Source organism: Acinetobacter sp. I-MWF (assembly GCF_025433935.1).
In the GTDB taxonomy this organism is placed as follows: Bacteria; Pseudomonadota; Gammaproteobacteria; order Pseudomonadales; family Moraxellaceae; genus Acinetobacter; species Acinetobacter guillouiae.
Window position 1 is genome coordinate 122,191 of record NZ_JAMBAR010000001.1, and the last position, 57,671, is coordinate 179,861.

The 57,671-nt window shown below is 39.1% G+C and carries 60 protein-coding genes and 1 pseudogene (2 of these 61 only partly in view); 28 read left to right on the plus strand and 33 right to left on the minus strand.

Going from position 1 to position 57,671, the window contains the following annotated elements; all coding sequences use genetic code 11:
* Both M2R48_RS00550 and M2R48_RS00555 read right to left on the minus strand, forming a co-directional pair.
* Positions 1-1,122, minus strand: partial view of a TonB-dependent receptor plug domain-containing protein gene (locus tag M2R48_RS00550; RefSeq protein ID WP_262084781.1) — the 5' portion only. The gene continues 1,281 nt to the left of window position 1, outside the view; 1,122 of the gene's 2,403 nt are visible here — the first part of the coding sequence; it begins with the start codon at positions 1,120-1,122; its stop codon lies beyond the left edge, outside the window.
* Positions 1,123-1,549: 427 nt separating this feature from the next.
* Positions 1,550-1,738 (minus strand): heavy-metal-associated domain-containing protein, encoded by a 189-nt coding sequence (locus M2R48_RS00555; protein WP_004818287.1) that lies wholly within the window; start codon positions 1,736-1,738, stop codon positions 1,550-1,552.
* 237 nt (positions 1,739-1,975) lie between these two features.
* Here M2R48_RS00555 and M2R48_RS00560 point away from each other — a divergent pair, with 237 nt between their 5' ends.
* A complete protein-coding gene (locus M2R48_RS00560; RefSeq protein ID WP_262084782.1) occupies positions 1,976-2,536 on the plus strand; it encodes a DUF4303 domain-containing protein in 561 nt (186 codons plus the stop codon).
* Between the two features lie 51 nt (positions 2,537-2,587).
* Here the strand turns inward: M2R48_RS00560 and purC are convergent, their stop codons facing one another.
* From purC to dapA, 3 genes are read right to left on the minus strand one after another with little or no spacing between them, the layout of a single operon-like run.
* Positions 2,588-3,307 carry a phosphoribosylaminoimidazolesuccinocarboxamide synthase gene (gene purC, locus M2R48_RS00565; RefSeq protein ID WP_004818291.1) on the minus strand — a complete coding sequence of 240 codons (720 nt, stop codon included), beginning with the start codon at positions 3,305-3,307 and terminating at the stop codon, positions 2,588-2,590.
* Between the two features lie 37 nt (positions 3,308-3,344).
* Complete coding sequence (locus M2R48_RS00570; RefSeq protein ID WP_034614727.1) at positions 3,345-3,953, minus strand: lipoprotein-34 precursor (NlpB); 609 nt, start codon at positions 3,951-3,953, stop codon at positions 3,345-3,347.
* A 15-nt stretch (positions 3,954-3,968) separates the two neighbouring features.
* A complete protein-coding gene (dapA, locus tag M2R48_RS00575; RefSeq protein WP_262084783.1) occupies positions 3,969-4,865 on the minus strand; it encodes a 4-hydroxy-tetrahydrodipicolinate synthase in 897 nt (298 codons plus the stop codon).
* Between the two features lie 484 nt (positions 4,866-5,349).
* Here dapA and pncA point away from each other — a divergent pair, with 484 nt between their 5' ends.
* Together pncA and M2R48_RS00585 are read left to right on the plus strand one after the other, a co-directional pair.
* Positions 5,350-5,985, plus strand: coding sequence for a bifunctional nicotinamidase/pyrazinamidase (gene pncA, locus M2R48_RS00580; protein WP_262084784.1), 636 nt, complete (start codon positions 5,350-5,352; stop codon positions 5,983-5,985).
* A gap of 93 nt (positions 5,986-6,078) precedes the next feature.
* Positions 6,079-7,032, plus strand: coding sequence for a bile acid:sodium symporter family protein (locus M2R48_RS00585; RefSeq protein WP_262084785.1), 954 nt, complete (start codon positions 6,079-6,081; stop codon positions 7,030-7,032).
* Between the two features lie 526 nt (positions 7,033-7,558).
* On the opposite strand, the gene M2R48_RS00590 is transcribed toward M2R48_RS00585, so the two are convergent.
* The gene (locus tag M2R48_RS00590) at positions 7,559-8,029 is read right to left on the minus strand and encodes a DUF523 domain-containing protein (protein ID WP_262084786.1); all 471 of its coding nucleotides are present in this window, start codon (positions 8,027-8,029) and stop codon (positions 7,559-7,561) included.
* Positions 8,029-8,547, minus strand: coding sequence for a GNAT family N-acetyltransferase (locus M2R48_RS00595; RefSeq protein ID WP_262084787.1), 519 nt, complete (start codon positions 8,545-8,547; stop codon positions 8,029-8,031). Before M2R48_RS00595 ends, M2R48_RS00590 begins: the two co-directional genes overlap by 1 nt.
* A 105-nt stretch (positions 8,548-8,652) precedes the next feature.
* On the opposite strand from M2R48_RS00595, the gene M2R48_RS00600 reads away from it, so the two are divergent.
* Both M2R48_RS00600 and M2R48_RS00605 read left to right on the plus strand, forming a co-directional pair.
* Entirely contained in the window at positions 8,653-8,922 is a 270-nt protein-coding gene (locus M2R48_RS00600; RefSeq protein ID WP_004718783.1) for a DUF4031 domain-containing protein, read from the plus strand.
* Positions 8,923-9,062: 140 nt separating this feature from the next.
* Positions 9,063-9,383, plus strand: coding sequence for an ArsR/SmtB family transcription factor (locus M2R48_RS00605; RefSeq protein WP_166782917.1), 321 nt, complete (start codon positions 9,063-9,065; stop codon positions 9,381-9,383).
* 110 nt (positions 9,384-9,493) lie between these two features.
* On the opposite strand, the gene M2R48_RS00610 is transcribed toward M2R48_RS00605, so the two are convergent.
* The 9 genes from M2R48_RS00610 to M2R48_RS00650 form a co-directional block, all read right to left on the minus strand.
* Positions 9,494-10,465 carry a cation diffusion facilitator family transporter gene (locus M2R48_RS00610; protein WP_004718779.1) on the minus strand — a complete coding sequence of 324 codons (972 nt, stop codon included), beginning with the start codon at positions 10,463-10,465 and terminating at the stop codon, positions 9,494-9,496.
* A 426-nt stretch (positions 10,466-10,891) separates the two neighbouring features.
* Complete coding sequence (gene glmS, locus M2R48_RS00615) at positions 10,892-12,730, minus strand: glutamine--fructose-6-phosphate transaminase (isomerizing) (protein ID WP_004818310.1); 1,839 nt, start codon at positions 12,728-12,730, stop codon at positions 10,892-10,894.
* Positions 12,731-12,742: 12 nt separating this feature from the next.
* Positions 12,743-14,107 carry a bifunctional UDP-N-acetylglucosamine diphosphorylase/glucosamine-1-phosphate N-acetyltransferase GlmU gene (gene glmU / locus M2R48_RS00620; RefSeq protein WP_262084788.1) on the minus strand — a complete coding sequence of 455 codons (1,365 nt, stop codon included), beginning with the start codon at positions 14,105-14,107 and terminating at the stop codon, positions 12,743-12,745.
* Positions 14,108-14,128: 21 nt separating this feature from the next.
* Entirely contained in the window at positions 14,129-14,605 is a 477-nt protein-coding gene (locus M2R48_RS00625; protein WP_016539097.1) for a phosphatidylglycerophosphatase A, read from the minus strand.
* A gap of 22 nt (positions 14,606-14,627) precedes the next feature.
* Positions 14,628-15,545: a thiamine-phosphate kinase gene (gene thiL, locus M2R48_RS00630; protein WP_262084789.1), complete on the minus strand. Its 918-nt coding sequence runs from the start codon at positions 15,543-15,545 to the stop codon at positions 14,628-14,630.
* 11 nt (positions 15,546-15,556) lie between these two features.
* Positions 15,557-16,006 carry a transcription antitermination factor NusB gene (nusB, locus tag M2R48_RS00635; protein WP_004718751.1) on the minus strand — a complete coding sequence of 150 codons (450 nt, stop codon included), beginning with the start codon at positions 16,004-16,006 and terminating at the stop codon, positions 15,557-15,559.
* Between the two features lie 3 nt (positions 16,007-16,009).
* Positions 16,010-16,480, minus strand: a complete 471-nt coding sequence (ribE, locus tag M2R48_RS00640) for a 6,7-dimethyl-8-ribityllumazine synthase (protein ID WP_004718750.1) — start codon at positions 16,478-16,480, stop codon at positions 16,010-16,012.
* Between the two features lie 97 nt (positions 16,481-16,577).
* Positions 16,578-17,699 (minus strand): bifunctional 3,4-dihydroxy-2-butanone-4-phosphate synthase/GTP cyclohydrolase II, encoded by a 1,122-nt coding sequence (gene ribBA, locus M2R48_RS00645; RefSeq protein WP_004818315.1) that lies wholly within the window; start codon positions 17,697-17,699, stop codon positions 16,578-16,580.
* A 290-nt stretch (positions 17,700-17,989) separates the two neighbouring features.
* Positions 17,990-19,276, minus strand: a complete 1,287-nt coding sequence (locus M2R48_RS00650; protein WP_096732514.1) for a hypothetical protein — start codon at positions 19,274-19,276, stop codon at positions 17,990-17,992.
* Between the two features lie 77 nt (positions 19,277-19,353).
* Here M2R48_RS00650 and serB point away from each other — a divergent pair, with 77 nt between their 5' ends.
* The 3 genes from serB (at position 19,354) to M2R48_RS00665 (ending at position 22,015) form a co-directional block, all read left to right on the plus strand.
* Positions 19,354-20,574 carry a phosphoserine phosphatase SerB gene (gene serB, locus M2R48_RS00655; protein WP_004718743.1) on the plus strand — a complete coding sequence of 407 codons (1,221 nt, stop codon included), beginning with the start codon at positions 19,354-19,356 and terminating at the stop codon, positions 20,572-20,574.
* Positions 20,575-21,004: 430 nt separating this feature from the next.
* Positions 21,005-21,319, plus strand: a complete 315-nt coding sequence (gene aciT / locus M2R48_RS00660; protein WP_004818318.1) for a ciprofloxacin tolerance protein AciT — start codon at positions 21,005-21,007, stop codon at positions 21,317-21,319.
* 216 nt (positions 21,320-21,535) lie between these two features.
* Positions 21,536-22,015 carry an SCP2 sterol-binding domain-containing protein gene (locus tag M2R48_RS00665; RefSeq protein ID WP_004718739.1) on the plus strand — a complete coding sequence of 160 codons (480 nt, stop codon included), beginning with the start codon at positions 21,536-21,538 and terminating at the stop codon, positions 22,013-22,015.
* A gap of 94 nt (positions 22,016-22,109) precedes the next feature.
* Here M2R48_RS00665 and dtd read toward each other — a convergent pair whose 3' ends face one another.
* Complete coding sequence (gene dtd, locus M2R48_RS00670) at positions 22,110-22,550, minus strand: D-aminoacyl-tRNA deacylase (RefSeq protein ID WP_262084790.1); 441 nt, start codon at positions 22,548-22,550, stop codon at positions 22,110-22,112.
* Positions 22,551-22,829: 279 nt separating this feature from the next.
* Between dtd and pncB the strand changes: the two genes are divergently transcribed.
* The 3 genes from pncB (at position 22,830) to asd (ending at position 25,845) form a co-directional block, all read left to right on the plus strand.
* Complete coding sequence (gene pncB, locus M2R48_RS00675; RefSeq protein WP_004718736.1) at positions 22,830-24,056, plus strand: nicotinate phosphoribosyltransferase; 1,227 nt, start codon at positions 22,830-22,832, stop codon at positions 24,054-24,056.
* Between the two features lie 92 nt (positions 24,057-24,148).
* On the plus strand, positions 24,149-24,997 hold the full coding sequence (locus M2R48_RS00680) for a sulfurtransferase (protein ID WP_262084791.1): 849 nt from the start codon (positions 24,149-24,151) through the stop codon (positions 24,995-24,997).
* Positions 24,994-25,845: an archaetidylserine decarboxylase gene (gene asd, locus M2R48_RS00685; RefSeq protein WP_004818322.1), complete on the plus strand. Its 852-nt coding sequence runs from the start codon at positions 24,994-24,996 to the stop codon at positions 25,843-25,845. The genes M2R48_RS00680 and asd overlap by 4 nt, the downstream gene beginning before the upstream one ends.
* Before the next feature lie 112 nt (positions 25,846-25,957).
* On the opposite strand, the gene M2R48_RS00690 is transcribed toward asd, so the two are convergent.
* The 5 genes from M2R48_RS00690 to M2R48_RS00710 all read right to left on the minus strand — a co-directional run bounded on the left by M2R48_RS00690 (position 25,958) and on the right by M2R48_RS00710 (position 30,282).
* Positions 25,958-26,356, minus strand: coding sequence for a hypothetical protein (locus M2R48_RS00690; RefSeq protein ID WP_262084792.1), 399 nt, complete (start codon positions 26,354-26,356; stop codon positions 25,958-25,960).
* Positions 26,357-26,780: 424 nt separating this feature from the next.
* Entirely contained in the window at positions 26,781-27,215 is a 435-nt protein-coding gene (locus tag M2R48_RS00695; RefSeq protein WP_239046680.1) for a hypothetical protein, read from the minus strand.
* A gap of 24 nt (positions 27,216-27,239) precedes the next feature.
* Positions 27,240-28,598 (minus strand): phosphate regulon sensor histidine kinase PhoR, encoded by a 1,359-nt coding sequence (gene phoR, locus M2R48_RS00700; RefSeq protein ID WP_262084793.1) that lies wholly within the window; start codon positions 28,596-28,598, stop codon positions 27,240-27,242.
* 25 nt (positions 28,599-28,623) lie between these two features.
* A complete protein-coding gene (gene phoB / locus M2R48_RS00705; protein WP_004718724.1) occupies positions 28,624-29,334 on the minus strand; it encodes a phosphate regulon transcriptional regulator PhoB in 711 nt (236 codons plus the stop codon).
* 273 nt (positions 29,335-29,607) lie between these two features.
* Entirely contained in the window at positions 29,608-30,282 is a 675-nt protein-coding gene (locus M2R48_RS00710; protein ID WP_004718721.1) for a TetR/AcrR family transcriptional regulator, read from the minus strand.
* A 212-nt stretch (positions 30,283-30,494) separates the two neighbouring features.
* Between M2R48_RS00710 and M2R48_RS00715 the strand changes: the two genes are divergently transcribed.
* Positions 30,495-31,340, plus strand: a complete 846-nt coding sequence (locus M2R48_RS00715; protein WP_004818325.1) for an SDR family NAD(P)-dependent oxidoreductase — start codon at positions 30,495-30,497, stop codon at positions 31,338-31,340.
* A 94-nt stretch (positions 31,341-31,434) separates the two neighbouring features.
* On the opposite strand, the gene M2R48_RS00720 is transcribed toward M2R48_RS00715, so the two are convergent.
* The 4 genes from M2R48_RS00720 to M2R48_RS00735 form a co-directional block, all read right to left on the minus strand.
* Positions 31,435-32,802 (minus strand): MATE family efflux transporter, encoded by a 1,368-nt coding sequence (locus M2R48_RS00720; RefSeq protein ID WP_004718718.1) that lies wholly within the window; start codon positions 32,800-32,802, stop codon positions 31,435-31,437.
* A gap of 127 nt (positions 32,803-32,929) precedes the next feature.
* The gene (locus tag M2R48_RS00725) at positions 32,930-34,084 is read right to left on the minus strand and encodes a methionine aminotransferase (RefSeq protein WP_262084794.1); all 1,155 of its coding nucleotides are present in this window, start codon (positions 34,082-34,084) and stop codon (positions 32,930-32,932) included.
* A gap of 346 nt (positions 34,085-34,430) precedes the next feature.
* Positions 34,431-35,255 carry an ImmA/IrrE family metallo-endopeptidase gene (locus M2R48_RS00730; protein WP_262084795.1) on the minus strand — a complete coding sequence of 275 codons (825 nt, stop codon included), beginning with the start codon at positions 35,253-35,255 and terminating at the stop codon, positions 34,431-34,433.
* Positions 35,256-35,286: 31 nt separating this feature from the next.
* Positions 35,287-35,616 carry a helix-turn-helix domain-containing protein gene (locus M2R48_RS00735; protein ID WP_262084796.1) on the minus strand — a complete coding sequence of 110 codons (330 nt, stop codon included), beginning with the start codon at positions 35,614-35,616 and terminating at the stop codon, positions 35,287-35,289.
* 142 nt (positions 35,617-35,758) lie between these two features.
* On the opposite strand from M2R48_RS00735, the gene M2R48_RS00740 reads away from it, so the two are divergent.
* The 4 genes from M2R48_RS00740 (at position 35,759) to M2R48_RS00755 (ending at position 38,295) form a co-directional block, all read left to right on the plus strand.
* Positions 35,759-35,929: a hypothetical protein gene (locus tag M2R48_RS00740; RefSeq protein WP_262084797.1), complete on the plus strand. Its 171-nt coding sequence runs from the start codon at positions 35,759-35,761 to the stop codon at positions 35,927-35,929.
* A gap of 9 nt (positions 35,930-35,938) precedes the next feature.
* Positions 35,939-36,118, plus strand: a complete 180-nt coding sequence (locus tag M2R48_RS00745; RefSeq protein WP_262084798.1) for a hypothetical protein — start codon at positions 35,939-35,941, stop codon at positions 36,116-36,118.
* A 64-nt stretch (positions 36,119-36,182) separates the two neighbouring features.
* Positions 36,183-36,698 (plus strand): hypothetical protein, encoded by a 516-nt coding sequence (locus tag M2R48_RS00750; protein WP_262084799.1) that lies wholly within the window; start codon positions 36,183-36,185, stop codon positions 36,696-36,698.
* Between the two features lie 365 nt (positions 36,699-37,063).
* A protein-coding gene (locus tag M2R48_RS00755) for an IS3 family transposase (RefSeq protein WP_262084800.1) occupies positions 37,064-38,295 on the plus strand; the annotation gives its coding sequence in 2 pieces (ribosomal slippage) (positions 37,064-37,409 and positions 37,409-38,295; 1,233 coding nt in all).
* Positions 38,296-38,442: 147 nt separating this feature from the next.
* Here the strand turns inward: M2R48_RS00755 and M2R48_RS00760 are convergent.
* The 3 genes from M2R48_RS00760 to M2R48_RS00770 form a co-directional block, all read right to left on the minus strand.
* A complete protein-coding gene (locus M2R48_RS00760) occupies positions 38,443-38,757 on the minus strand; it encodes a BrnA antitoxin family protein (protein WP_151802410.1) in 315 nt (104 codons plus the stop codon).
* A complete protein-coding gene (locus M2R48_RS00765; RefSeq protein WP_239046677.1) occupies positions 38,744-39,031 on the minus strand; it encodes a BrnT family toxin in 288 nt (95 codons plus the stop codon). The genes M2R48_RS00760 and M2R48_RS00765 overlap by 14 nt, the downstream gene beginning before the upstream one ends.
* A 274-nt stretch (positions 39,032-39,305) precedes the next feature.
* On the minus strand, positions 39,306-40,325 hold the full coding sequence (locus M2R48_RS00770; protein WP_262084801.1) for a carbon-nitrogen hydrolase family protein: 1,020 nt from the start codon (positions 40,323-40,325) through the stop codon (positions 39,306-39,308).
* A 248-nt stretch (positions 40,326-40,573) separates the two neighbouring features.
* On the opposite strand from M2R48_RS00770, the gene M2R48_RS00775 reads away from it, so the two are divergent.
* Entirely contained in the window at positions 40,574-41,515 is a 942-nt protein-coding gene (locus tag M2R48_RS00775) for an AraC family transcriptional regulator (RefSeq protein WP_262084802.1), read from the plus strand.
* Between the two features lie 338 nt (positions 41,516-41,853).
* Entirely contained in the window at positions 41,854-42,612 is a 759-nt protein-coding gene (locus tag M2R48_RS00780; protein WP_034611176.1) for an SIMPL domain-containing protein, read from the plus strand.
* A gap of 67 nt (positions 42,613-42,679) precedes the next feature.
* Here the strand turns inward: M2R48_RS00780 and M2R48_RS00785 are convergent, their stop codons facing one another.
* Positions 42,680-43,999 (minus strand): DUF445 domain-containing protein, encoded by a 1,320-nt coding sequence (locus M2R48_RS00785; protein ID WP_004718689.1) that lies wholly within the window; start codon positions 43,997-43,999, stop codon positions 42,680-42,682.
* Positions 44,000-44,027: 28 nt separating this feature from the next.
* Positions 44,028-44,594 (minus strand): CC0125/CC1285 family lipoprotein, encoded by a 567-nt coding sequence (locus M2R48_RS00790; RefSeq protein WP_004718687.1) that lies wholly within the window; start codon positions 44,592-44,594, stop codon positions 44,028-44,030.
* Positions 44,595-44,833: 239 nt separating this feature from the next.
* Here M2R48_RS00790 and M2R48_RS00795 point away from each other — a divergent pair, with 239 nt between their 5' ends.
* Together M2R48_RS00795 and M2R48_RS00800 are read left to right on the plus strand one after the other, a co-directional pair.
* On the plus strand, positions 44,834-45,064 hold the full coding sequence (locus tag M2R48_RS00795; protein ID WP_262084803.1) for a dihydrofolate reductase family protein: 231 nt from the start codon (positions 44,834-44,836) through the stop codon (positions 45,062-45,064).
* Between the two features lie 49 nt (positions 45,065-45,113).
* Positions 45,114-45,362 carry a dihydrofolate reductase family protein gene (locus M2R48_RS00800; protein ID WP_262084804.1) on the plus strand — a complete coding sequence of 83 codons (249 nt, stop codon included), beginning with the start codon at positions 45,114-45,116 and terminating at the stop codon, positions 45,360-45,362.
* A gap of 99 nt (positions 45,363-45,461) precedes the next feature.
* Here M2R48_RS00800 and M2R48_RS00805 read toward each other — a convergent pair whose 3' ends face one another.
* Positions 45,462-46,001, minus strand: a complete 540-nt coding sequence (locus M2R48_RS00805) for a DUF924 family protein (RefSeq protein ID WP_004718682.1) — start codon at positions 45,999-46,001, stop codon at positions 45,462-45,464.
* Between the two features lie 210 nt (positions 46,002-46,211).
* Here M2R48_RS00805 and gshA point away from each other — a divergent pair, with 210 nt between their 5' ends.
* The 3 genes from gshA (at position 46,212) to M2R48_RS00820 (ending at position 48,904) form a co-directional block, all read left to right on the plus strand.
* Positions 46,212-47,789 carry a glutamate--cysteine ligase gene (gene gshA / locus M2R48_RS00810; RefSeq protein ID WP_262084805.1) on the plus strand — a complete coding sequence of 526 codons (1,578 nt, stop codon included), beginning with the start codon at positions 46,212-46,214 and terminating at the stop codon, positions 47,787-47,789.
* A gap of 28 nt (positions 47,790-47,817) precedes the next feature.
* Entirely contained in the window at positions 47,818-48,312 is a 495-nt protein-coding gene (locus M2R48_RS00815) for a disulfide bond formation protein B (RefSeq protein WP_004818338.1), read from the plus strand.
* A gap of 76 nt (positions 48,313-48,388) precedes the next feature.
* On the plus strand, positions 48,389-48,904 hold the full coding sequence (locus tag M2R48_RS00820) for a hypothetical protein (RefSeq protein WP_262084806.1): 516 nt from the start codon (positions 48,389-48,391) through the stop codon (positions 48,902-48,904).
* A gap of 36 nt (positions 48,905-48,940) precedes the next feature.
* Here the strand turns inward: M2R48_RS00820 and M2R48_RS00825 are convergent, their stop codons facing one another.
* On the minus strand, positions 48,941-50,272 hold the full coding sequence (locus M2R48_RS00825; RefSeq protein WP_004818342.1) for an alpha/beta hydrolase: 1,332 nt from the start codon (positions 50,270-50,272) through the stop codon (positions 48,941-48,943).
* Between the two features lie 243 nt (positions 50,273-50,515).
* Between M2R48_RS00825 and M2R48_RS00830 the strand changes: the two genes are divergently transcribed.
* The 5 genes and pseudogenes from M2R48_RS00830 to urtC form a co-directional block, all read left to right on the plus strand.
* Positions 50,516-51,100: a YqiA/YcfP family alpha/beta fold hydrolase gene (locus M2R48_RS00830; RefSeq protein ID WP_151957493.1), complete on the plus strand. Its 585-nt coding sequence runs from the start codon at positions 50,516-50,518 to the stop codon at positions 51,098-51,100.
* 16 nt (positions 51,101-51,116) lie between these two features.
* The gene (gene parE / locus M2R48_RS00835; protein WP_096732563.1) at positions 51,117-52,997 is read left to right on the plus strand and encodes a DNA topoisomerase IV subunit B; all 1,881 of its coding nucleotides are present in this window, start codon (positions 51,117-51,119) and stop codon (positions 52,995-52,997) included.
* Between the two features lie 576 nt (positions 52,998-53,573).
* Entirely contained in the window at positions 53,574-54,863 is a 1,290-nt protein-coding gene (gene urtA, locus M2R48_RS00840; RefSeq protein ID WP_034611328.1) for an urea ABC transporter substrate-binding protein, read from the plus strand.
* A gap of 227 nt (positions 54,864-55,090) precedes the next feature.
* Positions 55,091-56,605: pseudogene (gene urtB / locus M2R48_RS00845) on the plus strand (urea ABC transporter permease subunit UrtB); the annotation flags it as partial.
* A gap of 4 nt (positions 56,606-56,609) precedes the next feature.
* Positions 56,610-57,671, plus strand: the 5' portion of a protein-coding gene (gene urtC, locus M2R48_RS00850; RefSeq protein ID WP_262084808.1) for an urea ABC transporter permease subunit UrtC. Its footprint extends 9 nt past the window's final position; 1,062 of the gene's 1,071 nt are visible here — the first part of the coding sequence; its start codon is at positions 56,610-56,612; its stop codon lies beyond the right edge, outside the window.

Below are 57,671 nucleotides of genomic sequence, written 5' to 3' on the forward strand. Positions count from 1 at the left end.
ATGGAATGAATTTGGTGTTGAACCTGTATCTTTGTATAGATCGACATTGATGGTTTTTGTATTTACATCATATTGGTTTAAGCCATAATTAGCTGAAACATCATAGCGCCAATCTGCGACTTCCCCACGTAAGCCTGCAACGGCACTAAAGTCATCTAATTGACCGCGAATCAGCGGTAAATAACCATTTGGAAATAATGCAGGTACATTGTTCGAGGCATTACTCAAACGATAGAACCCAGCAGTTTCTGCATTACGATGGCTATAGGTTGAAAAACCATATAATTCAACAGTATCACTGAGGTCAAAACCAGCATTAACAGAAGCTTTTACCTCATCTGATTTTGGATCACCAAAACGAAAAGTTCTTTGTCCGTATGTAGTGGCGTTTGGATCACGAAGGTCTAAACCTGCGCGATTGGTTGCTTCATTGTCCTGCCATTCACCAGAAAAAATGGCATAACCATAATTGCCCAGTTGAGTACCGCCTGAGACATAGGATTGTTTTTGTTCACCATCACCTTTGTTATAAATACCGTAGCGAATACCTGCATCACCTGTTTTAGGATCAGATTTTAAGATAATGTTGACGACACCAGCAATTGCATCTGAACCATAGCGAGCAGACGCACCTTCTCTAAGTACTTCTATACGGCTGATGGCAGAAATCGGAATGGCATTTAAATCGGTCGGTGCCGAACCGCGTCCAATGGTGCCCCCAAGGTTAATAAATGCCCCTGTATGGCGACGTTTGCCATTCACTAAAACCAAAACTTGATCAGGAGAAAGCCCTTTTAGTTGTACTGGGCGAACGAGTTCTGTTCCATCGACAACGGTTGGACGAGGAAAGTTAATCGAGGGGATAATTTTAGCCAGCGCCGTCCCTAATTCACTTGAACCTGTACGTTCTGTCAATTCCGCTGCACTAATCACATCAATCGGTTGTAAGGAATCTGTTTTAGAACGTTTTAGCGAACGTGTACCTGTGACAACAATGGTATCAAGTGTTTTAACTTCTTGGGTGGCTGGAATCTGTTCCGCAGCGTATGCATGTGGATACAGAAATGTAAAAACTAAGCTGGCGGTCAGGCTTAATGAATATCGTTTTGATAATGTACGCATAACTCTATTTTGTAGCTCTTTTTGTAACGGTTTGTTGTGATCATAGTGAGCTTGAGATTATTTAGAAAACAACTTTTAAAAATATAAATAGAATAAAATCTGCAAAGTGTATGGTTATTTAAAGTGTTCTCAGTTTAGAAATCTAGATTTTATCATGCGATGTTTTATGGAAATTTTGATACACAATCTTTTGAAATTATTGATAAAGCGTATGATTTTGAATGGCTCAGTGATGAGGTGATGATATTGAATCAAGTTGATGAAATATAGTGATGATCAACAATTTACATCAGCTAAAGGCTAGGTTTGATCAATGCTATACAGATATATAACTGTGATGACAGAGCCCAGTTTGATCAGTTTATATTTGCTTTAATGCAAAAGGGCTACCTTAAATTGATAGCCCTTTTCACTTTATCCAATCAGCTTAGCGTGGAGGAAAGCCCGCTTCTGATAAAGCATCAACCACTTGTTGCTGTGTTGCTGTTGTTTCAACTTTAACACTGTGACTTGGTGGATCGGCAATCACCTTGGCATTTTCATCTACAGATTGAATTGCTTTGGTTACACCACGTGCACAACCACCACAGGTCATATTTTCAATATAAAATTCCATATCTCACCCTGCTCTAAGAAGACTTAAACTTAAGATAAACCTTACCATAATTGTAAGGTCAAGTTTTAATGTTTAAAGTTTCATCGCAACGCTTTTTCAAAAATAATTTACAGTATTTTTAAGTCGTCGATTGCTCAATTTTTTACTGATGGGAAATGCCAACATAGGCGAATGGTTTATATACAGAATTTATGCTTTGATAGTAAACTCTACATTGAAATTGTGAATGATAAGAACATGATGATGAATAAAGACAATTTATATTCAGTGATTTACCAAGATATCCAAGATGCATTCGCTGAGATTCAGCAGCTTACACAAGATCAGCATTTATGTGCTATTGGTTTGGGAATGGTTGAGGATTTCTGCGGTTTCTTTTATGTAGGATGCACATTAGAACAATTAAAAACCTTTGAAGACGTCTATGAAGCATGGTGGATTTCAGAATGGAGTTGTTCAAGTACTGCCAATAATCGTGTTCACGATGCAATCACGGCTTTGTATCAGGACTTGGGAGAGGATTATACAGATGAGCAATATAGCGAATTGCAAGCGCACTATCAAAAGACCATTATTCAAGCATTACAAGATTTAAGATTACAAGGAAAATTAAAAAACCAACAGGGTGAAGAAATTATTGTCATTATTCAATATGCAGACTCATCCGATGAAGATTTTGAGGACATCAGTTTCCCACAAATTAACCCTGAGTTTTTAGTGCCTTTATTTGAAAACCGCTTTCAGAAAAAAGCTGGTGAAAATTTATATGATTACCTATTAGAAAAATCAGCATCTTAAAATAAGAAACCGAGCTAAAAAGCTCGGTTTTTGAAGAATCAGTATCTAAAATTAGATATCTGAAAGATCTACACCAATGCGTGTAGCCACTTCTTCATAAGCTTCAACAACACCACCTAAACCTTGACGGAAACGGTCTTTGTCGAGTTTTTTCTTGGTGTCTTTATCCCATAGACGGCAACCGTCTGGAGAGAATTCGTCACCCAATACGATACGGTCATGGAACACGCCAAATTCAAGTTTAAAATCAACAAGAAGCATGTTGCCTTGAGCGAATAAGTCTTTCAGCACAACATTGACTTTTTGAGTCAATTCTTTCATTTGCGCCAATTGTTCAGCATTTGCCCAACCCAATGCAATTGCTTGAGACTCATTCACCATAGGATCGCCTAAAGCGTCATCTTTGAAGAACAATTCAAATGTTGGTGGAACAAGCTCTAAACCTTCTTCGACACCCAAACGGCGGCATAATGAACCTGCAGCATAATTACGCATTACACATTCAACAGGGATCATTTGCAATTTTTTCACTAAAACTTCAGTTGGAGAAAGAAGTTTTTCGAAGTGTGTTTCAATACCAGCTGCAGCCAGTTTTTCCATGATAAAGGCATTAAAACGGTTGTTCACCTTACCTTTACGGTCTAGTTGCTCTATTTTTTCGCCATTAAATGCAGAAGCATCGTCACGGAAAACTAGAATTAGATGATCCGCGCTATCTGTTTCATAAACAGATTTCGCTTTACCAGTATAGAGCAAGGTTTGTTTTAACATGGGGGAACCTTTTGCAAAAAAAAATTGCCTAGAACGACTAGGCTGGCCAGTTTTGGTAAATCTGGGTTAATAGTTCTGCAGCTTTTTCTTTGTCTGCAAAGCTATTATCGGCGTTAAACACAGCAAGTGTGTTACTTGAACCTACAGAATTAAGCTTCAATACATAAGTTGAATTATCGATTTTTACAGTTGCCTCATTGGCATTTTTGCTTTGGCCGATAACCTTATAATTTAAGCTACTGAGGGTCGCAAGTGCGTACTGCCAAATTGTAGCAGAATTTCCATCAATTTTGATCAGTGGATTGCCATTTCCATCAGTTAAAATTTGAGGACGACCAACACTTTCAGTTGATCCAGAAACTTCATCAGCAGGTGCACTGATTTGAGCAACATCTGGACGAGGAACCTCGTAACGGTTGCCTCGTTTATTTTCAAATTTTGGTGCATGCTGAAGTGCAAGAGGGTCAACAATAGGAGCTGGATACATTGGCGTTGCAGGTCTAACTGTTGAACCTTCAGGGTAGCTAAGTGGCTCTACAGTGGTCGTGTTTTTATAATCTAAAGAACCATTGCTGATTCCAAGGGAACTACAACCCGCCAAGCTTAAAGCTGAAATGGCAAGAGTTAAACCTAAACGTAATTGCATAATACTAAGCTCTTATTAAATGAGACCCACTGCTTTGAGTTCTTCACGCAGTGGTGCACGGTATTGTTCTGCTAGGGGAGTTAATGGTAAGCGAATGCCAGTACCAATTAATTCCATTTCATGAAGTGCCCATTTCACTGGAATTGGGTTCGATTCGCAAAATAGAATATTGTTTAATTTTGCAACTTGGTCATCCTTGCTTTTCGCTGTTGCAGCATCACCTGCAATTGCAGCGGCACAAAGTTCGCTCATGATTTTTGGTGCAATATTTGCTGTCACTGAAATATTGCCGTGGGCGCCTAACTGAATCAATTCACTCGCAGTCGCATCATCACCTGAATACACCATCATGTTTTTGCCTTTTAAGCCATCAATCAGCTCTTTACCACGGGGAACATCGCCAGTCGCATCTTTAATTCCTACGATTTGAGGAATATCTGCTAAACGAATCGCAGTGTCGTTGTGCAGATCTACACCAGTACGACCAGGCACGTTGTAAAGAATGATAGGTAAGTCAACAGCTTCAGCAACTGCCTTATAGTGTTGGAATAAACCTTCTTGCGTTGGTTTGTTATAATAAGGGGTAACTAAAAGTGCGGCATCTGCGCCGAGTTGTTTGGCTTCTTTGGTGAGTTCAATCGCTTCGTGTGTCGAGTTTGCACCAGTACCGGCAATAATTGGAATACGTTTATTGGCAACACGGATAATTTCTTTAATTACTTCTGTGTGTTCTGCCATGCTAAGAGTAGATGCTTCGCCAGTTGTACCGACAGCAACGATACTATTAGTGCCTTGTTCTATGTGCCACTCAACGAGCTTCTCGAGACCCTTCCAATCTACGCTGCCATCTTCAAACATAGGGGTGACGATTGCGACAATTGAGCCTTGAATGGTCTGTGCTTGCTGAGTCATTTTAAAAAAATATCCTATTTTTCCATCCACATGCGTTTGAGTAAACAAGGATTGGGATGGTTGCAGTATTTTGATTTGAGCGTGAAACAATCATCTTAAAGATTGCCTAATGCTTATGCAAATTATGACTGATTCAGCGTGTCAGAACAATATGCTTTAGTCAAAGCTTAGAAATTCTTTAACAAAAGCAACAAATCACTCACATTTCCAAGCAATTTTTTTTAATTTTCAGTTTTTTATCAAATTTGAAAGCGTGCAGTTTTAATCCCAATGCAGGGTAAAACCTATTTGTATTTGAAAACAATTTTCTATTGGGTAGCGGAGTCTCGCCGTTTAGAATCTAGCGAACCGTTCTAGATGATTTCTTGGTTGATTTTGATAAGACGCTCGCAAATGTACGCTGTTATATTGTATGTTGAGTCATCGAGTGTTTAAATTTTTACGATTAAAATAATAGTCATTTGGCCAATATAAGGGTAGGGAAATGTTGCAATCTGAGCGTAGCGCCTTGATCGTTGTTGATGTACAAAATGGTTTTACTTCTGGTGGAAATTTAGAAGTTGCCCATGCTGAGCAAATCATTCCTACCATCAATCAATTGGCACTACATTTTGACAATATTGTACTGACCCAAGATTGGCATCCTGAAAACCATATTTCATTTGTTGAGAATCATCCCAACCGTAAAGCTTATGATCTGATTCAGTTAGATTACGGCCCGCAAGTATTGTGGCCATCACACTGCGTACAAGGGAGTAAAGATGCTGAATTTCATCCTGATCTAAACATACCAACTGCTCAACTGATCATTCGTAAAGGTTTTCGTTCCCAAATTGACAGTTATTCAGCCTTTATGGAAGCCGATCATAAAACCACTACAGGCTTGGCGGGCTATCTTAAAGAACGCGGTATAGATACGGTGTATATCGTGGGGATTGCAACAGATTTCTGCGTCGCATGGACGGCTATGGATGCTGCCAAGTTAGGCTTTAAAGCCTTTGTGATTTCGGACGCGACCAAAGCGATTGATTTACACGGTTCTTTACAACACGCATGGCAGGAAATGCTGGCTGTCGGTGTAAAACGCATGATCTCAAAAGATATTTTCAACGCAGTATAAGCACCAAGACTTGCATCATTTGAGAAATATTACTGCTTTAAAACATCTTGCTTTAAGATAAGCCGAAATCCTCAATCTGCTTGGGTAGGGACAATGTCAGCAATTTTACGTTTTAGTCAGTTTGTACAAAAAACTTTTGCCCTGTGGGTCGTGGTCTTTGCCTTTATTGCCTTATGTTTTCCAGCAGCATTTGTCTGGATGAAAGCATATATTCCATGGGTTTTAGGGATTATCATGCTGGGGATGGGCATGACCATGACCGTGGACGAATTTAAGAATGTCTTGTCAAATCCCAAAGCAGTTGTGATCGGTGTTGTTGCACATTTTGTGGTGATGCCTAGTGTGGCATTCTTTCTCTGTAAAGTTTTTAATTTACCACCCGAAATTGCGGTAGGGGTAATCCTTGTCGGCTGTTGCCCTGGAGGGACAGCATCCAATGTCATCACCTATATGGCCAAAGGAAATACTGCTTTATCCGTCACATGTACATCTGTTTCAACGTTTTTAGCGCCTATTTTGACACCTGCAATATTCTATGTGTTAGCCAGCCAGTGGATTCCGATTGATGCGGGTTCAATGTTTATCGATATCCTTAAAGTGGTGATTTTTCCAATTATTTTGGGCGTGATTTTAAGAAGCCTATTTAAACAAAAGACTGAGCAATATATTCAAGTGATGCCTTTGATTTCTGTGGTTGCCATTGTGGTGATCGTGGCAGCAATTATTGCAGCCAGTAAGGCTTCAATTTTGCAATCGGGCTTTCTGATTTTGGGTGTGGTGATTTTACATAATGGTTTAGGCTTTTTATTAGGTTATTGGGCAAGTCGTCTATTCAATTTATCTTATCCTGACTCCAAAGCTGTTGCGATTGAAGTGGGAATGCAAAATTCTGGTTTAGGTGTGACCTTAGCAGCGATACATTTTGCTGCATCTCCAATAACCGCAGTGCCAAGTGCTATTTTTAGTTTATGGCATAATATTTCTGGGCCTGTTTTAGCCACGTATTGGGCAGCGAAAGCAGATAAAATGGCTGAAAATAAACAATAGGGTCTGTAGACATTTCATAAATGGCTTGCGTTGTAGGTTAAAATTGAGCAGGCAAGGCATGAAACGAAGAGAATAGCGAGACTATTTTCGAGTTTCATAACGAAGGCAGAGATAATTTTAGCTACAACCCTGAGCAAGAACAAAGCACTGCTTTGTTTGCAGCGCAAGGCGCAGCGGGGGACTAGCGTGTTTTTTGCCGCTACGTGTTACCTTGCGAAACGATGTTTCTCATCATTTAGAATGAAGGCAGAGATAATTTTAGCTACAACCCTGAGCAAGAACAAAGCACTGCTTTGTTTGCAGCGCAAGGCGCAGCGGGGGACTAGCGTGTTTTTTGCCGCTACGTGTTACCTTGCGAAACGATGTTTCTCATCATTTAGAATAACTAAATTTCGTATTTCGCGCCTAGTATCGCCTAAAAAACACACGTAGTCGCAAACATAGACGAATTGTCAACAGACCCTAATACTATTTTAAAATTTACGTTTCATTTAGAGAGCCTTGGCTCTCTTTTTATTTATAGTGCTTATTCATGCGCTAACTGTTTTAAAAACTCATCTTCAGTGAGTACGCTAAAGCCATGTTGTTCAAGTAGGGCTGCTGTAACCCCTTTGCCTGATATTTTATGCCCTGAAAATGATCCATCATAAATCATCTGTGAACCACAAGAAGGACTGTTGGCTTTTAAAATAATATGTGTAACTTGATGGTATTGGGCGAGTTTTAGGGTTTTTTCTGCACCCAAAATAAATTCAGCTGAAACATTATCACCATTGGCATCTTTTACTTTGGCTTGTCCTTTTAAAACCTGATAACCATCACCACCTACGATTTCAGCAGGCTGTCGAGGTGTGCTTAAGCCACCTGAAACTTCAGGGCAAATCACCACGGCTTGTTGAGTGTCTAGCAGTTGTTTAAGCTTGTGTTGTAGGCAGTTCTTGGCATCGTAGCGAACATTTTCACCTACAAGACATGCACTAATCAGATATTTTTTCATTATCTTGAGGTTAATTCGAGTTGCATTAAATCCATACCAATATCATATAAATCTGTTTTAAAGTCGATGCTTAATTTCTCTGTAAAAGCAAAATTTTGATAGAATTTTTTTGCACGGGTATTGGTTGTTAATACTTCTAAAAATACAGAAGCTTGTTGATGTTCACGTGCAATATCAATCGCATTTTGCATAAGCGCAGATGCAAAATTTTTCCCAACTGCCTCTTTAAGTAAGTAAATTTTCTGTAATTCTGCACCCATAATATCTAAATGTGGTTCATATTGGTTGAGATTTAACTTGGCATATCCAATAATTTGCGCTTGTTCATTTTCAAGCAATAGCCAAACTTGATCAGGATCTTGCAGAGATTCGGACAAATTTTCTAAACTAAAATTTTGATTGAGAAAATTTTGTAGGCCTTGTTCTGACCAAAGATCAGCAAAATGTTGGCGATATGTGGTACAGGCAAGCTGATTGAGTTGCTTGAGATGGATTAGTGTTGCTGGATAAATTTTCATTATATTTTGTCATCAAATGACGCTTTGCTATACCTTGAATTTGTATTCAATCATGGATGAATTTCATGGGATAATCAATCTGAAATAGGGAAAATGAATCTTGTTATGAGTGTGTATGTCGATCGCGCAAAAGTTCCGTTTAAAGGCCAAGAATGGTGTCATTTGATGGCAGATACACTGGAGGAATTACATCACTTTGCGCAAATGCTGGAAATCGATGCCCGTTTATTTCATCGCTCAGCATCTTATCCGCATTATGATATTACCCTGCAAATGCGTGTGATGGCGATTGCTTATGGCGCAATTGATGCCGATCGAAAAACCATTATTGCTTGTGGAAAGAAGCTGAAGTTACAACTTAACCAATCTTTATAAAGAATTGGTTTTTTATTCAAGCTTGATAAAACCGCACCTCCAGAAAAATACTTTGTCGCGATTAAGTCTTGTCCTTATGAGAAGCACAAGAGTAGAATCTTTTATGATGAAAAATTATGAACAACGATTGTGATTAATATATGACTTTTAAAGACGGCTCAACAGAAATATCGCAAGACGAGATTATCATTCTGGCTGAAACTTTTCGGCTTTTAGGAGATGCCTCACGTCTCAGAATTCTTATGTTCTGTATGCGTGGACCTAGTCCAGTTGGCGATATCTGTGAAGCACTCGATTTATCGCAATCTTTGGTTAGTCATCATTTACGTTTATTACGCTCAGCACGTTTGGTTAAAAGTGAGCGTCAGGCCAAACAAGTCTTATATGAAATCGCTGATACGCATGTCAGCCATGTTTTGTCTGATATGGCAAAACATATTGCAGAAGAGCAGTGTGGTTAAATTTTCTATTTTTCAAATCGAATTAAAAAGCAAAGTGAATTTCAAAATGTGGATGCCACAAGGCAACAATCAATGACCTTGTGGCAATTTGTGCTTGATCCATATTGATCTTAATGACTATGTCCAGCATGAGGATCAATTTTTGTCGGTTTTTCAAGGCTACAGCTGCTATCACCTTGCCAATCAATCGCGACAGTTGGATGTTCAATATCAAATTTGGTTTTTAATTCATGTTCAATTTGTTCGGTGAGTGTCTTAATATCAACACCTGCTTCAGGTTGGACATGTAATGTTGCCATTGCTCTTCCTGAAGTAATCATCCATACATGAATATGGCTAATTTTCTGAATGCCTTGAACGGATTTTAATAAGTGAGTGGTGATATCTGTTGTATTCGCATTGGCTGGCGCACCTTCTAATAAAATATGAATGGTTTGTTTAAACAAAGACCATGCACTGCGCAATACAAGTAATGATACAAGCACAGACAAAATCGGATCAATCGGTGTCCAGCCAGAGTACCAGATGACGATTGCAGCGATAATTGCAGCAACAGAACCCAATAAGTCACCCATCACGTGCAGAATTGCACCTTTGATATTTACATGATCCGTATCATCTCGTGTGAGATACCATAAAACAAAGATATTCACCAACATACCAACAATTGCGACAATAAACATCGGTCCTGCAAGTACGGGTTGAGGTGATTGAAAGCGTACAATCGCTTCATAGACGATCCATCCAACAATCCCAAACAGGGTTAGAGAATTGATCAGGCCTGCAATTACTTCAAAGCGCATATAGCCGAAAGTACGTGATTTATCCGCAGTACGACGGCCAAAGCGAAACGCTGCATATGCTAGTCCTAATGCAAGTGCATCCGTCATCATATGACCTGCATCAGCTAACAGTGCCAGTGAACCAGATATGATTCCCCCAGCAGCTTCAACAAGCATAAAACTGAAAATAATGAAGAAAGAAATCAGAATTTTTCTTTCATTTCCTGTAGTTGCTTCAGGTACATGTGCGTGGTTGTGATCACTATGGCTATTATGGGGATGATTATGATTGTGTCCCATAAGGACCTCTGAATTGGATTATTTACATATGAATATATGTTCATATGTTTGTTTTGTCAAATAACTTCATGTTAATTTTTTATTGCATTGTGAATCAAAATTTCAAAAATCTGATGTCATAAGGCACTTAGGTTGAATAAAACAGAATAGAAATAAAGTTTTTAAAACGAACTGATTCACTTTCGAGTTTCTTTACTTTAATGCGAAGTAAAAAGGAGGCTATTTTTCGCTAAAGGATTTTGTTGGTTCAAATTTAGAAGGATTGTTCTGGTTGAGGTTATTTTAAATTGATGTTTCTATAAAAATTAGGCATAAAAAATCCACACATTCATGCAATTTTAGCGCATGGTTTGTGTGGATTGCTTGAGCTATTGATATGTGTATGAAACTTAATTTATTCATACACTACAATAAGTAACTGATTGATTATTCAACCGTAACTGATTTTGCTAAATTACGAGGTTGGTCTACGTCAGTACCACGTAATACCGCAACATGATAAGACAGTAACTGTACTGGGATACTGTAAGCTATCGGTGCTAACCAAGTATTGACCGTTGGAACATAGACAACATGTTGACGATCTTTAGCCACGATACCGCTATTTTCATCAGCAAAAACAAACAGTTCACCACCACGTGCTTGGACTTCTTCCATATTGGATTTAAGTTTATCCAGCATGTCATCATTCGGTGCAAGAATCACCACAGGCATATCATTGTCGACCAAAGCCAGTGGGCCATGTTTCAATTCACCCGCAGCATAACCTTCGGCATGAATATATGAAATTTCTTTAAGTTTTAATGCACCTTCAAGCGCAATTGGGAATTCTGTACCGCGACCCAAGAATAAGCAATGCTGTTTCTCCTTGAAAAGAACAGACAAGCGTAAAATTTCTGCATCATTTTGTAAGGTATCCAAAATGACTTTAGGGATATGCCACAGCGCAGAAGCGATTTCATCAAGACGTTCAGCTGAAATGGTTTGCTTAACCTGACCAAGTTTAAGGGTCAATAACATTAAAGCCGCAAGTTGCGTGGTAAACGCTTTGGTTGATGCAACCCCAATTTCAGGACCAGCCAAGGTTAATAAATGATGATTTGTTTCACGAACCATAGACGAGGTCGCGACATTACAAATCGTCATGGTGTAGATATTTAAGCCTTTTGCTTTAGCACGCTTTTGTGTATCACGTAATGCAGCCAAGGTATCTGCAGTTTCACCTGATTGGGAAATACAGACATACAAGGTGTTATCTACAATCACAGGCGAGCGATAACGAAACTCGCTGGCAATTTCAACTTGGCAAGGTAAATCAATTAGTTGTTCAAACCAATATTTTGCAATCATTCCAGCATGGTAGCTGGTACCACAAGCAAGCACCTGAATTTGCTGAACATTTTTAAAATCTATGTTTGCATTTTGTAAGAAATCTTCTCGTAGTGTATTGCCATTCAAAGCTTGAGAGATCGTTTGTTGAATTGCTTCAGGTTGCTCAAAAATTTCTTTGAGCATGTAGTGTTTATACTCACCTTTAGAGGCATTACTCACGGTTGCATCCAGCTCTTTCACTGGACGATCAACCAATTGATCATTAACAAAAACCTCAATCGTTTCACGAGTTAAACGCGCAATATCACCTTCTTCAAGATAGATAAAACGGTTGGTCACAGGTAATAGTGCCAATTGGTCTGAACTAATAAAGTTCTCACCAATACCGACACCAATGACTAAAGGTGAGCCTTCACGAACAGCAATTAATTCATCTGGGTAATCGGTATGTACAATCCCCAGTGCATAAGCGCCTTTCAGTTGAGGTACGATTTCTTCAACGGCTTTTAATAGGTTTGGTGATGATTTCAGTGCTTCAGTAATTAAGTGAGCAACAACTTCAGTATCAGTTTGTGATGTAAACACATAACCCAAAGCTTCAAGATCATCTTTAAGCTCTTGGTAGTTTTCAATAATACCGTTATGTACCACTGCAACATGGCCAGAAATATGCGGATGGGCATTATTTTCAGTTGGCTTACCATGGGTTGCCCAACGTGTGTGTGCAATACCCACAGAACCTAAAATATTCGACTCTGCAACCGCGCCTTCTAAATTTGCAACTTTACCAACACGACGTTCACGTAAGATTTGCCCCTGATCAACCAGTGCAACACCCGCCGAGTCATAACCACGATATTCAAGACGTTTTAGGCCTTCAATTAAAATATTTGTAATGCTTCGTTCAGCAACGCCACCAACAATACCGCACATAATAATATCCTCTTATTTCTTGACCTTTTGGGGACGTTGATAATTTTCTTTCGAAATTTGTTTTGCACGTTCAAATGCAAGACTGTTGTCTGCTACATCATGGGTAATCACTGAACCCGCACCTGTGGTTGCGCCATGACCAATTTTAATCGGTGCAACCAGTGAGTTGTTGGTTCCAATAAAGGCATTATCACCAATGATGGTTTTGTGTTTATTGGCACCATCATAATTACAGGTAATTGTACCTGCACCGATATTTGAACCCGCACCAATTTCTGCATCGCCTAAATAGGTGAAATGATTGGCTTTTGAACCTAGACCAACAGAAGAGTTTTTCACTTCAACAAAGTTACCGATATGAACTTCATCTGCCAATTTTGCGCCTGGACGTAGTCGTGCAAAAGGACCAATGTGTACATCTGCACCAATTAGCGCATCTTCAAAAACACTATATGGTTGAACTTTGGTTCCTGCCGCAATTTGGGTGTTTTTGATAATACATCCTGCACCAATTTCAACGCCATTTCCGAAAGTACATTGACCTTCAATAATCACATTAATATCAATACGAACATCAGTACCCGCCGTGAGTTGACCACGTAAATCAAAACGTGAAGGGTCAATCAAATGCACGCCTTGCTGCATCAGTGTTTTGGCTTGATAATTTTGAAATTCACGCTCTAATGCTGCAAGTTGAATACGATCATTTACGCCTTCTACTTCAAAAGCCAATTCTGGTTGAATGGATGCGATTTCCATACCATCAGCTAAAGCCATTGCCACGATATCAGTCAGGTAGTACTCGCCTTGAGCATTGTCATTGCTGAGTTTCGGTAACCATTCATGTAATTTGGCATTGCTGACACAGTAAATACCTGTGTTGATTTCTTTAATTTGACGTTGTTCATCAGAAGCGTCTTTATGTTCAACAATCGCTTGGATTTTTCCATCCTTACGTACGATACGACCGTAGCCTGTAGAATCTTCAAGCGTTAATGTGACTAAACCGATGCCTGTTTGACTGGATACATCAAGCAAATGTTGTAGGGTACTTTGTTGTACGCAAGGCACATCACCAGAAAGGATCAAAGAAATGCCGTCTTGGGGTAAAACAGGTAAAGTCACTTTAACGGCATGACCCGTACCGAGTTGTTCAGTTTGCTCTACCCATTGAATATTTTCATGCGCAAATGCATTTTGAACCAGATCACCGCCGTGACCAAAGATTGTAATGATATTTTTTGCTTGTAATTGTTTTGCTGTTTCAATCACATGACCGAGTAGTGGGCGTCCTGCTAACGGTTGGAGTACCTTGGGTAAACTAGAACGCATACGTGTTCCTTTACCTGCAGCAAGAATGATCACAGTTGTAGACATATCACACCTAACAGATCTGGCTTAAGCCATTTTAAAATATAAATAAATCACGATACATATTGCTGCCCAGAGGCCTGCAATAATATCGTCAAGCATGATCCCAAAGCCACCATCAACTTTTTGGTCAATGACACGAATAGGCCATGGTTTCCAGACATCAAATAAACGGAACAGTGCAAATCCAACCAGTGCCCAAATCCAATTCATTTGCCCTAAATAAATCAAAGGCAGGAAGGTGATTGATTGCCCAGCAAATTCATCCCAAACAATACGCCCATCATCATGTACATGGATAATCTCTGCGGTTTTCCCACAAATCCAAATACCGACCAATGACATGATTATGATGGCCAATATGGAGCCATAAAAACCAATTGCAAGCCAAATCGGAATAAACAAAAGCGCAAATGCTGAGCCAAATGTACCTGGTGCTTTAGGCGCTAAGCCTGAACCAAAGCCCACACCGCAGAACACAATAAAGCGTTCAGCCCATGTCATATTTATAAAGACAATCGGAGGTTTATGCAAAGTGTTGGTACCCTTGAAGTTGAAGTGGATGGTCTAAGCCATCTTTCTCAAATACAATCCCAGATTTTTGTGTAACTTGGCCGATGATTGTAGTGGTTACATTTGGTTTTAATTGCAAAAGTTTAGCATAATTTTGCATAGTTATTGTAAAGCATAACTCATAATCATCTCCGCCTGCTAAAGCATATTTCCATTGCTCATTGTCGCTGAGTTGCCTTAAAGCTGACTGAATCGGGAGTTGATTTAAATTTATTTTTGCACCGACACCAGAGGCGTTTAAGATATGCCCGAGATCTTGAGCAAGCCCATCTGAAACATCAATCATACTGGACGCCAAGTCTTTTAACATCACGCCTAGTTCACAGCGCGGTGTTGGGTAATCTAAACGTTGTTGTAGGGGATGTCCTAAATGTTTTAGCCCAAAAGCGGCATCACCAATCGAGCCACTGACTACAATTAAATCATCGACTTGTGCACCAGAACGGGTAACGGCTTTGCCTGTTTCAATCCAGCCGAGTGCAGTGACGGTAATAGTGAGATGTGGGCTTTGCGTGGTATCACCACCAATTAAACGTACGCCAAATTGATCGCAACAATCATATAAACCCTGACTAAATTGTTTTAGCCAGTCATGATCAATTTGGGATAGGCTCAATGCGAGTAAAATACTGTGGGGTTTTGCACCCATTGCAGCAATATCTGAAAGATTGACAGCAACAGATTTCCAGCCAATGGCATGTGGAGAGGTTTCTAAGGGAAAATGTCGACCAGCGACAAGGGTATCTGTGCAAATCACCAATTGATGATTCAAAGGTGAGGAGAGCAGAGCTGAGTCGTCACCGACGCCTAAATCAACATCAGTTTGCTGCTGACGATTGAAATAGGTCTCAATAATTGAAAACTCAGCCATGTAAAAACAACTTATTTGCTTTGTTGCTTTTCTGCTTCACGCAGGCTTGTTGCTAAACGATCTAATACACCATTGATGTATTTATGACTGTCAGCACCACCAAAGTGTTTTGCCAGCTCAATGGCTTCATCGAGCACAACTCGATAAGGGACTTCAAGATGGTCTTTGAGTTCGTATGCACCTAAACGTAATGTAGCAAGTTCTACACCGTCTAATGCACTTAGTTCACGATCCAGAACAGGAACAAGTAAAGCATCCAATGCTTCATGGTTTGCGATCACGGCTGTGAGCAACTCATGATAATAGCCGAGATCCACTTTATGCATTGCGTTTTCAACACGGGTACGTGCTTCAATTTCATGCACTGGGTTGTGGCTCATTTGCCATTCATAAATCCCTTGTACAGCAAAGCGACGTGCTTTACGTTTTGCTGCATAAGTAGCTTGGAGTGTTTGCGACATGCTTTAAATTGCCTTTAACAGGTTAACCATTTCAATAGCAGTAAGGGCAGCTTCACCACCTTTATTACCTGCTTTTGTACCAGAGCGTTCAATCGCCTGTTCAATACTGTCCGTAGTCAATACACCATTGATCACAGGTAGGCCAGTATCTAAACCAACTACACCTAAACCTTTGGCACATTCACCTGCAACGAAGTCGAAATGTGGCGTACTACCACGAATCACTGCGCCAAGTGCGATCACTGCATCGAATTTACCAGAAGCTGCTAATTTTTTAGCCACAACTGGAAGTTCCCATGCGCCCGGTGCATGAACGACAGTGATATTATCGTCGCTTACACCATGACGATGCAATGTATCAATTGCACCTTCTAATAAATGTTCAACAACAAAGCTGTTAAAACGACCAACTAAAATCGCGTAACGGTCTTCGCTCGCGAGATGTAATAAACCTTCAATTCGGCGAATCGCCATGGCAACCTCGATAATTTAACAGATAAGTGGTTGTACCGACTGCTTTTATTTCCCGACTAAAAACCTAATTGAGCAATAAATGCAGTCTGATTAAAAATTATTGACCAGTTTTTTGGTCAGCAGTGATGTATTCCACCACTTCTAAATTAAAGCCTGATAATGCATTGAAACGTAATGGTGAGCTAAGAAGTTTCATCTTTTCAACACCGAGATCACGTAAAATTTGTGCACCAACACCAATCGTTTGGTATTGCTGTGAAAGTGCAGCATTTGATTTTGTTGGTTTTGGCTTACCAAGTTCTGCCAAAGCAGGGCCTAAGTCAGATAGATGACGTTGACCAATCCAGACCAAAACCCCTCGATCACTGTCGGCAATCGTTTTGAGTGCTTTATCAAGGTTCCAAGCAGGCTCACCATCTTTTTTATTGAGTTTCAATAAATCACGTACAGGATTGAAACCATGTACACGGACAGTCGTCACTCCTTGTTTTGGTTCCCCTTTGACTAAAGCCAAATGAATGTCTGGATTACCAATTTCACGGTAACGGTATAAATCAAAGGTACCGTATTCAGTATCTATACTTTGTTGATCCAAACGTTCTACGGTTTGTTCATTGGTCATACGATAATGAATCAGATCAGCAATTGTACCAATTTTTAAGCCATGTTTCTCAGCAAATACTTCAAGATCTGGACGACGTGCCATCGTGCCATCTTCATTGATAATTTCACAAATCACAGATGCCGGCTCTAAGCCCGCTAAACGAGATAAGTCACAGCCAGCTTCAGTATGTCCAGCACGGTGTAATACACCACCTGGTTGTGCCATCAATGGGAAGATATGTCCAGGTTGTACAATATCAGCAGGTTTGGCATGTGCTGCAACTGCAGTTTGAATGGTATGGGCACGTTCTGCTGCAGAAATACCAGTGGTAATACCATTTGCAGCTTCAATAGAAAGCGTGAAATTTGTACTGTGTTGTGCACCATTATGGTCGACCATTAATGGTAGATCGAGTTGCTTACAGCGGTCACGACTCAGTGTTAGGCATACAAGACCACGAGCATGGGTGATCATAAAGTTGATGTCTTCAGGGCGTACGTGTGTTGCAGCAATGACTAAATCGCCTTCATTTTCACGATCTTCGTCATCCATCAGGATAACCATTTTACCTGCACGGATATCTGCTACAAGCTCTTCAACAGTATTGAGCGGCATCAACCTTCACCTTTTTGTTCTGTCGTATGACATTTTCATTGAGTACATTCGGAGCATAGTCTAACGTGTTTTCACGTATTTTGCCTATGCTTATCATCTTCCTTTGAGATAGATAGTTATACACAAGCTTGTAGGGCAATGAAAAGAGAAGAAAATTGATTTATCGTGATTTAGTATAAAGATCAGACACTCATTTCGAAAAAAATAAGATTAACTTATCGGAAATTGAGCGTAATAAAAGAAAAACCCTCGCACTTTAAAAAAGAGGAGGGTTAATAGATGGTAAATACTTAATTCTCTGAGATTGCTTCAGAATTCGGTGTATTTTTCTTACCTTTTAAAATCTCAGTACGAATATTTTGTGCAAGTTCAGCACAGTCATTATTCATACCATTGATCATAAATGAGTGACGGGTCAACACATTGGTTGGATTTGGTAAGGCAACCAATTGATAACAATCACCAATATGCTTGAGTTGATCATTGCTTAAATACAATGCCATTTCTTTGGCAATTAAATGATTCACCAAGCGCTCAGCCGCTTGAGATGCATCAAGTTGCATCGCTTCTACTGAGGTGGTAACCGCACAACGTGTCTGTAACACAAAGCGTTTGTCTTCACGGTAACGTTTATACAGAACTTCCGACAATAATTGAAATACCGAACCAACCATTAATATAGATTGTGCTGCATTGGGTTTTTCAGCATCAATACTCAGGATTGCACCATTCTGATTAAATTCTTGATGAATGGTGAAATCTTTTGCATTCAATTTGAAATGCTGTGCGCAAAGTTCAATACTTTTATTCAGAAAAATCTGACATAAATTAAAATAAGGCAGTGAAACCGACTGGTTGACTGTATTCATCAGTTGTTTTGGATCATAGTACTGAATATTCAGCGCCAAAATCTCTTGGTCATTTTCCAGTGTTGTGGTTACAGGCGTTTTGGGTTCAGGTTTTGCTTTGGCTTGCGCTTGTTGTTGAGCTTGGGCAATCGCAATCGTGCGGTTGGCTTTCTCAGCTTCAAGTGCTTCAGTCAGTTGTTGAATCTCGTGTTTTAAACGGGCTTCATTGTTGATGCGAGCCAAAAATTCACTGCGCGTTGGGCGAGCGATGGCGCGGTAGGCCAACCATAAGAAGGTATGAATCAATAAGGACACTAAAATAGCCAGCCATTGGGTCCGTAAAATTTCACCAATACTTGGCTTGATCAAGGTAATTTCAATAGTGCCGACTTTTTTCTCGTTCTGTAATGCATCACGAACAAAAACTTCACCTTGACGCGTTTTTGCCATACCACTGGTTGCCAGTACTTGTTTTTTAGCATCCAGTATTCGAATCGAAGCCACACTTGGATTGGTCGCATAGCGATTTGCCAACAGCGCCAATGACACCGTATTTGCGGGTTCGAGTTCAGATAGGCTGTCCGTGACCAATTGGCTGGTCATGAGTTGGCCTTGGCTGGCACGGTTTTCATTCAACTGATGTGTTGTTGCAACTACCAATAAAAAGGTATGAAATGCAAAACTTACAATAAGTAGGCTAGCAAATAGCCCTTGTCTTGGCGCATTCAACGTAAACTTCCAAAGCAAAAAATTTCGATTTCGATTATGATTCTTCCAATTGTTGTAGCTCAGACCCGAGTCAATTCATGCGAGAAATCATTCTTATTTCATTTTTAGGACCTGACCAACCCAATCAGTTTACTCGATTAATGCAAGTGTTGTCCGTACATTCTTTGCAAATATTAGATGTAGGACAGGCGGTCATCCATAATCAATTGACTTTAGGTATTGTAGTGTCGTCAAACGATCAAACTGCAACAGCTTTAGCCATGAAAGACATCCTTATTTTAGCACATGATATTGGTTTAACTGTTCGTTTTAAGCCGATTTCAGGCGCAGAATATGACCAATGGGTGAGTGAAGGTGGGCGCACACGTTATATCGTGACCGCTTTAGCACCAGAGCTCACAGCCGAACATCTGCAAGCGGTAACCAATATTGTTTCAAGTCAAGGTTTTAACATTGAAACAGTGACGCGCTTGTCGGGGCGTCCCGAGCGTAATGGACACCAAGATGGGCTGAAACGTTCATGTGTTCAATTCGGTTTGAGTGGGCAAATGCTGGATGCACAGGCGATGCGAGCCGCATGTTTACGGCTTTCTGCTGAATTAAATATTGATGTCGCGGTGCAGGAAGACAATGCCTATCGCCGTAATCGTCGCTTAGTCTGCTTCGACATGGACTCGACTTTGATTGAGCAAGAAGTGATTGATGAACTTGCTAAAGAAGCAGGGGTGGGCGATAAAGTCGCTGAAATTACTGAACGTGCAATGCAAGGGGAGTTGGATTTTCAACAAAGTTTCCGTGCACGCGTTGCTTTACTTAAAGGCCTTGATGCCACAGTATTGCCTCAAATTGCTGAACGACTAACCGTGACAGAAGGTGCCGAGCGGTTAATCTCGACACTAAAATCACTAGGTTATAAAACTGCGATTTTATCTGGTGGTTTTCAGTACTTTGCTGAATATCTACAAGAAAAATTGGGCATTGATGAAGTGCATGCCAATATCCTCGATGTTGAAAATGGAGTCGTGACAGGTGAGGTTAAAGGCCATATCGTTGATGGAGCGCGCAAGGCGTATTTGTTAACTGAGTTGGCTGGGAAAATGGGGATTTCACCTGAGCAAGCGATTGCGGTTGGAGATGGTGCAAACGATTTGCCGATGCTTTCAATTGCAGGGCTCGGAGTCGCATTCCGTGCGAAACCTGTGGTTCGTCAAAATGCCAATCAAGCCATTTCAAGTGTAGGCCTAGATGGTGTGCTTTATCTTTTAGGCGTGCATGATAAAGATTTGTCCCGTGCTTAAATGACATGGGTTATATTGCAGAATCATGACAAATAGCGACTTTAAGTCGCTATTTTTTATTTGAAAATGAATCACTTTGCTGCCATTCGCGCTCAATAAAACAGCTTGATAAAAATATTCGTTTTAGAACTTAAAAAAAGTTTTTCAGGGATTAAAAGCTGTGTGTATTTTTTTGTAATGACACTGCATGATTGATGGTAATTAGTTTGTGAGAAAAACAGGATTCTTAAAAAATGTAATGACAAATGAATGTTGCGACAAAGTGTGTCGTTTAACCAGAAAACAGCGCTTTCCTTCTCTTAAAAACTATACATAATGCAAAGCATAAGCTTCTATAAGGTGATTTAAGAAAAATTATAAAGCTTGAAATTGTTGTGAAACACCTATTTAAACGGTTTTTTTATAAGGCATCATTTTGACGGAGGTTGTTATGGTATCAACAACATTTGCAACATTGATTGGATTCGGTCTAATTGCTGCAGCGTTGGCTACCGTTTTCTTTTCCCCTTATCGTCATTGGTTAGGGTTTATGTTTGCAGGCATGATCTTCTGGGGCACCTTGGAAGCAATGCGTTATAGTGTACAGAACATCTTTGATATTTCGGTCGCATATAGCTATTTAACCGCGATTATGTTGGCGATGTCTGCATTGATTGCTCTTTTATTGCGTGAAGACAGTCGTGCACAAAAAGCATTGGCAAATCGCCAATATATTGAACATACCCCAGTCTATGAAGATGAATAAGTTTTGAGTGAAAACTTCAGTCAATATGAACGCTAAGATAACAATAGTGACTTTAATTACACGAAAAAAATCAATTTAGACATTCCAAGGTATATCATAATGGTATACCTTTTTTTCAGTTTATACTTTGCTCTGAAAGCCATGTCTACGCAATGACAAGTTATGTTAGGATGAGCAAATTCGAATCTAATTTAAAAAACAACAGGCTTAAATGTCATGAAACTTTCTGCAATTCCAGTTGTGAAGTTACCAATCGTTGATGCAAGTACAGATCCACTGGATTTGCTTGTATTGGGTTTAGCACTTCGTATGAAACAATTGGCTCGTACCAGTCCAAAATTTATTGAATTGACCCATGACCGTCAGTTCCGTATTCAGATTGGTACTGACTTGGGCGTGGCACGCCAAATTATTGTGAACAATGGTCAAATTGATACAGTTTCAGGTGCTGAACAAAAAGCTGATTTTGTTTTACAGTTTGCTGACAGTGAGCAAGGTGTAAAAACTTTGGTAAAAGGCGATCCAACGGCTTTTATGACGGGTATGCAAAACGGCAGCATCAAAATGGAAGGCGATTTCAGTTTGTTGGTCTGGTTTAACCAAGTGGCTAAACTGATTCCACCAAAAGTTCCAAAACCAGTGAAAGATAAAATTAAATTGGCACGCCAATTCTTAAAAGAGAAGATTGGACGCTAAGCGAATCGAAAATCTTAAAAAGCCCGATCTGATCGGGCTTTTTAAGATTTAAACATTGGCATTAAGCTCAAAATTTTGATTATTCAGCTTTTAATTATTCAACTTCTAAGTTAAAGGTCACAGGCCCATCATTGACCAAATGCACTTTCATATCCGCTGCGAAAATACCCGTCTCAACATTTTTAAATTGTGATCGAGCATAATCAACCAATTGTTGATACAGTGCCTGGGCTTCAGTGGGCGGCATGGCTGGCCCAAAGTCTGGACGCAAGCCTTTTTGCGTTTGTGCCATTAAGGTGAATTGAGAAACCAATAAAATCCCGCCATTGGCTTGGCTGACGTTCCAGCCCATTTTGCCTTGCTCATCATCAAAGAAACGATATTTCAAAATTTTATCAATTAATTTTTGACCTTTTTCAAAATTATCATCCTTCGCTAAGCCTAGAAAAACCAAAATTCCTTTTTGAATTTCTCCCGTGGTTTCACCATCAACAACAACTTTGGCTTCTAACACTCTTTGTAATAATGCGCGCATATAAACAATAAGACTAAAATACGATAGTGCTATTCTAACAGGGAAAACCCTGTAAGTTGATGCGAGTAAGCCATTGCTGAAAAGTTGAAAATATTGATAAGCTTTTGAATAAAAATAGAATTTATAAAATTATCATATGAGTAGATAAATTGAAAAAATAATTCTGCTGAGATTTCTGTTGAGCTTAACTGAAAATATAGTTCATCACTTATAAATGATTACGTTATCTCAGTGAAAAATATGCTTTAATAAAAACAGCATAGCGAAATTAAAATAGATATGGCGCCAATCATCCAATCCTTGCTCGATACAGATTTATATAAATTTACCATGTTACAAGTGGTGCTACATAAATTTCCTCAAACGCACAGTGTGTATCATTTTCGCTGTCGTAATCTGGATGCTACGGTTTATCCCCTGACAGATATTCTGGATGATTTGAACGAGCAGCTCGATCATCTCTGCTTACTCAAATTCCAAGAAGATGAATTGCAATATTTACGCAGTATGCGTTTTATCAAAAGTGATTTTGTCGACTATTTAGAATTATTCCAACTCAAACGCCGTTTTATTAAAGCGGGTATTGATGAACAAGGCCGTTTAGACATTTGGGTTGAAGGCCCAATGGTTCAAGCGATGATGTTTGAAATTTTTGTTCTGGCGATTGTCAATGAACTCTATTTTAGCCGGATTCGTAATGATGACATTTATGTTGAAGGTGAACGTCGTCTACAAGCCAAAGTTGAATTATTAAAGAAATTTGAACAACAACAAGGCACTCAAGCTCCCCCATTTTTAGTCTCAGATTTTGGTACTCGTCGTCGTTATAGTCTAGATTGGCAAAGACATGTGATTCAGACTTTCCATGCAGCTGTACCCAATGTGTTTAGAGGTACCAGTAATGTGCTCTTGGCAAAGGAATTAAATATTCATCCCATTGGAACCATGGCGCATGAGTTTCTACAAGCATTCCAAGCGCTAGATGTCCGTTTAAGAGATTTTCAAAAAGCTGCTTTAGAAACCTGGGTACAAGAGTATCGTGGTGATCTGGGCATTGCCTTGACCGATGTGGTCGGTATGGATGCATTCTTACAAGATTTTGATTTGTATTTTGCCAAGTTATTCGATGGTTTACGTCATGACAGTGGTGACCCATTTGAATGGGGCGATAAAGCTTATCAACACTATCGAAAACTGAAAATTGATACCAAAACCAAGATGCTAACCTTTAGTGATGGATTAGACATTGAGCGTGCGTGGGCGTTATATCAATACTTTAAAGATCGTTTTCAAGTCAGTTTTGGTATTGGTACCAATTTGACCAATGATATGGGGCAAACGCCACTCAATATTGTGTTAAAACTGGTGGAGTGTAATGGTCAATCTGTGGCAAAAATTTCAGATAGCCCCGGAAAAACCATGACGGATAACGATACTTTCTTGGCTTACTTACGACAGGTCTTTGAAATACCTGAAGTTGTCGAAGCAGTGAAAATTGATATCTGAATTTTTGCTAAAAGAATGTGAAAAATCAGCATATTGGTAAAAAACACTGTGCTAAGATCATTTGTGCTCAAGGTCTTAAAATAGAAAAACGTATGACTACATCAGCCTTTAACTTCGAATTACTCATAGAAGCAGAACAACTTGTGCCATTTTTAGGGCATGACAAAATTCGTATTGTCGATCTAAGTCGTAGCTCTGTGTATGATCAATTACATATTCCACATGCCTTACATGTTAAACCACGACTGTTGGTTCGACAGGAAGAACAAGCTTCAGGGTTATTGCCCGATGAGGACGGTTTAAAAGCGCTGATTGAGTATTTAAACATCTCTCCCGAACATCATGTTGTAGTCTACGATGATGAAGGTGGTGCTTGGGCTGGGCGTTTGATTTGGAATTTACATTGCCTTGGTTTTTATAATACTAGCCTCCTCAATGGCGGAATTCATGCATGGTTGGCAGCAGGCTATCCGACTTCGGCTGAAGCAGAAAGTTTTAGCAAAGTTGAACCCTTAGTTACCGTCAATTTACAACATCTTGATCAACACCGAATTGAATATGCCAAACTGTTGCAAAAGGTTGAACAGCAAGCGATTCAAGTTTGGGATTGTCGAACTTCAGAAGAATATACGGGACAGCGTTTAGCAGCGCGACGCGGCGGTCACATTCCAAGTGCACAACATTTTGAATGGAGTACTGCAATTAATCGTCAAAATCATTTAAAATTGCATCCTCTAGAACGCACGCAACAACGTCTAGAACAATTAGGCTTTCAATTTGACCAGCCTGTGGTGGTGTATTGTCAGTCACATCATCGTTCTGGTCTGGCTTATATCTTGGGTCGGTTATTGGATTGGAATATTCAAGCCTATGATGGTGCGTGGAGCGAGTGGGGCAATCGCCTCGATAGTCCAATTATTACTGGAGAATCACCTGCGTGAGTCTTACATCAACGTTAAAAAAACAAATTTTTATCCAAGCACAAAAAGTCATTCCGCAACAGCAACTCAGCCGTGTTGTTGGTAAAGTTGCAGCCAGTGAAAATCCAATTGTTAAAAATTTAGCGATTCAAGCATTTAAAGCACAGTACGGGATAGACCTTTCTATTGCTGAGCAAAGTGATGCTTTAAAATATAAATCATTCAATGAATTTTTTACCCGTGCTTTAAAAGACGGTGTCCGAGAAATTGACACAGATCAGACCAGTATTGTCTCTCCGGCAGATGGTGCAATTTCTCAGTTGGGTAAAATTAAAGATGGTGATGTATTTCAAGCCAAAGGCCAAAGTTTTTCTGTAGACAAATTGATTGGCGATCCGCAATTGGCTGCACCATTTATCAATGGTGAATTTGCCACGGTTTATTTGTCACCACGTGATTATCACCGTGTCCATATGCCATTTGCAGGAACGTTGACCGAAACCTTGTATATCCCAGGTGAGTTATTTTCTGTAAACCAAACGACAGCAGAGAATATTCCAGGTTTATTTGCGCGTAATGAGCGTATGGTATGTTTGTTTGATACCGAATTAGGACGTATGGCGGTTGTTCTGGTGGGTGCAATGATCGTGGCAGGAATTGAAACTGTGGCGACTGGCAAAGTAAAACCAACAGGGCGTTTAGAGTTAAACCAGCATGATTTAGCCTTAGAAAAGGGTGCTGAGCTTGGACGTTTTTATTTAGGTTCAACCGCAGTTGTATTGTTTGAACAGAATAAAATCACTTGGGATGAACAGTTTAAAGCCAATTCTATTGTGGTGATGGGTGAAGCTTTAGGGCATCAAATATAATAGAGATCAATGGATTGTTATATTTTACAAATGGTTGATTGAGTTTGACTCTGTATCACTTTGAGTAACAGAGTCAAGTTCACAAAGCCGAATAAGATTTGATGTAAGCCAGTTATAAGCGGTTCTTTTCAGCCTTAAAAGAAACGACTTTCCATTCAGAGACTCGTCCGTCTTGTCCAAATTTAATCTTCCATTCCTTCCACCAGATATTGGAATAACTACACATATATTGGATCACAACACCTGGATTCATTTCTTGTCCACATTGTTCGGTTGTTATTCCCATATCGGAACGTATCCAATAAAAAAATAATTGCCCTCCATCCTTGTCAACGCCAGTCGTATAAGGCTTTCCCCATACTGGTCCGTATTTTCCTTCACGAGTGGTATTCATCATCTCATTTGCAGTTTTCCCTGTTAGATTGTTGTAAGAGAGTTTTGCCATGGTCGTGTCACAGCCACTTAGTAATAATCCTAAAACAGCTGCAATAGAAAATTTATATTTATTCATTGTAATGTCCATTTTTGATGTGTTGATATTTATGAATAGATTTTTATAAAAATAGCCGATGATAAAATAACGCTTAAAATCAGATATATTTCTCAATATATTTCACTAGTGTGACTTGGTCAACATTAATATAAGTAGGATTTATTTTTATAATCTAAAGTCATTTATTCAACTTGATCTCGAATTTTATTATGAAGACATACAGCACACGTCTAAGAATAGATTTTCGTTATGGCATAAGTGCTTTTTGAGGAAAACGATTTTAAAAGTTGGACATCGATTTTTTAGTATTAATTTCCAAATATACTTTTGCCGAGTCAAAGCATCTTTCCAATGGTAAATACACAAGCAGTGTGAGCTATTTGGTGGTTCTTTCTATGTAATAGCAACCTGATAAAATGTGCGGCTAAGTCTGGAATAGATTTTAGATTAATTTCGATGCATTGAAATAAGACAGCTTTAAAGCTTGTGCATCTGCTAAAGCATTGTGTGGGTTTTCAGAGGCAACATGGGTTTCGATTGGATCCTGCATCCATAACTGCATGGTCAGCGGAGGTGTTCGGATACATTTTCCTGCAGAAAGTACCAGACTACGGGTAAACAAGGCAAAGTCTTCTGGCCAATCTGCCACAATTTCAAGACTAGAATATTGAGATAAATAAAGCTGTAAGTGACTTTGAAATTGCGCTAATGAAATTGGTTTTTGATTTAAACGAGGCATGACATGGTCTTTAACCCAAGTAATTGGGTCAGCGCATTCTAAAACTTCATAAAAATGTTGATTATTCTCGTCAACCAATGCCAGCGAAATTAATTCACCACCAAAGCCATTAAATTCACAATCTAGAAATAGTTTCATTCGAATTAATCAAAAAATCAAATATTAACCTGCAAAATCAAGGCGCTCTTTGGGGAAAACCACTCTAAAAATAGACCCCCGATTTTCTTTAGAATCAATTTCTAAATACGCATTATGTTGCATTAAAACATGCTTCACAATGGCAAGCCCTAAACCTGTTCCACCCGTTTGGCGGCTTCGTGCGCTGTCTACGCGATAAAAGCGTTCGGTTAAACGTGGAATATGTTTTGGGTCAATCCCGATCCCGGTATCTTCAACAGTGAAATAACCATGTTCACTGTCATCATGCCAGCCGATTGTAACAGTGCCACCTTTAGGGGTGTATTTAATCGCATTGGTGATTAAATTACTAAACGCACTGGCAAGCTCTGCATCAGAACCAATTAAGTCACAATGACTGTCGATATCTAAATTTAAAGTATGGCCATAATCGACATTGTAGGCTTGGGCATCATCAAAAAGTTGATTCATCAAATTCGGCATATCGATGATTTGATTTTTTGCGACCTGTTTATTGCCTTCCAAACGTGAAAGCAAGAGTAAGTCATTGACCAAGGCATTCATTCGACGTGTTTGCGATTGCATCTGTTCAAAGGCACGTTTCCAGCGCGGATTTAAATCTTCTTGGTCGGTAAAAGTTTCGATATAGCCACTGAGTACAGTCAGCGGGGTACGAAGTTCATGTGAAATATTGTCGACAAAGTCTTTGCGCATTTGTTCCAGATTATGTACACGTGTGACATCGTAAGCGACGAGCAAACGGCTTTCACTACCAAAACGTGTTAGTTTAATCTGTACATAATGCTCTTCATAAACCGAAGATTTTATTTTAATGCCATCTGGAGATTGGTCGATATTATTAAAATATTCAATAAAGCTCGGCTGGCGAATAATGGTCAAGATATTACGACCACGATCTAGCGGTTGAATGCCCAACAGTCTTTCCGCAGCAGGATTCCACCATTCAATTTGATGTAATTCATCTGTTAAAACCACAGCTTCGGCTAAAGCAATCAGTGAGGATTGTGCACGGTCAATCAGTCCGACCATTTCAGCTTGAACAACCCGTTCTTGGCGTTGTGCACGATAAACATTAAAAAGTAGCGCACCCCAGATACCTTCTAGATTGGGTGGAGAATCGTAAGGACGATTCGAAATCCACTCATTGACCAAGTATAAAGAGCGTAATTGAAACAGAAAAAAAACAGCAAAACCGATGGTAATACAAATCCAAAAATACCCTATCCCTAAACCAATAAATCCGCCAATGATGAGTAAAAAACCAAGCAGGCGTAAATCTTGTTTTGCAAATTCCCACAAGCTACTGTAACGGAATTTTTTATGTTCTCGTGCAAGATCTGGGACGGGGTAGGGTTCATACATAGAAATTTATTTACCTTGAGAATGCTTAACCTAAAGCAACATCTGCACGGGTAGAGAAGCGATAACCCGTTCCACGTACAGTTTGTACGTAGCGATCAGCACCATAAGGTTCAAGCACTTTACGTAAGCGACGGATGTGTACATCTATGGTACGGTCTTCAATATACACGTTACCACCCCAGACCTGATCAAGTAACTGGGCACGTGTATAAGCACGTTCAGGATGTGTCATAAAGAATGCCAATAAGCGATATTCTGTTGGACCCATTTCTAAAATATTATCACTAAAACTGACACGTTGGCTTACTGGATCAAGTATTAATCCATTGGCATCAATGGTTTTTTCACCACTGAGAGCATTGGCACGACGAAGGACAGCTTTAATACGCGAAACCAATTCACGGGTAGAGAATGGTTTGGTCATATAGTCGTCTGCACCAGCATCAAGACCTTGAACTTTATGGTCTTCTTCGCCACGTGCTGTCAACATGATGACTGGAATTTCTGCCAAGTTTTCATCACGTTTTAAGCGACGACATAAGTCTACACCGCTCACACCGCCAGGCATCATCCAATCGAGTAAAATCAAAGATGGTCGTTGGTCAACAATCATTTGATGGGCTTGTTTTGCATCTTCAGCTTGCAGGCATTGAAAACCTGCCATATCCAATGAGGTATGAATCATTTCTCGAATCGGAAGTTCGTCATCGACGATTAATATATAGTCATCTTTCACAACGCAATATCCTATGTATGAACGGTGTACCGTCTTTTATTTATGACAGGCTTATTACAAAGATTAATTATGACAGTATCATTGCAAAAAGAAGATGTTGACGAATTTTTGCAAAAAAATGTGACAAATAATCGTCGATATGATGAATAATCCATGACATTTTTAAATAAATGTTCCATTTTGAGAAAAGAAATTTATTTCAACTGAACATAAAAATACGCTATTTGATAGTTTTATGACGATTTTATGACAGGATTGTTCAGGCTAAAAAGCTTATTTAGATGAAAATGAATCAATCAGCGATATAAATACAATTTCACATGCTGAGACAATTTCTTCAAGCGATTGTTTGAATCCACCCATGACCCAGCGCACCGCAATTTGAGTCACATAGCCATTTAAACCTGTGGCAACCAAGGAAATTTCTTGTTCACTGCGTTCAATATGCGGCATCATCAGGGTGACAAAGGAGTGAATTAATCGGTCAAAACGGCCCATCGTTTCATGGATCGTGGCATGATTATGCAGTTCTTGAACCAGCATGGCATCGATATAAATAATACGCGCCACACGTGGATCATTTTTTAACATGGTAAAGATTGCAGTTAAGCCACCACGAATCATATTTTTAGGATCAGGTGCTGCTTGCATGACGCCTTGCATCACGGTTTGCTGTAATTGTTCAATTAGTTGTAGAAAGATGACTTGGAACAGTTCTTCACTTTTTTTGAAGGACTCATAAAAATAACGTTCAGTCAGCTTGGCTTCATTACAAATATCTTTGACGGTGACAGAAAAAAAGCCATGCGTACCATAAGCTTCAATCCCTGCTTCGATCAGCTTTTCTCGACGTGCAAGTTTCCGCTCAGATAAGGACATGCCTTTAAATTGACGCTCTTTAGCAGCTTTATTTATAGTTTTCTTTTCAGTGGAAAGTGGTTCATTCATTGTAAAAAATTACTCGTGTCATATTTGATTGTCACAAAGAAGCGCTTATTTTAGCAATAAAAGCCATTGAAACCTATTCTAGAATTTTTGTATAAAAAAACATCGGCTAAATCATAATATAATATTGACAATAATGATTGTCAAAATTATATTGAGCAAGTGAGCTGCACATCACTCTGAATGCTTTGTGCGGGTTTAAAAAAGGATAGACAATGAAAAATTTTAAAAACAAAGTCGCTGCAATTACTGGTGCTGGCTCTGGTATGGGACAACAACTTGCTATTTTATTGGCAAAAGCAGGTTGTCATTTATCCATTAGTGATGTGAATGAAAAAGGTTTAGCTGAAACCGTGGAACTGGTTAAACCGTATAATGTTCGTGTGACCTCAAAGAAAGTGAACGTTGCCAAAGTTGAAGAAATGCGAGCTTGGGCTGCGGACACGGTGCAAAATCATGGCTCTGTAAACATGATTTTTAACAATGCTGGTGTAGCTTTAGGTTCTACGGTAGAAGGTGCATCTTATGACGAACTAGAATGGATCATGGATATCAATTTCTGGGGCGTTGTATACGGAACAAAAGAATTTTTACCTTATATCAAGAAAACAGGTGATGGGCATATCATCAACATTTCGAGCTTGTTTGGTTTAACCGCGCAACCGACCCAGTCTGCATATAATGCATCTAAATTTGCAGTACGTGGTTTTACTGAATCATTACGTCAAGAATTAGATATCGAAAAGTGTGGTGTTTCGGCACTATGTGTCCATCCAGGCGGCATTCGTACCAATATTGCAAATGATGCGCGTATGAATGACAGTTTACGTTCTTTAGGAATGAACCCTGACAAATCAGCAAAAGCATTTAATAAACTATTACGTATGCCACCAGAAGATGCTGCTCAACAAATGTTGGATGCTGTACTAAAAGACAAACGTCGTTTACTTATTGGAAATGATGCAAAAACCTTAGATTTAATTCAGCGTATTTTACCGACTGGATATCAAAAAATTACAGGTTTTGCGACCAAGTTTAGTAAAAAGCTAGAACCAAAATAATTGATTTATAAAATGAAAAAACCGTCAAGCTGACGGTTTTTCATTTTAGGTATTGTGAAATTATGCGCTGAATAAGAACTCAATATCCATTCATTTAAATCAAGATCTCAATGGTTTTCTTTTTCCAAACAAATTGATAATACAAACCTTGCATTAAGCATAAGCTGAAAAAGGTCAGTGCAAGCGCATACCAAATGCCTTGTAAACCAAACCACTGACTAAATAAATAAGCACATGGAACTTCAATAAGCAGGATGGATAAAATATTAAAAATCATAGGAACAGTTACAGTTCCGCTGGCCCGCATGATCGAGGCAAAAATTGCACTTGCACCAAAAAATATAATCGACCACAGCACGATAAATAGTAATTGTTGACCCAATTCAATCACTGATGGATCTGTAATAAACAACGCCATCAAATATTTTGAACAAATATAGGCCAAGAGTACCAATGAACCTGTAATCACAATATTACTCAGCAGCGCCGTTCGCGTCACTTTTGCCAACAGCTCAGATTTCCCAGCACCAATCGCTTGAGCGGCAAAGATGGAACCCGCAATGGCAATCGACAATGCAGGGAATTGGATATAGTTGAGCACTTGGTTGACTGCACCATATGCCGCTGTTGCATGTGCACCATGTTGGTTAACCAGTCCAATCACCACCAGACCTGCGACCGAGTTGGTCACCATTTGAATACCTGTCGGCACGCCCAAACGCAAAATACTGCGACTAAATTGTGGGTGATAGCGGATATGCTGGATTAACGCTGAATCTGGTCTTAAAGCATGATCTTTTTTATTCAAATAGATATAGAGAAAAGCTAAGGTCGAAATAAAGCCTAAGCCACTGGCAATTGCTGGAGCAATAATGCCAAGCTTAGGTAGACCAAAGTAACCGCCAATCAAGGCTGGGGTTACAATGACGCCCACAATGATCGTCAGACTTGATGCCATCAATGGTGTAGTACTGTCACCCACACCACGTAAAATAGAGGTGTAGGTGATATAGATGAATAGAAAAGGGCTACTCATTAACATCCATTGAACATAGGGCAGTGCAAGATGCATGATTTTGGGATCTATACCCAAAAGCAATAGAATTTCTTTGGCAAAAAATACCCCTAAAAAGGCAATGATTGATCCACCAATCAGGGTCATAAATAACAATGCGCCAACAATGGTACGCACTTTTTCGATATCTTTGGCGCCCCACGCTTGTCCAACCAAAACAGTTGCGCCTGTAGATAGACCAATCACAAAAGCCAGCAATAAAAATAGAATCGGGAAAAATACCGAAATTGCGGCAATCGCTTCTACACCGAGCATCTGTCCAACAAAAATGGTATTAATTGTTCCAGACAGATTTTGCAGAATATTGGTTAGAATCAGTGGGCCAAGGAAGATTAAAAAAACCTTCCAGAATTTGGGTTGGTGAAGCATATCGGGACGAGCTGGCATCTTTTATTCTACTGTCTATTTCGAGTGTCTTTATCTTATTGATAATATAACAAACGCTGAGTAAAAAGCCTGAGTATTTGAGTAACTCAGGCTTTAATTTTATAGAGATGATCTGTATGGATCGGGATTAAATTTGATTTAAAATTTCACAGGCCTGAATCAAAGTTTGTTCCTTTTTAGCAAAACAAAAACGCACTAAACGTAAGTTTTTAGGGGCTTGCTTATAAAAAACAGAAACTGGAATCGCCACAATTTTATGTTCTTCCGCTAAGAATTTACACATCTCTACATCATTTAAATCTGGGCGAATTTGGCTGTAGTCAACATTTTGAAAGAATGTGCCTTGAGAGGGGATTAAACTGAATTTTGAATCCGCAATACCTGAAATAAACAGGTCACGCTTTTGCTGATAAAAGCTTGATAAACCATCAATATGTTCAGGGTGCTGTTGCATAAAATTGGCAAGTGCCACTTGTACAGGGGTTACCCCACAGAAGTTGGCAAATTGATAAATTTGACGAAATACTTTCATGAGCTCTGGTGTTGCAATGCAATAACCTGTTTTCCAACCTGTTACATGAAAGGTTTTACCAAAAGAACCGACTACAAAACTACGCTCTCTAAGTTCTGGAAATGATAATGCTGAATAATGTTTTTCGCCGTCATAAATCAGATGCTCATAGACTTCGTCTGAAAGCACAACAATATTTTTATCTTGAATCAGTTCAATTAAATTTAGCCAGTCTTGTTTAGACCAAATCGCCCCAGTTGGATTGTGTGGGGTATTTACAATCACCATACGGGTTTTATCGGTAATCGCAGATTTGACTTGATTCCAATCCACAGAAAACTCAGGTGCATTGAGCGGGATATGAATAGCTTTACCACCGACCAATTGCACGCTTGGTGCATAGCTGTCATAGCTTGGATCAAAAATAATCACTTCATCGTCTTGATGGATGATGGCTTGTATTACGCTAAAAATCCCTATTGTTGCCCCAGGAGTGATGGTGATTTCTGTGACTGGATCAAGTTGTAATTGATCACGTTTTAAAAATAGTTGCGCTAGTTGTTCTCTTAGCGATAATAAACCATCGCCAGCAGCGTATTGGTTAAAACCATCTAATGTGGCTTGGCTCAGTGCTTGTAGCAAAGCTGGTGGTGCATCAAAGTCTGGAAAACCTTGAGATAAGTTAAGGGCGTTAAGACGATGTGCCATAGCGGTCATGATGCTAAAAATGGTGACGCCTTGTGCAGGAAGTTTGGAGTGGATTTCGATCATGACCAGACTGATTTTATAAATGCATTGGTGGCAGTTTAGCAGGTCGTTTTAAGGAGCTGAATAGGATTAAGTAATCTATTGGTTAGGGGGCGATGGGTGTTCAAGATCAATAAAGTTGTGTTTCATACAGGTGGTAATGTTTTGTTACACAATATATTGGGGCAGTTAAGATGTATGAATGCTGTGAAGCCTATAAGTTAAAGATAGATATAGACTTCGTACAAGAGATTTTACGTTAAACTAATGATCAAAAGGCTCAATTCATGGGCCTTTTGCATAAAGGTGTATTATGTTAAATAGAGAAGTAAATTGGTGGAAATTTAACTTTTTCTAGAAATTTTAAACTCTACTTAAAAGAAGGAGGTGCCCATATTTCATCATTAAGCTCTTCTTCAATTTCATCATATGTAGTATTTGTTGTGACAACAGTAAGAGTTTTCTCATAAGAGCCTAACGTAACACTTTCTTCAAGGGCCTTAATGCTATGATTAGTATTTATCCAATCATTAAGATAAATTTCTCTTTTCAATGTCTCAATAGAAATTATATTTTTACTAGGCAAAACACTATTTTTTACATAAAGGCATTGACCAAATTTCCGTAATTCTTTTGTGCTAAAAACTGCATCGACAAGGCCATTCGAGCTAATAATTAACATTGCTGGTGCTTCGGTGAGTTCAATATATCTTATGGCGGTAGAAGTTAAAGAGGTATTAAAAATACTAGCCAAAGATTTAATAGCTTCCATACCATCATTGTATTTGTACATTTCTTGCTCAAATATAGATTTAGGCATTAGTAAACATGTTGAGAAATAGTCAGCCTCTCTTTCATACCGATCCTTACTGCCAGTGCCTGCACTTGAAAAATGTGCATCATTTTTTAAAATATTTTCAGGATGTTCAGGTAAAAAATAATGCCCAAATTCATGTCCAATACTAAACCTTTGATAAGGAATATTATTGATTGAAGAGGCATAATAAATCATGAAATTATTACCACTTCTAATAAGAGCTCCAGAGATTCCATGGCTTACCTGAGATTGTGTTTGTATCTCAATTCCAAGTTCATCGCCTAATCTAAAAAGATCTATTTCAGGATCGAAAAAATTATAATCTTGCCTAATCTGAATAGCTTCTTTTTCAATAAATTGTTTAGTGTTATTAGACATTATTTTATTCAAGATATTAAAAATAAATAGTTTATTTATTTCTTAAAGATTCTGCAAATCTTCTAATAGTTTCCCTATCACTATCTGTTAAATTTTGAAGATCTCTAAATAAAGTATCTACGTTAGAATCTTCGAAATTATCAACTCTTCCTAATAAATAATCTGTAGATACCTCTAAGGCTGTTCCTAGTTTTCTTAAATTATCGAAAGATGGTTTCCTTGACCCAGCTTCCAAATGTGAAATTGAGGTAGATGGAATTTTAGATTTTTCAGCCAGTTGAGATTGAGTAAGTTTACGTAACTCTCTTATCTCTCTTAAGCGTTCAGGAAACACATAGGTTTCATTAGATAGATTATTCATAGTTTTATTCTACTGTTTATATTCTAATATTTCCATAATAACTCGTAAAAGAAAAAAAATGTTGACGATTTCGACAAGTAATGCTAAAAATATTCTCGACAACATAAACTTGTCGAAATCGACAACATCATCGGAGTTTAGCATGGCTAAAGCACCAATCGGTACAACAGCAACAACAGGCCAAACATGTCCTGAAAGTGGCGTCTGGAAATCTCTAGACACTCCATCTACAACGGCACCAATTGCTAAGGGAAATCGAATGCCCCCGCACAATGGTAATGCCGTTACATGGAAATTAACTCAATACGCATAGGAGAAAAATATGTCGTTAAAACCTGGGCAAAATACTGGTCGTGATGGTGGTATTTATAGAGAGCAAGGACCTCGTGGTGGATTAAGAGATAACTACTCTACAATTCCTGATCGTACAATTGCTCCACCTACATCAAAACCAAACTCAAGCTGGATTCGTGTAGAACGTACACCAGATAGTAAGCGATGAATTGTTAAGGGCTGTTGAACTAGTTTGACAGTCCTTTTTATTGAAAATAAGAAGGAGAATTAATATGTTGCCACCGAAAATATATATTAAAAATGCTACAAAACAAGGACTTATAACAACCATTCTTTTGGGAATTATTCCTTTTAGTTTTGCTTTAGGTCTCGATATATTTGCAGTTGCCAATAATAAAAGTCATGAATTAATTAACTTTAATAATATGATTTCTAGTCTTTTACCTACCAATCATACTTATATAAATCTCTTGATATGGCTTGCTGCTATATACATTATCCCTTTGTTTTTTATATTTATAATAGATAAAAATTTTAAAAGAAAAATTGTAGCACCAACTCGGCTTAAGAATTTCATTCTTAATTTTGAACCTGCACTTTCTACTATTTTTAGCTTTATGTTTATAGCATCTTCAATATTTTTTACTTTAGGTGTTTTACTTAGCTTTAGTAATTTGGGTATTTCTTATGGATTAGGCTTTATTATTTTAGGCTTTATTTTATTCTGTATACCAACTTTAGCATTAGCAGGAATTTTTGAGCTTAAGGATTCTTTTTTACAGCAGTAAATTAAGAGTATAGGACTTACGCATAGGCAGACTTAAAAAAATAAGCTATATAAAACCAATCTCATATTTGGGATGTAACATCAGTGGATTCTCCATTTAATGTAGAATTCTTAAAATTAACATAATACAGCTTATATGAAATGCTTAATTTTTCCCTTTTCGTATCAATATCTTATCTCAAGCCGTTTCAGCATTCAGCGTACTAGAACGACTTTTGATTGTTTTTTCACGTTCCACGCTTTCTTAATAAAAATCTAAAATTATAGACAATAAAAAGTCCGACACTCTGTCAGACGTTTCGTATTAATACTATGTCCCGTCCTAGATAAGGTTGACACTTTCTAAACTTAAATTTGGAGAGTGTAATGAAAACAATAGTTAAAAGAACACAAAGAGATTACAGCTTAGCTTTTAAATTATCAGTCGTAGACCAAGTTGAAAAAGGTGAAATGACTTATAAACAAGCTCAAGACAGATATGGCATTCAAGGTTGTGCTACCGTTTTAGTTTGGTTGAGGAAGCATGGTAGATTAGATTGGAGTCAAGGCACCCCATTTCGTCATGGAGAAAAACAAATGTCTGATCCTTTACCGCTAACACCAGAACAAAGAATCAAAGAGCTTGAGCAGCAATTATATGAAACAAAAAGAAAGGCTGAGTTATTTGAAACTATCATAAACATACTCGAACGAGATTACGGAGTGAGCACCACAAAAAAGCCACAAGGCAAGCAATCAAAGAAAAGCAGACAGTAGGTTTTAGTATCACTGAATGTTGTTATTATCTTGGCACAACTCGGCAAGCTTATTATAAGCAATGCAAGCAAGCCAGTTTAAGGTATAAGCATGAACAGGATGTATTACAACAAGTTCAGCAAGAAAGAATGTTTCAACCTCGCATAGGCACAAGGAAACTTCACTATTTACTGAACACGATAATGGGTATCAAAATTGGTAGAGATCGGTTGTTTGATTTACTCAGAGATCATCGTTTATTAGTACAACCTAAACGCACATATCATAAGACAACGAATAGTCATCATCGTTTTCACAAGCATCCTAACTTGATTAAGTTTGGAATTGAGCAAGTGATACCGCAGAAACCTGAGCAGCTCTGGGTTGCAGATATAACCTATCTTTCACTAGAAACAGGAGAGGCCTATCTGAGTCTAATAACCGATGCTTGGTCTAGAAAAATAGTGGGTTATCATGTAGATGACAATTTAGGTGCAGAAGCTGTTAGCCAAGCATATATCAAAGCATTAAAGGAACGTAAAGCCCCACAATCCTCATTGATTCATCATTCAGATCGAGGTATCCAATATTGTTCAAAGAAATATCAGGAATTACATCAAAAACATAATATTCGATGTTCTATGACCGATGGATATCTTACTAAACAGTGTTTCTCATATCAAAATGCTTTGGCTGAAAGAGTGAATGGTATATTGAAGAATGAATATCTACTTCATAAACCAAGGAGTCTTGAAGATGCTAAACGAATGGTTGCAGAGTCTATAGAAATTTATAATGTTCGTAGACCGCATATGTCACTAAAATACAAAACGCCCGATGAAGTTCATCGAGCGTTTGTGTGAAATAAGTGTCAACCTATTTCAGGACTAGACACTAATTATAAATTATCTAAAGATTTACTAGCTATTTCACTATATCGATCACTTAAAGTTATGTAATTTCATAAATTCGATCCTTACATAACTTTCAAACAGACCGATTTAAAATATTTATTGATGATTCTTTAACTCTTTTAGCATCGCATCACGAAGAATCTCATTCATACGTGTTTGATAGCCTTTCCCTTGTGCTTTAAACCATGCAAGAACATCTGCATCCAGACGAATAGAGGTTTGTTGTTTCACTGGACGATAAAACTTCCCATGACGGGCAGCATTACTCCAGTCAGTAATTTCAGGAATATCAGAAAGGTCTATTTGTTCATCAGAGATTTTACCTCTTGCAACTAAACGTTGGATTTCTGCTTCACGTTTGTCTTTGAACTTTTCATTAAGTTCTTCTTTTGTATATCTAACCATGCTCATATTTTCTAATCTCCGCTTTAGTGGCATCTCTAGCACTGATTAAACGAATGATTTCAGTGTCATCTTCTAGCCTAATGGTATGGGCAACCAATACAAGCAATACACCATGAATCATACCTATTGTTTGCCAACGTTCTTCACCATCAACAAACCTTTCCTGCTGTTCAATTCGTAGAGGGTCATCAAAGACTAACGTTGCAACTTCAAAGGAAATACCATGTTTACGTTGATTCTTTTGATTTTTAACCTCATCCCATTCAAAAGATTGCTTCATATAAAACATTCAAATTTGTATATACGCTAATGTATCATAAAATAAGGTTTGAAAGCATAATTTTTAACCGAAATTGTTGGTGATAGGCTTCAAAATAGGAGAGGAAAGAGTAGAAGTGTTTCAATATTGGTTTTTGATTCTATTTTAGAGAAACACTTTTTTAACATTTCACATAAGATCATCTATTAAAGAAAGGCCCTTATAGAACCTTCCTTTAATTAAAAATTAACCAAGGTTGAGTTATATAGCTTCCACAAAAACAGCAAATCCTTATTTATTCTCCTTCAACCTCCAATTCTGCTGTCACATCAATATTTGTTGGCTTTATAGAGGAACGTACAGAAGGTGCTGAATAAATCACGTTGGGTTTATATTGAGCATTAAATACCAACTGAAAAACATCTGGACGAGAATAATGCCCTACAGGATCTGCCGCATTTTTAGCAAAAATAATATGATTAAGATCAATGTCAGCGATTAATAGACCTTCTTCATCTTGGGCAAGTGGAGTGGCAAGATCACCACCATCAGGGCCATAAATTCGTGATGCACCACCACCAGTTTTTAGTAATTTTTTCTTGGTCTCATCGGTACATAAAGCGTCAATCATTTCCTGAGAAACCATCGCACAAGATGCAAGCACAAAACATTGTCCTTCAGCTGCATACAAACGTGAAGCCGCATTGTTAACTTCTGCGCCGAGTGCGGCAGTCATATCCGTATATAAACTGAAACTAGGCCATGCTGCGATATGGATTTGTTCGTGCTGCGAATACATTGCATAACGGTTTAAGGGCTGTAAATGTTCCCAGCAGCACAGTGCCCCAATTCGACCAAGCGCAGTGTCATAGACTTGCAGAGAACTACCATCACCTTCACCAAATAAGGTGCGCTCTACATGGGTGGCTTTTAATTTTCGACGTACAGCGATGGTTTCCCCATGATGATCAATAATCCATTGGGAAATATACAGACTGCCATGATCACGCTCACTCAAGCCTAAAACCACATGCATATTATGTTTTTTTGCAGCATCCGAAATTTGTTTGGCTTGGTCACTGTTTAGTTCAAGAGAGTTGAGATGGTATTGATATACCCACGGCATATTTGCAGCGGGAGAATCTAACCATAAAAACCAGGGATAGCCAGGAATCCAAGTCTCTGGAAAGGCGATAAGTTCGACCCCTTTTTCTGCTGCTTCAGCAATAATTTTGATGGTTTTGTCTACGCTTCCTTGTAAGTCGAGAAATACAGGAACCGCTTGTACACAAGCGACTTTAATTGAAGTTTTCATGAGTGATCCTTTCTCAATAACTAAGCAATATTGCACTTTTGGTTATAGAGCCAAAGATTGATCAGGGGGTATGCTGAGCAGGCACAAAACATAGATCTATACGGAACTAAAAATCCAAATAATGATTTCAAATGTAAAAGAGATAAATTTTGCTTGATCTCAAAGTTAGGGGGCACTGAGTTGAAGGTTTACAAATTATGCTAAACGGATTAGCTTTATTGTATAAGCGTCTAAGAATAAGAGAGACAATGATGTTTAACTATGACACAAGGCGTGTCAAAAATAAGCTGCAACGTGACTATTGGCAGGATGCGATTAGTCAAGTATTTGTACCATTGACCTGTAATGTTTCTGTACAGGATGGCTTTTTTGGTGCTTTGTCTGCAAAACATATAGGCAATATTCAACTGGTTGAAATCAAAGGCTATGGTCAACATGTTGAACGGCATGCTTCCAATATTAGACATAGTCATCATGATGAGATTTTATTTATCTTCCTGATAGAAGGTCAAATGGGCGTTCAGTATCATGGTCGTGAACAATGTCTCAGCCAAGGACAATTTATTTTTCATGACACCCAGCAGCCGTATGATTTGTATTTGAATGGACAATTCAATCAACTAGTGCTCATGTTCCCACGTGAACAATTTCAACAGTATTTTGGGCGACCTGACCAGTTGTGTGGTCATGCTTTTGGTGAGGGGCATCCACTGAAAATTTTATTACTAAATTACGCACATGATTTATTTTGGTTTCCTGAGCAGGCTTCAACTGAACTTCAACAGGTGGTACTGCATAAATTTTTTGATTTACTGCGTTATGTGGTTCTCGATCAGATCAAAGACAAAACGCCTCGATCCAGTAGCCACAGTATGCTCGTGCAGATTAAGCATTTAATTCTGGAGCATTTAGACAATAGTGGGCTGAGTATTCATGATATTGCTCAAGATCTTCGTATTAGTTCGCGATATATCAGTAAACTTTTTCAACAGAATGAAACCACATTTGGCCGTTATGTAATGCAAAGCCGTCTGCAATTAGCCAAGAAGATGTTGATACAGACCAATGAACATACGCATAAGATTAATCAAATTGCCTATCAATGTGGTTTTGATGATATGTCGAAATTCTCACGTGAGTTTAGAAAACATTATGGTATATCGCCGAGTATGATGCGAAAGATTAACTAAATAGAACTACAAAAGAGTGAGAAGTAAAATTACCGATAAGATGATTGCTAAATTTCTCATTTTTAAGCCTACAAGATCCAAACTGAAATTTTATTCATTCGTTTCAGAGCAATTTTAGATGGCTTAAATGCACTTTAGCAGTGATTTTAAGCGCTGAATCAGATCATGTAGATTTCATATGATGATTAGATGAATTATTCTGATTTTAATAAGGCGTGATCAATCTTTATAGGCGATGCAAACCATAAAGCAATATTGTTTATAGGGGCAAAGTGGGTTGACTTGTTGTAGGATCCTTACTATAACTTATTTATAATAATTTTAGCGATACTACAATAATGGAAAATAAATCAATCACATATAAAACTTTATGGGTCTTTGCACTCATTCTAAGTTTAGGATTCATTATCTCAGCAAGTGTCATGGGCTATGCACTTAAGCAGTTTAATGGTGAAAAAAATTCAATAGTGGTCAAAGGGTTGGCTGAAAAACCCATACAAGCGGATCTAGCGCGCTGGGAGATTCATCTGCAAACCAGTCGTGCTTCAGACAGTGTTTCAGCCGCCTATCAATTGTTAGATCAAGAAATAAAAGCACTACAAGATTTCTTTATTGAGCACGGGTTTAAGGCAACAGAAATGAAACTGGGTAATAAAAGCTCTCAACCTTATTATGAAGAAGTGAATCAAGGCGAGGGGAAATTTACCCGCGAGTTTAGAGGCTATACTGCGATGCAATCACTAGTGATAAATAGTCGTGATATTCAAAAGATTGAGAAAGCCGCAAAAGATGCGTATTTATTAGATGAAAAAGGCATATCCATCGAGCAAAAACCGCAGTATTTGGTGTCGAATCTAGAAGAAATAAAAATGTCATTGATCGCCAATGCAACTAAAAATGCGCATAGTCGTGCCAATGAGTTTGCAAAAGTGGGTGGGGTAAAAGTCGGTGCGATGCGTTCTGCAAGTCAGGGTGCGTTTTATATTTTACCTGAAAGTGGTTCTGATGATGATAGCGATTATGGCGGTGCTTATGATAAAGCCACCATTAATAAAATTGCGCGGGTTGTCGTGACCATCAATTATGCGATTGATTGATAAAGCATTTAAATTGATAAAAGTGTAGTGCTAAAAAATGGGAGCTAGACTCCCATTTTTTATATTCTTAAATCGCAAAATCAATCACAGCACGAATCACACCTAAACTTAGACCAATAAATGCACCCACCACAACACCATTAACACGGATCATATGTAAATCACCGCCTACCTCATTTTCAATCTTGGCGATCATTTCGGTTGAGTCCCATTCATGGATACGTTGACTAATAAACTTAATCACTTTCTCACTATATTGGTCACTTAAATTGATGGCAATTCCGCTGATTCGATCATTTAGTAATTCACGTACAGACTGATTTTGCATCAAGTTTTCACCAAGCTGTTGAATGGCGATACGTAAATTCATGGCAATACCTGAGTCTGCTTTAAGCAAGTCAGATTTAACCGCATCACATAAAATCACCACAGCACCAGTAATAAAGTTGAGTACTGGTTCGCTGTCTAAAAGGGCATTCTTGGTTTCATTTAAGCTTATGCTGGCATGACTATTGTTATCTGCCAGTTGTAGCATAAGTTCATGTGCAGCTTCTTCAATTTTTTGACGAATAGGATGCTCTTGATCAGCAAGCATGGATTCCACTTTTTCAATCACTGAATCAATGGTGCGTTGCTCAACATCAATCCCAATCCAGCTGGCACCTTTGGCAAGGCGTGAAACACCAAGTTCTTTAAACATAGTTTGGGTAATTTCACGGGTTTTTTCAGGATGGGTCATCATCCATTCATGGGCAATATCCAGTCCACGTTGTAATACATCTTGATGGAAATCATTTTCTAAAACTGCACGCAGCATTTCACTTGCCAATTGGTTCATTCGAGTATTTCGAACCCATTGCACACTGTTGTTTTGAATAAAGCGTCCAATTTGATCCTGCCCGACAAATTCGAAAATTTTAGGGACAGTCTGCTGAATTACGTCCACCACTTGACCGTTATTTTTAGGATTGGCCAGCCATTGACCGACAGCAAAACTAAGATCAATACTTTTTAAACTACGTTCAACAATTTGTGGGGAGAGAAAATTCTCTTGGACAAATTTACCCATCGATTCCGCAATACGTGCTTTATTACGTGGAATGATTTCGGTGTGATCTTTTAGAAATTTAGGAATGGGAATTTTCCCAAAGGGATTACGAAACAACACGGTAATCGCATACCAATCGGCTAAGCCACCAACCACGCCAGCTTCAGCACCCAGCATGAGAATATGAATAAACCAAGCATACTCAGGCATCAGTTTGGCGGAAATGATCAAAGCAAACCATGCGACAACAGCCACCACCAAGGCAATGGTCGCAAAGCGTTTGCTTCGATCTAAGTTTGGAATTTCATTGAGAACTTCACTTTGTTCAATTCCGCTCATTCATTTTCCTAAATCGATTTCTGCATTTTTATTTCGTTGATGTTACCGCATCAGGCTGTGGTTGCAGTACTTGTCCTGTCGGACTAACACCATATTTTTGTCCTAAAGATTGCAAAATCAGACGAGCGTCAAATGCATCATTCGGTGATGATTTTTTATCTTTATAACATTCTATCGTATAGGAAATTTGCACAGGGTCAATGGTCACCACTTGTGGCATATCATAAAATGGGTCATTCCAGAACACTGGATGACGACGATAGCCCCAGCCATATGGATAGTAGTTTGATGATGGATAAACTACCGCTTTACGGGGCGGTTGCTGAGTGCGATTACTTGGATCATCTAAAACCTTGAAGTAAGTAAACCCATTTAAAAGCGTGGTTTGTGCGGCTTTAACAAGATTAATTTCTTCAGCTGTCCCAAAACTCATATTGCTATTGCCTTGGAAGCTGATGCGATAGCTATGATCGTTAAGTGGAACCGTAGTGTATTGCCCAAGCTGGTCAAAGGTACGTGGTTTGCTTGGTGTCGTCGCACAACCTGTTATGGTGAGCGCCGCTGCAATAGTTAGACCAATGAGTACTTTGTTCATGTGTCTCTCCTTTCCATTCTTCTGGATGGAATTTAATGAATTTATAATCCTCAGTATATTGTTCTAAATTGATGGAATGACAATGAATTTCAAGAAGAATTTTGTTAATTCAGGATGATACTCAACAAGATAAATGACTGTTCACGTAAAATTTAAACAATAAGCACGGTATTATGCGTATTTAATCCATGATAAAAAATAAAGACTGTTGAGAGTGAAGGCTGTTGAGAGAGGGTTAAATGAGTATTCAAATTAAAGGTTATATTGCAACAAGCGCAGATGGTTATATCGCAACACTAGATGGTTCTGTAGCGTTTTTAGCGCCATTTCAAAGTATTGACTGTGGATATGATGACTTTATCCAAGATATCGATATTGTGATTATGGGGCGTAAAACATATGAAGTGATTTGTTCTTTTGCTGAGGCGTGGCCTTATCCAAATCAGAAAGGATTTATCGTCACTTCTTAATCCTGATTTAGCTTTAACTCATGCCTCGCTTTCGCGATGGAACTTAGCTGTGGATGAACTTGTTGAGCACCTTAAACAGAATTATAACGGCAATGTCTGGATTGTCGGTGGAACACAATTGCAGAATACTTTTATTGAACAGAAGCTGCTTAATACCTTAGAGGTTTTTATCATGCCTGTTCTTCTTGGAAAGGGCATACCGCTATTTCCAAGTTTTGACTCGCATGAACAGCAGTTAAAGTCCATACATGCAGAAATGATTGAAAATACCATTATTAAACACAGCTATGTTTTCTAACGCTTGTTGTTTCTGATGGATCAGCATGCTTTGATGTGCTGGTCAAACAGCTTATGCAAAATATTTCTGCATAAGCTGTTTAGATAAAAACGATTAGGATTAAAAATGACTATTCGGCTGTTTTAAAAATTCAATTTCTTCTGCCGTTGAGCTTCGCCCTAAAATTTGATTACGGTGAGGATAACGCCCAAAACGATCAATAATCACTTTATGCTTTTTCTCAAAATCTAAATTGAGTGGATTGCCCAGCTCTTCAAAAAGTTGCAAAGCTTGGATATGGATAATTTTTGATTCACTATGCATAAATGGCATATACAGGAATGAACGTTGTTCGGGGCTTAATTGTTGATCTAAATTCAGCTGAATTGCTTCCTGTGCTAGCGCAAGTGCCAAGGCATCTTGTGCAAAAGATTCAGCATGATCTCGATACAAATTACGCGAGAATTGATCTAAAACAATAATTTCAGCCAAGCGACCTTCTGCTGTGGCACGCCAAGTCCATAGCTCACAATGTTTGGCTTGATCCAAGGTATGTGCAAATCGCTGGTGCAAAGTTTGATCGAATGCGTCACTTTTTGCGAACCAAAATGGTTGAGTTTCTTCACTAAACCAAAAATCGATAATTTCTTGATAATTCATAGTAGTTACAATTCTTTAGTGGTAATTTTTCTATAAAATCACAAATTTTAGATGTCTTGTAGAGGTAGTTTGTGTTAAAAACTTTTCCGAAATAAAGTGAATAATTCATTTAAAACAACGATGCTTATACGTGTATATCGATAAATAACGTTATACTGCGCGCATCAAAACATTTTATTTTAAAAAATTCTTTAAGATAAGCGAGTAAGTATGAGTCAACCCGAAACGATTTCCCAATCTTTAGTACCAAATTGGGTGGATTCTACCTTATTCAGAGGCATGTTACGTGGCATCGAACGTGAAAGCCTGCGTATGCAAAGTAATGGCTTTTTATCACAGGCTGATCATCCTCAGTCTTTAGGCTCAGCCCTAACACATCCGCATATCACCACAGATTATTCAGAAGCTTTGATGGAGTTTATTACACCTCCCAAAGAAAGTATTCCTGAAGCGTTAAGCTTTTTAACCGATGTACATGCTGTTGTGCATCGTCATTTAGAAAATGATGAAAAGCTATGGACTTTGTCCATGCCATGTATGCTGGATGACAAAGAAGAAAATATCCGTTTGGCGCAATATGGCACATCCAATATTGGTCAATTCAAAACCTTATATCGTCATGGTCTCGGCATTCGTTATGGGCGCCGTATGCAGACGATTTCGGGTGTGCACTATAATGTGTCTTTCCCAGATGCGTTATTTGAACAATTACAACAACATGAAAGCAATGAAGCGCTTAAAGCCTTAAGCCTGCAAGACTATCGCAGTCATCGTTATCTTGGGTTGATCCGTAACTTTATTCGTTTAACTCCTCTCGTGATGTATTTGGTAGGTGCCAGCCCTTCAGTCTGTAAATGTTTTATGACAGGCCGTGAACATCAGTTGTTGCCTTTAATCAAAGGCACATTATTTCTACCTTATGCCACAGCATTGCGCATGGGGCGTTTTGGTTATCAAAATTCCGCACAAAAACAATTGGGTATTCATTACAACAATTTAGAAAGTTATGTGGCTGAATTACAAAAAGCGGTCAATTCACCTTATGCGCAGTTTAGTCATTTAGGTTTAAACGATGCCAATGGTCAGCCGATTCAAATTAATGATCACGTCTTACAAATTGAAAATGAATACTACAGCTTAGTCCGTCCAAAACAAGTGCCACAAGCAGGGGAAACGCCATCTCAGGCCTTGTCAAATCGTGGGATTGGCTATGTTGAATTACGCGCGGTAGATGTAAATCCATACAGTGCGATTGGTATCGATGAGGATACAGCAGGCTTCTTGGAAGTGGTTGCATTGTATTGCTTGCTTAAAGAAAGCCCAGATTTATGGGATGAAGAACAAGATATTATTGAGCAAAATCAGGCTGAAGTGGTCAATCGTGGTCGTGCGCCAAATGCGAAAATCATTGAAGCGGGTGTTGAATATCCATTACTTGAGTGGATTCAACAGCATATCACTGCCATGCAACCACTTGCAGATCTACTCAACCAATCCTATGCAACAGATTTATATCGTCAAGCATTGACGGTGATGCAAACACGTATTGATGATGTGGATGAAACACTATCAGCGCATGTGATTGCCGATACTGTAGAGCAAGGTGGTACATGGAATTTTGGTGGCTATATGGCCAATCAACATATCCAAAGTTACGAACAACATGTATTAAGTCCAGAAACTTTAGCGTATTTTGAGGGACTTACTCGAACATCTCTCGCAGAACAACAGCAACTTGAACAAAATACAAGTATAAGTTTCGAGGATTATCTGAGTAAATTTAGATAAAGCATTAATTAGATAATGAGGAAGTTCCATGCAATGGCGTAGTTATCGCTTCGTAAGTGGTCTTTTATTTTTGGCAAGTGTGATTGGTATGTCATTTGCGCTCTATTTAGAGCATGTACAAGGGCTTGAGCCATGTCCACTATGCGTATTTCAACGTATTGGATTGATTGGTCTAGGGCTAATTTCATTGATTGCCTTTTTGCATAACCCAAAAACAAATGTATTTAAACGCATTTATAGCGTTTTGGGTTTAGCTGCGATTTCTTGGTCAGTTGGTGTTGCCGCTCGGCATGTGTGGCTACAGAACCTACCTAAAGATCAGGTTCCAAGTTGTGGTCCAGGTCTGGACTATTGGGTCAACACTTTACCTTTAAAGGCTGTGTTTGAAAATGTGCTTAAGGGTTCTGGCGAATGTGCCATGGTCGATTGGACTTTCTTAGGACAATCTTTACCTGTTTGGTCATTACTGTTTTTCAGTGTATTGGCATTGATCAGTCTATGGCAGTTGTTTAGAAAGTACTAATTTAAAAACATTAAGAGCCAGTCTAAACTGGCTCTTTTTCATATAAACTTCAATTATTTATAAATCAAGCAAAATCATGAAACATATAATAAATTTAGCCGGGATCGGCATACTGGTCTGTTTGGCTACAGCACAAGTCTCTGCAAAACCAGCCAGCAAAGTGGTCAGTAAAGATGTGTCTTGTCAGTTTAAATCTGAATTTGACGACACCATTCCAGCCGATGTTTCCTATATCAAATTGGGTGCTCAGCCATTTAAAAAATTTATTGTCAATCCAGATTATTTTTCAAGTCGAATTGAAGACTGTCAATTACATGGTGGCAGATACTACGTATTGTCTGTGTCGCAGAGCCATCCTGCTAGAACGCTTGCTCAGTCGTTGATTGAGGTGACGCAATTTGATTTAACAGGCAAAAAGCTCAGCCAAAAATTTTATAATAAAGCTTGGACTTGTGAATTAAAACAAGGTTTTATTGTAAAAAATCAACGCTTATTGATCGATACCCAATGTGCAGAAAAATCAAACTTTGATGAATATGGTGACATGGTTGATCCTCACCAGAACAAGTCTTATCAAATTGAAGTGAAATAGCAAAAAAGGCTGATTGAAGATCAGCTTTTTTTACAATTAGGTCTCAACAATCCCTTGCATACTTTCTAATTTAATCAAATATTTGCGAATTTGTTCTTCTGCCAATTCATCATGGTGCGGATAAAACCATTTGGCAATTTGTTCCGAAACTAAAGGATGATATTGAATCTCAAGATGGTTTAAGCCATAAAACACAGCTTTATGCGATTCAGGTAATTTCAACTGAAAACGTGGGTTTGGGTGTTCACCTAAGGCACTTTTAACACTGACCAGATAGTCGCCAATCACTTTTAAGGTGCGGTTTTTGCGGTTTTCAAATTCCAAGGTACCTGCAATTAAAAAGGTATTGATATGCGATGGTAGCGGAGCTGGTTTGCGGTTGTCATCCATCAAGCCAATACGGGCATTGTTATGCTCCCAGTCATCATCTCGAACACTTCCATAACGCAAGTCTAAGATGCCATTACTGCGGATATTGACGATATGACTGATCATTTTAACAATCGGGAAATTACCCACTTTCTCTTGCATGGCAAATCCGAAACGTTCTAATAACGCACCATGATGCGGGGAGCCAATACAAACCAGATTCTCAACCATGTGGAACCACTGATGCATGTTTTGTTTGCCATAGAACAGCGCACTGCGAGAAACCAAGCCACCCATACTGTGGCCAATTAAATCAATGCTGGTAATGCGAGGGTTACGTTTGATTAAATCTTCTAAAAGATTTGCCAATGAACGTCCATTGGCTGAAATTCTACGTCCAGTATTGTAGTGAAAATACAACATGGTGTTGTGATCACGTTGCGCCAAGAGTTTCTCACCAATACCGCCATTGTTACGATTGGTCCAGTCTTGATAATTCATACATAAACCGTGAGAGAAAATCACCACACGGCCAGCCAAATCACCTTGCTGTAATGAACCATAATGATCATAAAGCACAGGTGACAGTGCGAGCGGATTATGAGTTGCCAACAAATAATCACCCAATACCCCATTTAAAACACTGACCAAAAAAGTCATATGAGAGGTCAATGGCTTATCATGTAAATTTGGGAAACGTTCAATGGTTTTACGTAAAATTGGGGCAATCAGGTGGCTACCATAATTTTGCAATGCGTGATAACCAAATTGATAGAATTTATCGACAATTGGACGGGATTGGAATCGTTTGGCTTTTTGTTTACTTAAGCCAAAAATACTCAGCAACATTTCACGTTGAATCGACTGGATGAAGTCTTGAACCATGCCACTGAGTGGCGTACTCACTAACTGCGCTAAACCTTCTAATACGTCGGCCTGACTTGGAGGCGAACGATCCCACTTACAATAGGTTTCGTGTAAAGGGGTTAAGCTTGGCATTGTTATTTCCTCATCCATATTGATCTGGAACAAAGACTTTATTTTTGCTGTAGATCAATGTATAAATCCCTAGGCAATCATCTTATCTTGTTCATCCTGAACGCTATTTAAAATACCGATAATTGCGATTAAGTTTTAGTTTTTTGTCGGACAATATCCTGACATATACAAATTAAAACAATAATGTGATTTGAATCACATTAAAAACTAAAACATTGGTGGTAAAAAAGCAAACTATTTTCAATGAATATTATTTATTTACATGGTTTTAAAAGTAGTCCTTTATCAATAAAAGGGCAACAACTAGATGATTATTGTCGATGTTATTCATCGCATAGTGTGCATTTGCCTGATTTAAACCAGCATCCGCAACTGGTTTTAGATCAAATTTCAGCGCTCATTGAAAAATTGCCTGATGTTGCACTGGTGGGGAGTAGCTTTGGTGGCTTTTATGCGACACAATTGGTCGCAAAATATGGTGTGCCTGCTGTTTTAATTAATCCAGCTATGCGACCATGGCAATTGTTCAGTAATTTATTTGGAATTGAACAGATTCCCTATAAGATCAATGAACAATGGACTTTAGATCGTTTACAACTTGACTACTTGGAAGCGATTGCCGTGCCATTTGTACAAGATGCAGACAAAATACTGGTCTTATTGCAACAAGGTGATGAAGTTTTAGATTATCGTGACGCTGAACGGTATTATAGTGCAGCTCCACACACATCATTGATCATGACAGAAATGCATGGTAATCATGCGATGGAAGATTTTGCAGATAAAATACCCATGATTCTGGAATTTTTATCATACTCCGTAAAATAAAAGGAAAAAACTCAACGTGTCTCAATATACGGCCCAATCACTTGAAGTATTATCTGGTCTAGATCCTGTACGTCGCCGTCCAGGTATGTATACCGATACCACTCGTCCAAACCATTTGGCGCAAGAAGTAATTGATAATGCTGTCGATGAGGCACTTGCAGGACATGCCAATAAAATTACTGTCACGGTATATAAAGATGGTTCGTTGTCGGTCGAAGACAATGGCCGTGGTATGCCAGTCGATATTCACCCTGAATACGGACAAAGCGGGATTGAAATTATCCTGACGAAACTGCATGCAGGCGGTAAATTTAGCACCGATAACTATCAGTTTTCGGGCGGTTTGCATGGTGTTGGGATTTCCGTGGTCAATGCCTTGTCTGATCGTGTTGAAGTTGAAGTTCAACGCCACGGCAATCTTTATAAAATGGCGTTTGAACATGGTGAACCTGTTGCGCCTTTAGAGATTTTGGAAGGTAAAGCGCCAAAACGTGCTACGGGGACAACAGTACATTTTTGGCCAGAAGCGAAATATTTTGACTCTCCTAAATTTGCTTTAAAAGCGTTAAAACATAATCTCAAAGCCAAAGCTGTATTGGCTGCTGGTCTACAAATTAATTATATTGACCAGATTAATGACGAAAAAATTGAATGGCAGTTTGAAAATGGTCTCGTCGACTATTTGATGGATGAATTACAAGATCGTGAAATCATTCCAGATCCTGCCTTTGTTGCAACGGGTGAAGCTGAACGCGCCAGTGCTGAGTTTGCAATTTGCTGGAATGCTGAGGGTGGCGAACAAATTCAGGAAAGTTATGTGAATTTGATCCCAACGGCACAAGGGGGAACCCATGTAAACGGGTTACGCTCAGGTGTTACCGATGCGATGCGTGAGTTTTGTGAGTTACGTAACTTGTTGCCACGTAATCTGAAATTATCTGCTGAAGATGTTTGGGACGGGGTCAATTATATCCTGTCGCTTAAATTCCAAGAGCCACAATTCTCAGGACAAACCAAAGAACGTCTTTCAAGCCGAGAAGCATCTAACATTGTTTTAAATATTGCCAAAGATGCTTTTGCACTCTGGCTAAATCAAAACTCTGAAGTGGCCATGCAATTGGCTGAGATTGTGATTGCGAAAGCGGGTCGCCGTTTAAAAGCAGCAAAAAAAGTTGAACGTAAAAAGATTGTTGCGGGTCCTACCTTGCCCGGAAAACTATCAGATTGTGTGGGTCATACCCTTGAAGAATCTGAACTGTTTATCGTCGAAGGTGATTCTGCCGGTGGTTCTGCAAAACAAGCCCGCGATAAAAACTTCCAAGCGATCATGCCAATTCGTGGGAAAATTTTAAATACTTGGGAAGTGTCTTCTGACGAGGTGTTGGCCTCTCAAGAAGTGCATAATATTGCGATTGCGATCGGTGTAGATCCGGGCAGTGATGATCTTTCCGAATTACGTTATGGCAAAATTTGTATCCTTGCCGATGCCGATTCAGATGGTTTGCATATCGCGACCTTGCTTTGTGCACTCTTCGTCAAGCATTTCCCTGCAATGGTCGATGCTGGGCACCTATATGTTGCAATGCCACCACTGTTCCGTATCGATGATGCCAAAGATGTTTATTACGCGCTTGATAACGAAGAGTTAGAAGCTATCTTAAAGAGAGTTAAATCTAAAAACCCGCAAATTACTCGATTTAAAGGTCTGGGTGAAATGAACGCCAGTCAATTGCGTGAAACCACCTTAGATCCAAATACACGCCGTTTGGTGCAGTTGGATTTGGACGATACGCATCACACAACAGGCTTACTGGACAAATTACTTGCTAAAAAAAGGTCAGGTGATCGTAAAGACTGGTTAGAACAAAAAGGTAATTTAGCTGATTTGAGTGTTTGATCGCTGAACTCATTCATATTTAAAAATGATGCCTCAGTGCATCATTTTTTTTGATACCTCTGAAACATCGCATTGATGCAAACAGAATTACATTCTTTGTCGTACAAATAATTTCTGCATTATCTTTCTATTTTTTCTCCTATTCTTTTGCCTCTACGCCATACATCTCAGGGATTGGATTATCCCGTCAAAAATCGTTTGGTGCTGTAAAGCAAAATTTATCCCGAAAGCCCTAAAAATTTAATTTTGGGTAAATTTTTTGCACTCTCATCGCTCATTTTAAACAAAAAAAATCGCACTTAATTTGACCAGTGTGGCTTTTAATCTCGCATTTTCACTTGCTAAGTGCTGGCTATATTCAGTGATTGAAAGGCATTTGATGCCTATCAATGTATCTTCAACTTATATAAAAATAATAGCAGTTAATATTTTGATTTTATTATTTTTTATCAGGAAAAATATTCAACGATAAAATCACAAATTCTCCACTTGGCATAAAAATTGAATTAAGCCTGTCAGGTAAAAGCAAAATCGCGCATTCAAAAATGCACCAAAAGGTTTGGAGAGAAAAAGATGATGTTCCAACAAAAAATGTTTTCAAAAACACTTCTCGCTGTGGCAATGATGGGGAGCATTGCGCTGACAGCTTGCTCAAAACCCGCAGATAAAACAGAAGCGAAACCCGCAGCAGAAAATAAATCGGCAACTGCTACAGGCGGTGACACAATTAAAGTGGGCATCTTGCATTCATTGTCTGGAACCATGGCAATCTCTGAAACGTCGCTTAAAGATACGGCACTGATGGCAATCAATGAAATTAATGCCAAAGGTGGGGTGATGGGGAAAAAGCTTGAGCCCGTTGTTGTCGATCCTGCATCAGACTGGCCATTATTTGCTGAAAAAGCCCGCCAGTTAATAACTCAGGATAAAGTCGCTGTCATTTTTGGCTGCTGGACTTCAGTTTCTCGTAAATCAGTGTTACCAGTTGTAGAGGAGCTCAATGGTCTGTTGTTCTATCCAGTGCAATACGAAGGCCAAGAACAGTCTAAAAATATTTTCTATACAGGTGCAGCACCTAACCAACAAGCGATTCCTGCTGTTGAATATTTAATGGGTGAAGAGGGAGGTAAGGCGCAACGTTTTGTCCTATTAGGTACTGACTACGTTTACCCGCGAACCACCAACAAAATTTTACGTGCATTCTTAAAGTCTAAAGGTGTTGCCGATGCAGACATCATGGAAGAATACACACCATTTGGACACAGTAATTATCAAACCATCGTCGGCAATATTAAGAAATTCGCTGCGGGTAAAAAGACCGCGGTTATTTCCACCATCAATGGCGATTCTAACGTACCGTTCTATCGTGAATTGGGTAACCAAGGCATAAAAGCTTCGGATATTCCTGTGATGGCCTTTTCAGTCGGTGAAGAAGAATTACGCGGGATCGACACCAAACCACTGGTCGGACATTTGGCATCTTGGAACTACTTCATGTCTGTGAAGAATCCAGTGAATACCGAATTCGTCAATAAGATGAAGCAATATGCAGTGGAATATAAGCTACCCAATGCCAGTAAATTGGTGACCAATGACCCAATGGAAGCCACCTATGTTGGCATCAATATGTGGAAACAAGCCGTTGAAAAAGCGGGAACAACGGATGTAGATAAAGTCCGTGAAGCGATGGCAGGTCAAAGCTTTAAAGCACCGTCAGGCTATACCTTAAGTATGGATGCTACTAATCATCACTTACATAAGCCTGTGATGATTGGACAAATTCGTGGTGATGGGCAATTTGATGTGGTTTACAAGAGCCCGCAACCGATCAAAGCGGAACCATGGAGCCCGTACATTCCTAAATAAAGACTTTACGACCCCAAAAGCCCGCTATATGCATAGTGGGCTTAACTGATGACTCAACTTTAAAGGTCATTGTATTTAAACAAAAATAGGGGGAGTTGCACATGTCACTTAGACTGAAACTTGCAGCACTTTTTTTTACGATCTCTCAATTCTTTCTTATTCAACAGATTTTTGCTGAATCTGTGCATATCGCGCAATCGTCATCCGCTCAGCCAGCAGCAAGCCATGATGATGCCATTCAAAAATTTGTACGTGCAGATTTTGCAAAGCGTCGAGCGATGCTGAATCAATGGCCAGCAAGTATAGACGAGCTTGATAAGCTGGTGGCGTATGTCGAAAACGACGAGCTTTATACCGACAGTTCGGGCAATACCTACATCATGAAAGCTGGCGATAAACTGTTCAGTTATCCAGATGAACAGGCAATTACTGATTGGCCAGGTGATTTAAATCAAGTGACGCTGGTCAATACCTTGCACAAAGCCTTAAGCTTTGGTCAGGCGAAGATCAAGTTACAGTCCACAGACGCATCACAGCGATTGGCTGCGATTGATATCTTAGAGAATAATTTAGATGAACTGGATATCAAGGTCATTAACCAACTTTATCTCAATGAAAAAAATAATAAAGTGAAGGCACGTTTAGCTCAGTTAAAAGCACGAATTGATTTTAATAGTCCAGATACGCTCACCAAAATTCAGGCGGTTAAAACGCTAAAAGATTCTAGTCGTCCTGATGTTTTGGCGATCATGGAACAAGCGCTAACACAGCCAAATTTAAATCCAGAATTAAAGGCTGCATTGGTCAGTGCGCAAAGTAGTATTAAAACCCGCATTCAAGCCAGTGAATGGACAGGACATGTTTTTTCAGGCCTCAGTACCGCAAGTATTTTATTGCTCGCAGCATTAGGACTGGCGATTACTTATGGCTTACTCGGTGTGATCAATATGGCGCATGGCGAGTTGATCATGATCGGTGCTTATACCACTTATGTGGTGCAAAGTTTCTTTAAAACCCATTTGAGTGCTTATGTGGATTGGTATCTGATTGCAGCAATTCCAGCAGCATTTCTAGTCAGTGCTTTGATTGGCATGTTGATAGAACGAACCGTGATTCGCCCGTTGTATGGCCGTCAGTTAGAAACTCTGTTGGCGACCTTTGGTGTCAGCCTTATTTTGATGCAATTGGTCCGGATGATTTTTGGTGCGCAGAATGTGGAAGTATCAAATATTTCATGGCTGTCAGGCGGGATTTCGCTTACACCTAGTTTGATGTTGCCGTATAACCGTATCGCGATCATCGTCTTCACCATCGCTGTATTACTTTTACTGGTTTACCTGCTCAATAAAACCCGATTTGGTCTATTCGTCCGTGCAGTCACGCAAAACCGTCAGATGGCACGTGCTGTCGGTATTCGCTCTGCACGGATCGATATGATGGCCTTTGGACTAGGTTCAGGACTTGCAGGGCTGGCAGGCTGTGCCTTGGCACAAGTCGGCAATGTCGGACCTGACCTAGGGCAAAACTATATTATTGATGCTTTCCTTGTGGTGGTTGTGGGTGGCGTTGGTCAGGTTTGGGGCGCTGTGCTTGCCGCATTAGGTTTAGGTGTAAGTGGAACAATTCTCGAAATTGGTATGGGCGCAGTGCTCGCCAAAATTATTCTCTTGGTTCTTGTGATTCTGTTTATTCAAAAACGCCCACAAGGTTTATTCGCTATCAAAGGTCGTTTTGTGGAGTAAGCCTATGAAAATCACATCATTACTTTCAGATAAACCCTATAGTGCAATCGCCATAGCTGTATGTTTCGCTGTGATGCTGATTTTGCCGTGGTTTCATGTGTTGCCACAAGATTCCGCTTTACACCTCTCAGCATACTGGGTGACTTTGATTGGCAAAATCATGTGTCTCGCCTTGGTTGCACTGGCTTTGGATCTGGTTTGGGGTTATGCCGGCATTCTAAGTCTGGGGCATGGATTATATTTTGCTTTGGGTGGTTATGCTTTTGGTATGTACCTGATGCGAGAGTCAGCAGGCGAGCAATTGCCTGACTTTATGCGTTTTCTCAGTTGGACTGAGCTGCCTTGGTACTGGGTCGGAACCCAGCATTTCTTATGGGCTTTGGCTTTGGTGATTTTGGTACCAGGCGTGATTGCCTTTATCTTTGGATTCTTTGCATTCCGTTCCAAAATTAAAGGTGTGTACTTTTCGATTATCACCCAAGCCATGACTTTTGCTGCTGCACTGTTGTTCTTCCGCAATGAAACAGGTTTTGGTGGGAACAATGGCTTTACTGGATTTAAAACCATTCTTGGGATGGATATTACCTCTGCTTCTATGCGAGCAACATTGTGTTTCCTCACAGCCTTAGTGTTGTTACTCAGCTTTATCGGCTTACGCAGTTTAATGAATAAGCCTTATGGTCGAGTATTGGGAGCAATCCGTGATAGTGAAAACCGTTTGCAATATTTAGGCTATCGCACCCTGTGGTACAAACTCTCGGCATGGGTTCTTTCTGCGGTGATTGCCGGAGTTGCTGGTGCCTTGTATGTCCCACAAGCAGGCATCATTAACCCAAGTGAAATGAATCCTGTGAATTCGATTGAAATGGCGGTTTGGGTTGCGGCAGGTGGTCGTGGCACATTGATTGGCCCAATTCTAGGTGCAGGTCTGATCAATGGAGTTAAAACCTACTTTACCGTTGCATATCCTGAAATATGGTTATTGATCCTTGGTGCATTATTTATCGTTGTAACCATCTTCCTCCCTAAAGGGGTGATTGGATTGCTTGAGCGCTTTAAAAAGGAG

Bases quoted from the DNA above. Each gene is read 5' to 3' on its own strand.
- M2R48_RS00555 (WP_004818287.1), bottom strand. From the start codon at position 1,738: ATGGAATTTTATATTGAAAATATGACCTGTGGTGGTTGTGCACGTGGT.
- M2R48_RS00560 (WP_262084782.1), top strand. From the start codon at position 1,976: ATGATGATGAATAAAGACAATTTATATTCAGTGATTTACCAAGATATC.
- purC (WP_004818291.1), bottom strand. From the start codon at position 3,307: ATGTTAAAACAAACCTTGCTCTATACTGGTAAAGCGAAATCTGTTTAT.
- M2R48_RS00570 (WP_034614727.1), bottom strand. From the start codon at position 3,953: ATGCAATTACGTTTAGGTTTAACTCTTGCCATTTCAGCTTTAAGCTTG.
- dapA (WP_262084783.1), bottom strand. From the start codon at position 4,865: ATGACTCAGCAAGCACAGACCATTCAAGGCTCAATTGTCGCAATCGTC.
- pncA (WP_262084784.1), top strand. From the start codon at position 5,350: ATGTTGCAATCTGAGCGTAGCGCCTTGATCGTTGTTGATGTACAAAAT.
- M2R48_RS00585 (WP_262084785.1), top strand. From the start codon at position 6,079: ATGTCAGCAATTTTACGTTTTAGTCAGTTTGTACAAAAAACTTTTGCC.
- M2R48_RS00590 (WP_262084786.1), bottom strand. From the start codon at position 8,029: ATGAAAAAATATCTGATTAGTGCATGTCTTGTAGGTGAAAATGTTCGC.
- M2R48_RS00595 (WP_262084787.1), bottom strand. From the start codon at position 8,547: ATGAAAATTTATCCAGCAACACTAATCCATCTCAAGCAACTCAATCAG.
- M2R48_RS00600 (WP_004718783.1), top strand. From the start codon at position 8,653: ATGAGTGTGTATGTCGATCGCGCAAAAGTTCCGTTTAAAGGCCAAGAA.
- M2R48_RS00605 (WP_166782917.1), top strand. From the start codon at position 9,063: ATGACTTTTAAAGACGGCTCAACAGAAATATCGCAAGACGAGATTATC.
- M2R48_RS00610 (WP_004718779.1), bottom strand. From the start codon at position 10,465: ATGGGACACAATCATAATCATCCCCATAATAGCCATAGTGATCACAAC.
- glmS (WP_004818310.1), bottom strand. From the start codon at position 12,730: ATGTGCGGTATTGTTGGTGGCGTTGCTGAACGAAGCATTACAAATATT.
- glmU (WP_262084788.1), bottom strand. From the start codon at position 14,107: ATGTCTACAACTGTGATCATTCTTGCTGCAGGTAAAGGAACACGTATG.
- M2R48_RS00625 (WP_016539097.1), bottom strand. From the start codon at position 14,605: ATGACATGGGCTGAACGCTTTATTGTGTTCTGCGGTGTGGGCTTTGGT.
- thiL (WP_262084789.1), bottom strand. From the start codon at position 15,545: ATGGCTGAGTTTTCAATTATTGAGACCTATTTCAATCGTCAGCAGCAA.
- nusB (WP_004718751.1), bottom strand. From the start codon at position 16,006: ATGTCGCAAACACTCCAAGCTACTTATGCAGCAAAACGTAAAGCACGT.
- ribE (WP_004718750.1), bottom strand. From the start codon at position 16,480: ATGGCGATTCGCCGAATTGAAGGTTTATTACATCTCGCGAGCGAAGAC.
- ribBA (WP_004818315.1), bottom strand. From the start codon at position 17,699: ATGCCGCTCAATACTGTTGAAGAGCTTGTAGCAGATATCCGTGCAGGT.
- serB (WP_004718743.1), top strand. From the start codon at position 19,354: ATGCGAGAAATCATTCTTATTTCATTTTTAGGACCTGACCAACCCAAT.
- aciT (WP_004818318.1), top strand. From the start codon at position 21,005: ATGGTATCAACAACATTTGCAACATTGATTGGATTCGGTCTAATTGCT.
- M2R48_RS00665 (WP_004718739.1), top strand. From the start codon at position 21,536: ATGAAACTTTCTGCAATTCCAGTTGTGAAGTTACCAATCGTTGATGCA.
- dtd (WP_262084790.1), bottom strand. From the start codon at position 22,550: ATGCGCGCATTATTACAAAGAGTGTTAGAAGCCAAAGTTGTTGTTGAT.
- pncB (WP_004718736.1), top strand. From the start codon at position 22,830: ATGGCGCCAATCATCCAATCCTTGCTCGATACAGATTTATATAAATTT.
- M2R48_RS00680 (WP_262084791.1), top strand. From the start codon at position 24,149: ATGACTACATCAGCCTTTAACTTCGAATTACTCATAGAAGCAGAACAA.
- M2R48_RS00690 (WP_262084792.1), bottom strand. From the start codon at position 26,356: ATGAATAAATATAAATTTTCTATTGCAGCTGTTTTAGGATTATTACTA.
- M2R48_RS00695 (WP_239046680.1), bottom strand. From the start codon at position 27,215: ATGAAACTATTTCTAGATTGTGAATTTAATGGCTTTGGTGGTGAATTA.
- phoR (WP_262084793.1), bottom strand. From the start codon at position 28,598: ATGTATGAACCCTACCCCGTCCCAGATCTTGCACGAGAACATAAAAAA.
- M2R48_RS00710 (WP_004718721.1), bottom strand. From the start codon at position 30,282: ATGAATGAACCACTTTCCACTGAAAAGAAAACTATAAATAAAGCTGCT.
- M2R48_RS00715 (WP_004818325.1), top strand. From the start codon at position 30,495: ATGAAAAATTTTAAAAACAAAGTCGCTGCAATTACTGGTGCTGGCTCT.
- M2R48_RS00720 (WP_004718718.1), bottom strand. From the start codon at position 32,802: ATGCCAGCTCGTCCCGATATGCTTCACCAACCCAAATTCTGGAAGGTT.
- M2R48_RS00725 (WP_262084794.1), bottom strand. From the start codon at position 34,084: ATGATCGAAATCCACTCCAAACTTCCTGCACAAGGCGTCACCATTTTT.
- M2R48_RS00730 (WP_262084795.1), bottom strand. From the start codon at position 35,255: ATGTCTAATAACACTAAACAATTTATTGAAAAAGAAGCTATTCAGATT.
- M2R48_RS00735 (WP_262084796.1), bottom strand. From the start codon at position 35,616: ATGAATAATCTATCTAATGAAACCTATGTGTTTCCTGAACGCTTAAGA.
- M2R48_RS00740 (WP_262084797.1), top strand. From the start codon at position 35,759: ATGGCTAAAGCACCAATCGGTACAACAGCAACAACAGGCCAAACATGT.
- M2R48_RS00745 (WP_262084798.1), top strand. From the start codon at position 35,939: ATGTCGTTAAAACCTGGGCAAAATACTGGTCGTGATGGTGGTATTTAT.
- M2R48_RS00750 (WP_262084799.1), top strand. From the start codon at position 36,183: ATGTTGCCACCGAAAATATATATTAAAAATGCTACAAAACAAGGACTT.
- M2R48_RS00760 (WP_151802410.1), bottom strand. From the start codon at position 38,757: ATGAGCATGGTTAGATATACAAAAGAAGAACTTAATGAAAAGTTCAAA.
- M2R48_RS00765 (WP_239046677.1), bottom strand. From the start codon at position 39,031: ATGAAGCAATCTTTTGAATGGGATGAGGTTAAAAATCAAAAGAATCAA.
- M2R48_RS00770 (WP_262084801.1), bottom strand. From the start codon at position 40,325: ATGAAAACTTCAATTAAAGTCGCTTGTGTACAAGCGGTTCCTGTATTT.
- M2R48_RS00775 (WP_262084802.1), top strand. From the start codon at position 40,574: ATGATGTTTAACTATGACACAAGGCGTGTCAAAAATAAGCTGCAACGT.
- M2R48_RS00780 (WP_034611176.1), top strand. From the start codon at position 41,854: ATGGAAAATAAATCAATCACATATAAAACTTTATGGGTCTTTGCACTC.
- M2R48_RS00785 (WP_004718689.1), bottom strand. From the start codon at position 43,999: ATGAGCGGAATTGAACAAAGTGAAGTTCTCAATGAAATTCCAAACTTA.
- M2R48_RS00790 (WP_004718687.1), bottom strand. From the start codon at position 44,594: ATGAACAAAGTACTCATTGGTCTAACTATTGCAGCGGCGCTCACCATA.
- M2R48_RS00795 (WP_262084803.1), top strand. From the start codon at position 44,834: ATGAGTATTCAAATTAAAGGTTATATTGCAACAAGCGCAGATGGTTAT.
- M2R48_RS00805 (WP_004718682.1), bottom strand. From the start codon at position 46,001: ATGAATTATCAAGAAATTATCGATTTTTGGTTTAGTGAAGAAACTCAA.
- gshA (WP_262084805.1), top strand. From the start codon at position 46,212: ATGAGTCAACCCGAAACGATTTCCCAATCTTTAGTACCAAATTGGGTG.
- M2R48_RS00815 (WP_004818338.1), top strand. From the start codon at position 47,818: ATGCAATGGCGTAGTTATCGCTTCGTAAGTGGTCTTTTATTTTTGGCA.
- M2R48_RS00820 (WP_262084806.1), top strand. From the start codon at position 48,389: ATGAAACATATAATAAATTTAGCCGGGATCGGCATACTGGTCTGTTTG.
- M2R48_RS00825 (WP_004818342.1), bottom strand. From the start codon at position 50,272: ATGCCAAGCTTAACCCCTTTACACGAAACCTATTGTAAGTGGGATCGT.
- M2R48_RS00830 (WP_151957493.1), top strand. From the start codon at position 50,516: ATGAATATTATTTATTTACATGGTTTTAAAAGTAGTCCTTTATCAATA.
- urtA (WP_034611328.1), top strand. From the start codon at position 53,574: ATGTTCCAACAAAAAATGTTTTCAAAAACACTTCTCGCTGTGGCAATG.